This is a genomic window from Marinomonas pollencensis, assembly GCF_003387375.1.
GTDB lineage: Bacteria > Pseudomonadota > Gammaproteobacteria > Pseudomonadales > Marinomonadaceae > Marinomonas > Marinomonas pollencensis.
Genome location: NZ_QUNG01000001.1, coordinates 381,523 through 439,193 on the forward strand (window position 1 = coordinate 381,523; position 57,671 = coordinate 439,193).

Consider the following 57,671-nt stretch of genomic DNA (forward strand, 5'->3'; position numbering starts at 1 on the left):
CAACAGGGCGACTACCCAATTGGCCAACGACTGCCAACCGAAGCTATGCTCTGCAGCCAATACGAAATCAGCCGCTTTACCGCTCGAAATGCCCTGTCTTTATTAGAGGAAAAAGGCTTAATCCAGCGCACCCAAGGCCGCGGTAGTGTCGTGATCTCACTCAATACCTCAATGTTCAAAGGTGCATGGTCTTCTATCGATGAATTATTAGAACATGCTAGTACCGTTCGAACTCAGGTTAATGCCATCTCAAAGGTGACTGCTGATTTTGATTTAGCCCACAAGTTGGGCGTTGAAATAAACCAAGAGCTGATTCAAATCGAAGGCGTTCGATATAAGTACGAAGGGGGCAAAGAAAACCCTATCTGCACCTTGAGGATTTGGATACTCGCGGAGTTTTCCGGCATTCTAGAGGAACTTCCAAAGCTCAAAGGCTCCATTGCTGGCCTACTAGAAAACAAATTTGGTAAGCGTTCTGCAAGTGTCGAACAAACCGTCTCGGCTTGTATTATCAATTCACAAGAAGCACAAACCCTGAATGTAAAAGAAGGGGATGCGGCGCTCTACTTGCTGCGAAAATTCGTCGATGATAACAACGGTGTTTACGAAGTCAGTGAATCGATCCTACCAGCAAGTCGCTTTAACTATCAAATGAGGTTGATCCGAAATTAATCAAAAAAAGTGGAGGCGAAAATACCGCCTCCACTAAAAGGGATGTTATCTATCAATGCACAATCCGTTTTAACGGTAGCTTACGTACTTACTTTTTAAGTAAGCATCTAACGCCTCAATACCACCTTCAACACCATAGCCACTATCGCCCCAGCCGCCTAACGGCACTTCTGCAATGTGCGCAGGAACATCGTTAACACCAATTGTTCCCACCGTTAGTTGATCACTAAACTTAGCTTGTCGATCTGCATCTTTAGTAAAGAAATAACCCGCCAAGCCATAATCCACATCGTTCGCAATGCGTAACACTTCATCTTCATCATCAAAGGGTAAAATTGGCACAATAGGACCAAAGATTTCCGTGCTCATTAGCTCGGCATCTAGGCTCACGTTGGTCAATACCGTTGGCTCGAAGAAGAAGCCTTTATCACCAATACGCTTGCCTCCGGTTTCAATCTTAGCGCCTTTTGCAACAGCATCTTTTACCAACACTTCCATGGCTTCCAAACGTCGAATATTCGCCAATGGCCCCATCTTAGTTTTCACGCCACAGCCATCACCAACCACTAATTCTTTCGCGCTTTGAACAAACACTTTTACAAATTCATCATAAATACTTTTATGAACAAAGAAGCGCGTTGGAGAAACACATACTTGGCCTGCGTTGAAGAACTTTTTAGCCACTAAAGATTTCGCTAATGCAGCGACTTCTACGTCATCAAATACAATAACCGGTGAGTGTCCGCCCAGCTCCATGGTCACAGGCTTCATGTACTGGCCCGCTTGTGAGGCCAGTAATTTGCCCACTGGAGAGGAACCCGTAAAAGTGATTTTACGGATAGCTGGATCAGCAATCAGCTGATTAGAAATATCTGCTGGTTTACCCAACACCATGTTTAGTGCATTACCAGGAACACCGGCATCGACTAAAACCTTGATCAGCTCAACAACCGAGCCTGGCGTTTCTTCAGCAGGTTTGACCACACATGAACAGCCAGCCCCCAATAAACCAGCTAATTTTTTAGCCGTTAAAACGATAGGGAAATTCCAAGGTGCGAATGCCGCAACCACGCCCACAGGCACTTTTCTAACTTGAATGCTGCAACCAGTGTCACGGCCACTGATTAGTCGCCCTGCGACGCGACGACCTTCTTCGCCACCCCATTCAATAAAATCAGCGGCACGATCAATTTCACCAACCGATTCAGCCAGCGGTTTACCTTGCTCTAAGGTTAGGATACGAGCAATTTTTTCTTTGCGCTCACGCAGTAGATCTGCCGCGCGTTTCAAAATGTCACCACGCTCCCAAGCCGGCACAGCGCTCCAATCTTTTAGGCCTTGCTTAGCCGCCGCAACGGCTCTCTCTATATCGTCAGAAGTAGCATGACAAAAGTGACCTATAACGTCTTCTGTTGCAGGATTAATAACAGCTTCAGTAACGCCTTCTGAGCCATCTACCCATTTACCATCAATAAATAGTTGATACTTATTCATAACCACTCCTTCAATTTTAGAGGCGCATCTAATAGCATGAATCATCATTTTATTAGATCCACATAGTTCAATTATTGTTATTTAAATTTCAAATCTATCTTTTATCCAATTGAGAAAAATAGTCTCATTTTTGGACAAAACATGATCGTTAGGCTCAATAATGTAGTAATTTTCTCTACATTTGATTTCACCGTAATCGAGCTTCTCCAGTTCTCCACTGTTAATAAAATGATTTACTAGAGAGCTTATTCCTAAGGCAACATAATCACCGGATATACAGGCGTTATAAGCCAATACATTACTTTCTACGCTGAGCACACTTTGTTTTTCTTCAGCTTTAGGAAAATATTCAGAAAGCCATTCTCCCCAGCCATTTTTATTCCCCATCACAGAAACAAAAGGGTGCTGGATAACATCTTCCAATGATTGAATCTTCTCTTTAGTGCGCGGCGAACATACTGGAAAAATATAGTCATTTGAAAGTTGGTGAGAATTAGAATCAGGCCATATGCCATCGCCATATCGAATTTCAATACTGCCATCTAAATCCCCCAAATCCGTTAACCAAAACCCGGTGTAAATTTCCACACAAATATCAGGATATTTATTATGAAATTCACTTAATGCCCTGCTGATCCAAACATCCGCAAAAGAATAATTCGATTTAACAGTGACCGTTTCTTTATGGGTTGTGCCAAACAACTGATCTGTCGCCAGCGCTATTTTATCCATCGCCACTTTAACTATGTTGTAATAATGCTTCCCTTCATCAGTCAATATAATTCCCTTTTTCCCTCTGATAATAAGTCGCCTCCCCAAATAATCTTCCAGTGACTTTATCTGTTGACTTACAGCCGATTGAGACACATACAATCTCTCTGCGGCTTCTGTAATCGATCCAGACTCCACGATTACTTTAAATACAAATAGCCAGTTATTTGGAGGAGGTCTTTTCATTATTTTTCTTCTCTAATTTGGTTTACTATCTTCTTTCAGATATTTAAATGTTGTGATCATCATACAGAATAATACGCCAATTAGAGGAAGTGCGACGATTACCGACGCTGTTTGCATACTTTTCAAGCCACCGACGAACAACAGAGTCAGGGGCAAAATGGTAATAATAAAACACCAGAACAGACGGTTAGAGCGCTCCGGCTCTTCGCCTTCACCTAGCTTATAAGATGTAGCACAAGCCAACACATAAGCTGCAGAGTCAAACGTTGTCGCCAACAATACAATGCCAGATAAAGCCAATGCGATTAACAAGATAGTAGCGCCTGGCAATTGCTCAAAGATGGCAACTATGGCCGCTGCACTGCCCTTAGTATTCACCACGCTTGACACATCCAGCTTGCCTGTCATTTGCAGGTCAACACCGTATCCGCCCACAACCACATAAAACAGAGTGCAACCCGCAGTACCAAACACCAACATACCAGTGACAACTTCACGGATCGTACGACCTTGAGAAATACGAGTAACGAACATTCCCATGAAAGGAGCGTAAGCAATCCACCAAGCCCAATAAAACACTGTCCAAGCCTGAGGGAAGCCACTCTTATTAACACTGTCTGTCCAAGTGCTCATTTTGATGAAGTGCTCAGCAACGTAACCTACCGAATCAAAGCCAAGGCCGATAATGAAATTCGTTGGGCCGATCACCAAGATGTAAACCACAATCGCCAATGTCAGGACGGTTGAAAAAATACTTAAACGCTTAATCCCTTTATCCAACCCCAAACCACTACTGATGGTAAAAACAGCGGTACATACCAAAATAATACTCACGTTCATCGTGAGGCTAGATTCAATGCCTAATACATGGGAGATAGCCGTCCCTATCATCGGCGTCCCTAATCCAAGCGATGTCGCTGCAGCGCCCAAAATACCAAATAAGAACAAGTAATTAATAAATGTACCGAGAGGACCATCAACCCATTTACCCAAGGCGCCACGGCACGACTCACTGAGGTTATAAATGTGTTTTTGGCGAACATAGTAGATATAAGACATGGCGATGGTTGGCACACAGTAGATAGCCCACGCTGATGGCCCCCAGTGGAAAATGCCATAGGCCTGCGCCACTGTGTACATTTCCGGAGTCTTTGGAGTGATACCAAATGGTGTCCATGCATAGTGGTAGCCCCACTCGGTACCCGCCCACAACAATAAACCTGTTGCAATGCCTGCTAAGAACACCATCATTAACCAAGAACTCTTAGAAAACTCGGCCGTATCTTCTTGATTGGCACTTAACTTAATATCACCATATCGAGAGAAAGCCAGATACACTAGAAACAGCATCGCTGAGATCGGTACCAAAAGAAAAACAGAATCGAAAGTATGAGTCATCCATTTAAACAGTGCGTTAATGACATTTTTACCTTCGACTGGGAAGGCAACCAGCGGGATAACCACTGCTACGACAATCAAAATACTCAAGAACTGCATTTTTCTGTCGCTGTTTTTAACTGGCGTATTAGGTTCTGTAATAAAACCTTCAGCTTTAGCTTGGGGGGTATTATTCATCTTTATTGCCTTTTTATTTTTATAATATTAGTACTCAAAACACCATTTAATAGAACACAAATAGGCTCACGGTATTTCTCTATACTCATACTGAACAAGATTTCTACCGAACAAAATTCAAATTAGTAATAGATATCAGTAGATAATCTTAAGTTAAAATATTTACACCTCTATGCAGCAAAAAAGTAACGCGTTCACTCACTGTAATCATGCCCTTCCTGTTCGGCTTCACGTCTTGCCAACCTGTGGCATGCATTCACAATGCACGCCACATGAACTCAACCTCTTGCTAGGAAGCGTTAAGCACTTGATCCACAATATGTTGTGACAAACCCAGATAAGACGCCGGTGACAAGATGTCTGCCAGCTCTTTTTCGGAAATCAAGTCCATAACTTCTTGGTGCTTTTTCAAAGCATCAAACAAGGAGATTTTGGCACTTTGTGCCTCACGGCACGCCTCGTAGACAATGTCATGAGATTCTTGTCGACCAAGATGTGGGGCTAACGCCATCATTGCGGACTCTGCCACAATTAACCCATTACTGATGTTTAAGTTTTGCGCCATTTTATCTGGGAATACCTCTAGCCCCTCCAGCAAAAAGACCGCCTGAGAAACCGCACAATGACTTAATACAAACGCTTGAGGGAGAGCAATCCATTCTGCATGCCATGGTCCTGTCGCACGCTCAAAATCTGATTCTTGCGCTTCAATCAACATGCCAGCCGCTTTACTTACGCTGCTATGACAACCACGAATCACTTCACAAGAAATTGGATTGCGTTTTTGTGGCATAGTCGAAGAAGCACCACGGTCTTTAACGAATGGCTCTGCTAATTCTGAGATTTCATCCATACACATGATCATGATATCGAATGCAATTTTACTTAATGAGCCAGTCATCAAGGCGAGACATGTCGCGGCTTCGGCAATCCCATCACGGGTTGCATGCCATGGAGCAATCGGCGCATATAAGCCTAATTCTTTGGCAAATTCGGCGGTCAGCAACTCTGCTTTATCACCAATTGAAGCCAAGGTGCCTGCTGCACCCCATAACTGAGCTCGTAGCACTCTCGGCTTCATTTCAGTAATACGCTCGCGAGTACGATGAATACTGTCTAACCACACCGCGGCTTTATAGCCAAAGGTGATCGGCAGAGCATGTTGCAAATGAGTACGACCCGCCATTACCGTATTTTGATGTGTTTTTGCCAAGACTTTTAAGGCGTTTTCAACCTTGTCCAAGTCTTCGCTAATCAGCTCAAAACCATTGCGAATTTGTAGAACGGACGCCGTATCCATAATGTCTTGGGTTGTTGCGCCCCAATGAACATAGCCTGCCGCGTCGCCTTCTGTTGCGGCCACCAGTTGGCGCACTAGGCCTAAAATAGGGTAACCAACAATGCCTGTGTCTTTGGCTAACCGGTCCATATCAATGTCAACGCTGTTCGCGGCATCATTAATTTTTTTCGCGGCTTGTTGAGGAATCATGCCTAAATTCGCTTGAGCCCTCGCTAACGCGGCCTCACTGTCTAAGTAAGCCTGCACTCTGGCCTCATCATTAAACAAAGACTGCATGCGAGTTGAATGAAAAAGAGGCGCGAATATTTTTGAATCTATGATCGACGATGTCATTACGAAAACCCTCTAAGGTAACGTTAATTGTGTGCTATCAGATATTTTCGACACACGACTACAAGCAAAAAAGTATCGAGATAGTGCCGAAATTGGTGATTTTATACTCGCATCGAGACAATAATTTGTCCATACATTTTTTAATAAAAATCACAAAAAGCAACAAAACCTTTAAGATAGAAATAAATTATATTAACGAAATCAATATGTTGAGTTGTGTTGATTTATTGATTAATGCGCAAAAAAGATAAAATGTACTGACATTTGCACCTAACTTATAGATTAGAATGAATCCCCATTGCGCCACTTTCAGCAGTCAAAGCATTGCAATTGTCGAAGTTGAAAAAGTGGAATAGTAAGGCGTAACAAATAGCAATAATAGACATTAAGAGAGAAGGTTCTTCAATCTCCTCTCTGGTCAAATGAAACCTTCCTCGCGTATAGTACGCCAACCTGTTGTTGCCCCTAGCAGGCAACAACCAGCTCACTTCTAATACAAAACATTATTTTTACGCTGTTGCAGCAAACAACAAGGACGATAAGGCTGTTATGTCTCCGCTGTTTAAAAACCATAACTTTGTTCATTATTGGGTGGGGCAAATAGCGTCATCTTTTGCCTTTCAAATGCTCAGTGTCGGTGTTGGCTGGCAGATGTATGAGCTAACCAACAGCCCTCTTGCCCTGGGTTTGGTAGGCCTTGCACAATTTCTTCCACAGCTGTTACTCACCTTGGTGGTGGGTCATGTGGCAGACCGATATAACCGTCGATTAATCTGCGTTTGTACTCGGCTTTCAATGGCTCTTACGGTTGGCATCCTTGCGTTTGGCAATATTTCTGACACCATCTCGGCTCAGATGATTTACTTTTGTGCCGCTATGCTGGGTGTCGCACGCGCTTTTGAAATGCCTGCCAACCAGGCGATTTTGCCCAACTTAGTGCCCAGCGATATGCTTTCTCGTGTTATGAGTGCCATTGCCTCTGCCCGAGAAATTTGCGTCATTGCCGGACCTGCATTAGGTGGTTTAATTTATCTGCTGGGCCCTACCACACTCTATTTGGCCAGTATGAGCTGCTTTCTCATCGCTTGCGGTATTATGTTTTTCTTGCACTACAACTTCTCAGTAAAAGGCAAAACGCCGATTAATCTGGAACACTTATTGGGTGGTTTCTCCTTTATTCGTGGTAATAAAGTGATCTTAGGCTCCATTTCGCTGGACATGTTTGCCGTTTTACTAGGCGGGGCGACTGCGCTGTTACCGATTGTCGCTAAAGATATCTTGCATACTGGACCATGGGGATTGGGGTTATTACGATGCGCTCCAGCATTGGGCGCTTTGCTCATGTCTATTTACCTTGCTCGTCGACCTTTAGAGCACAGTGTGGGAAAAATCATGTTTGCAGCCGTGGCGGTATTTGGCGTTGCCACCATCTTATTTGGGTTATCAGAAAGCCTATTGTTGTCCATGTTTTCACTTGTTTTATTAGGCGCATCAGACATGATCAGTGTGGTGATACGCTCAACACTCGTACAACTAGAAACGCCAGATGAAATGCGCGGTCGTGTGAGTGCCGCCAACTCTATTTTTATTGGCAGTTCGAATCAATTAGGGGAATTTGAGTCTGGCGTGACCGCCGCATGGTTTGGTGTGGTGCCTGCTATTGTCATAGGCGGGGTGGGAACCATTGCCATTGTCGGTATTTGGATGTATTTATTCCCACACTTGGTGCAGCGCAACAAGCTAGAAGAAGCCAACGATTAACAAGTGGATAACCTAACAAGAAACGGTTATTTAAATAACCGCTTCTTCTTAATGCGCTGCCATTTCCAACTAGGAGGAGCGCCTTTTACGATATAAACAATAATCAGCAGAACCGATAAACCGGCCACCCAAGCCGCCCAGCGCATCAAGCTTAATTTTGGGTCATGTATTACACTTACTGTCGCGACACCTATAAAATATGCCCCCAACACAAACCAACCTTGCCATGTGTTCGGCTTCCCCCAACCCCAGCCATTTTTTTTAGCTGGAAACCAAGTAGACGCTTTGTCTGTCTTCATCTTGTCTCCTTCATTGGGGGCGTTATGCATCATCAGTCAAGCCAGGTTCAGTCAGTATTCAATTAGCTTGCTAAAAACTCGCCACGGGTTTTATCGCTGCGCTTAAACAAGCCACCTAAAGCGGTCGTTTGGGTGGAAGAACTGGCATCCATAACCCCACGGGCTTTCACACAATAATGGGTTGCATCAATACTGACGGCGACATTATCGGTTTCTAATAGCACCTGTAAGGTCACTAATATTTGCTGGGTTAGGCGCTCTTGTACCTGTGGTCGCTGAGCAAAAAACCTCACAATTCGATTAATCTTTGATAGTCCAATAATCTTATTTTTCGGTAAGTAAGCGACCTTGGCAAAACCGTCTATCGTGACAAAGTGATGCTCACAAGTACTGGTAAAGCTAATATTGCTGACTTTTACCATCTCATCAACTTTCATTTTATTATCAATGACGGTGATTTTTGGAAACTGACTATAATCCAAACCCGAAAAAATTTCCTTCACGTACATTTTGGCAATACGGTGTGGCGTTTCGGCTAAGCTATCATCTGTTAGGTCTAACCCTAATGTACTGACCACATCTTCAAAAGATTGTTTGATGCGCTGGTATTTTTCTTCCGTCGTTAACCCATTGTCAATCATCGGTGTTTCGAGACCGTGATTTATCAAGGCTTCACGCACTCTAATCGCCTCTTCAGAAAGCACTAGGCTACCTACATTTGTTTTTTCTGCTACGGCAATACTCATATCTATGTCCTAAGTTGCTATACCTTGTCTAACGACATAAAGGCTTCTATCTAAAAAGAAGTGATCTTTTATTTGCTTTATAACTTGGCTAAACCAAATGCCGCCCTCCATCAAGAGAGAGGGTCCGCCCTGTCATATAGCTGTTGGTTAATACATATTGTACCGCTAGTACACCTTCTTTTTCACCTGGCGCCTGATGCAGAAGCGACTTATTCAACGCTTTTTCACGATAATCTGCGTCGTCTTCGGGGTGAAACATTAACAGTGACGGTGCGATCGAATTCACCTTCACTTTTGGTGCAAATCGTTTCGCAAAAGAATAGGTTAAATTTGCCAACCCGGCTTTGCTAGAGGCATAAGCTATGTGCTTATCACTGCCTTTTTCGGCGACATAATCCGTCATATGAATAATGTCAGCTTTTCCCAGACATTCAAAGCCTGCATATAATAAAGCTTCAAACGCAAGATTCATACGATATGGCGCAAATACATGGACTTGCCACATTTTTTCCATCAACTGTCTAGGGTCTGGGCTGATCGCCTCTGAGTCCCATTCTGAGGCATTATGAATAATCCCACGCAGCGCCGAATAATCCTGTTTGATGTGCCTAATAAAAGACTCAACCCCTTCAAACGATGAAAAGTCCGCGTACATACAGCGCGCACCGAGCTCTTCTAACAAAGCAAGGCTAGGCTTAGTAGCTCGATACGTAACCAGCACATCGAAACCATCAGCCAGTAACGCTTTAGCACAAGCCAACCCTAGCCGCTGTGCTCCTCCAGTGATGATAATGGGCATTGTGCATGTCATATAGCAGCATTCCTATTCTGTTATTTTTATCAGCCATATAAAGTAAGATAATTCTGCTCAGCCACTCACTTTTATAATACTAGCGCCTCAGATTAGCCAGTGCTTGCATCAAACCACCGCCAACAAGCCTTTAAATGCAGTTAATTGGTAAAAATAACAAACTAAGGCAAATATCCATTCGCGATACTCCCTCAATTATGCCTATTATTAGCAGGGAAACATTGGCGTTTGCTTACCTTTAATAAAGCACAACAACAATGCTTTTGTTGTGTTATCACCTATTATTGAGAGGGATTAACAATGACCGTAATAACAGAACACTCGACACCAGCACTATCTGCGCAAGACATACCTCAAGAAGCGTTTGATTGGTACGACGAATACGCCCATGGTGATATCGACCGCCGCACCTTTTTATCGCGTCTTGGGTCGCTTAGCATAGCTGGCCTCACCCTGCCGGTTGTGGCTGGTGCTCTGCTGCCGAATTACGCATTAGCCGAGCAGGTTTCTTTCAACGATGCAGACATTCATGCCAGCTATTTAGAATTCGACTCTCCTAATGGGCATGGTCGCGGTCGCGGCTACTTGGTGGTGCCCAAAGGTGTCAGCGCGGAAAATAAAGCCCCCGCCGTGTTGGTAGCCCATGAAAACAGAGGCTTAAACCCTTATATTGAAGACGTTGCTCGACGCCTTGCTAAAGCTGGTTTTATTGCTTTTGCGCCAGACGCTTTGTTCCCCTTAGGAGGCTACCCTGGCAATGACGATGAAGGTCGCGCCATGCAGAAAACCCTAGACGGCAATAAGATTGAAGGCGATTTCATGGATGCGGCGCGATTGCTTAAACAGCACCCCTACAGCACAGGGAAAGTCGGTATGGTTGGTTTCTGTTTTGGTGGCTACCTAACCAACACCCTCGCGGCCACCATGCCTGAGACGATTGCCGCCGCGGCGCCTTATTATGGCACTCCGGCGAAATCGCATTTGGAGCAAATTAAGGGGCCATTACAGCTTCATTTTGCCGAATTAGATAAACGCGTCAATGCCACTTGGCCAGCTTATGAAGAAGCATTAAAAGCTCATAACGTGACTTATACTGCTTATGTATATAGCAATGCTAATCATGGATTTCATAATGACTCAACGGCTCGCTATCAAGAAAAAAATGCTGAACTTGCTTGGTCAAGAACCCTAGAGTTCTTTAATAATAACCTCGCCAGTTAATCCTGCTTAGTAAAATAAAACCTTGCCCCTCTCCTCGATGATTGGAACATCTGGGTGGAGAGGGGCACCTTAAATAGACTAAGCCGATAGCCCTGTAAACCAAGCGTTTTTCGAAGGGGAGTGAGGCGCAGTTTGTTGAGAGTTTTTAGGAAAGCTAAAGTCGATACCTGCAGTATTAGGGGTTTGTGCCCATAACTCTGCACACAAGGTCTCAATAGAAGTATTATTGCCCGCTTGCAACCATTGCACCACTGCACGGGGCACATTTGGGTAAGATACTTGCACCACTCGGCTGCTATCAAGCCATTGCTGAATAACGTGTGAGTTTAAAGACTCACTGGTCTGTGCCAAGCCTAAGGTGTCTAAAGCAATCATATTGGAAAGTTGCTCTATTTGTCCCTGCATAGGTTTAGCCAAGATACGACGCCCTAACTGCAGCGCCTCAGAATTCAGCTCAAACCCGGCATTACACAGTACCGATTCACATTCACCAAGGTTCTTTTGGAATTCACTCAAGCTAAATGGAAACACCTCGACATTTCGATACACCCCAGGGTCGATGTCCTTACAGTGCAAGCGAAATTGGTAATCTGGAATTTCCTCAAGCCATTCCATTACCTCTTCGCTGTTTTCAAACGGTAAATACACCAATACAGCCTTCTCATGAGGCGTATTTTTCATCTCATTAAGGTGCACTAACGGTGGCAAAATTGGATACCCGAAGTGGTGCCAGTGAGCTCCTAACTGGGTGGTCGATGGCGCAAAATTAGAGAGAATCCATTGTGACAAACGCTTACCTGTGTAACGTGGAATGTCATGGCTGAACGCATATTGATGGCCAAACCCTAAACATGGGGTGCCTTGACGTTTTGCCGCCCAGGCCACCACAGGCTCAAAATCAGTAATGACCAAATCATAGCCGCGAGTATCAAGTTGGCGTATGTCTTTGAATAAGGTCAGAAAACGTGCTTTCTGGCAGGTGGCCAAAAGGTCTAAGCGGCCGTTTTTCGCCACAAAACTTAGTCCCTCATAGGTTTTGTAGTCACCAAACACCCCCATATCAAAATAATCTGCAGCGGGTCGTCCTGAGAACACAAAATCCACTTCTATTCCCGCCAATGCAAACTCCGCTGCCATGGATCGTGCTCGCGTAATATGACCATTCCCTGTTCCTTGAACACCATATAGAATCTTCACATTAATACTCCAATCATTAAGGCTGCGCATCCTGAGCCAAGCAAGGCCCCCATCACAGTATCGGTAGGAAAGTGCACACCAAGAAAAATGCGCGACAAACCGACTTGCGTCGCCCAAACGTATAAATAAAGTCCAACATCAGGGAACACTTCAGTTAAACAATAAGCCACAAAGAAAGCCCCTGAAGTGTGGCCAGACGGAAAAGAAAATTGATCCGAAGGTACAATAAAGCTTTTGAAATTATCCAATGCATCTTCCGGTCGATTACGCTTAAAACCGCGCTTAAGAATAAGGTATAAGGCACGCTCAAGTAGAAACCCTAAGAGCATCACTGAGGCGAGCGCTTGATACTCGAAAATCCACAACAGGACGGCGATTACCCCGTAAAGTGGGCCATCGGCGCTAAATGAAACTGCTCGACTAATACGAGCCAGCCCAATGCGATGTTTACGAGCCATACACCAAGAAAAAGCATGAACGTCAATCGCGTGGATATTTTGGAGAATATTCATCATCTCACCTCACCTTATTGATCATTCTTTAAACATAAGATACTGAGGTGTCAGTTAGGCTGCATTTCGATGACAACTTTGTGACAGTGCGAGGCTAGCCTACTGTATAACTGGGCTAGGCGCTTATTTGACAAGAGCGAAGTGGGAGATTCCTAAGCAATATGGCTAAAACCAATTAGTTAACATAATGCCTACGCCTAATGTTTGAGAGGACTTATCATAGCCTAAAAGCGACTGCCCGTAGCCATTAAAGTATTGAATATAACCTCTCGACTTCCCCCATAAAGGAAAGGTAAAGCCAAGCTCAATAGCGCCTTTGTTCTCTGAAGAACGTAGGTTGTTACGCAGCATCATATCAATGCTGTAATCATCAATGACATGAAACACACGAAATTCACCATAGCCTAAATATTTTTCAATATTCGGGTTCTCATCTTCCTCTTCACTTTCTGGAATTCGATACCAAGGCTTGATGGAATACACTGTGTCGCCGTGCTCAAACATAATATCGACATACAAACGATTCCATGAACGTGAAAGCGTATCAGACTGCCCATTTGATTGATGATCAAAACCATAACTAATATAGCTTGGCTTAACATCAAACAAAGACACATTAGGTTGCGTGACAATAAACACTTCTGGCTCATAGTTGGTATCGCGAAACGGCGCTGAAATGGCCCCATTATATGCTTGCCAATAAGACTGCTGAGTATAAGCAAACCACAAACTGGTATTTTTACCGACTATGTTATAAGCAACGGGAAATTTAAAACTCAGCTGAAATTTAAACTCTACTTTGTCTAAATCTTCATCGTCGGCTTTATCACCTAAAAACGCCGATTCATTAGGGCGAGGGTTAAAAGTAAAAGGAAGGAAGTAGTTCGGCCGGTGTGGCGTCAACACAAACGGGTTATCTGAAGAGGTAACTTCCCGTTCAGCACGCTGCTCTAACAGGCCATTGGCATCTTTCGCACGCTGCGCAATTGTTTTAGGGACTGGTGGCTCTTCAGGTAAATAATCGTCTTCCTGCTCCTCTTTGTTGAGTTGAGCTTCGACTTCATTTAGCTGACCTTGCACACCTTGCGATGCTCTCTTTTCATTGTTCTCAGTTTGCCCATATAGTAGAACAGGAAAACATAAAATCCATAACAGCATAACTTTCATGAAATATTCCCTTACCCTAGAACAACAACGAATAGGATACTCTTGGTGATTAAGATAAAATCACTTTCCGAGCATAAGTATCACGCTCCATCTCACACACCTCAACGGTATAGCTCACATCCACCAGAGAAAATTGTGTTAAGGCCTCTAATACTTGCTGAGCAAGCGCTCTTTTCTGCTCTACAGGGCGGCCCGAAAGCATCCGAATGGTCACATGCACAAACGCATCTTCTTTGCCTGCTGTCATAAAGTTCTTATAAGGAAATCCGCGCAATTTTACATCCGATTCAGCAAAAATCCCTGACGCTAAGCAGGCTTTCTTAACGGTTTCCAACCAGTCTGCGGGAGGAACTTCTTGATCCAAATTTTGGCTGTACTCTACAATACAATGCGGCATATTTACCCTCTTCCTAGACTTATCAGATTAAAAACAATGCAATTTTTAGGGCCAATCAGAACGCTTATGTTCTTATTAATAACCTATTTCAATATCCACTGCTGGAGGTATTTCACCTTTCTCTCGGTAACCTCGTATATTAGCAGCCACTATCTGACTGGCACTTTCAGGGTGCGTGGGCGCTGATATATGAGGCAGAACACTAACCCGAGGATGCTGCCAATAGGGATGATCTTTAGGCAGTGGCTCTTGCGAAAAAACATCCAACACAGCATGAGCGACTTGTTGATCTAGAGCTGTTAACAAGCTCACATCATCGATAATTGCCCCCCGAGCAAAATTAATAATAGTCGCACGCTCGGGCAAACAAGCAAGCGTTGCTTGGTTCAAAAGCCCTGTTGTCTGCTTTGTTAACGGCAACAAGCAGACAAGAATATCACTTTGTTGTAACAATTCATAAAGCCCCTTTTCACCATCAAAACAGGAGATACCCTGCAGCTCTTTTGGGTTTCGACTCCAACCACGCACATCAAAACCATTTTCTTTGAGGCGCATTGCACTCGCCTTACCTAGCTCTCCTAAACCTAAAATACCAATTCGTCTGTCTTTTGCTCGAACCATAGGACGTGGCAGCCACTCGCTATTCGCTTGTTGCTGCTGATAAGCAAACATCTCACGGTGTAAAAATAAGCTCCATGCCAATACCGCCTCAGACATGGTTTTCGCGAGTTCAGGGTCGACCAAACGCACGATTGAAAAACTTGGCTTACCAAGTTCCATAACCATTCTTTCAACGCCTGCCCATACACTATGAACCCATTTCAATTGAGGCAGTGCCTGCAATGCAAGCGGATCAGGGTTGGCCACTATAGCCAATTCACAGGTGTTTTTTTGCGCATCACTAAGATCATCAAACGACACTATGGTTTCTTCTGGCATGGCGCAAGCCAAGGTTGACATCCAGTGTTCTTGCTCAGCTTGGGGGGCACGACTCACAAACGCGATCATTTTGCGTACACCTGAGCCATGTCTTTGAAGCCTTTTAATTCCAATGCATTACCACTTGGGTCTTTAAAAAACATCGTCCATTGCTCACCAGGCTGCCCGGCAAAACGAACACTTGGGGCAAGGTCAAACGGCACATTGGCTTCGGTTAATCGTTTGGCAACCTTTTGCCACTCATCCATAGGTAAAATCAAACCGAAATGCGGCATAGGAACAAGGTGATCGCCTACTCGCCCTGTATTCGTTGTGGTTGCAGGTGTACCTAAATGCAACGACAGTTGATGCCCGTAAAAATCAAAATCCACCCAGGTATCGGTGCTGCGCCCTTCGGTACAACCGAGCACTTGAGAGTAAAAAAGGCGTGTGCTTTCAAGGGATGTCACATGATAAGCATAGTGAAATAACGCGGTCATAGCAGCTCCTTTAAAGAAATGGCCACGTTAAAACGCAGCCACTTATAAAATCTACACTACTAGAAAATACAGCACTGAACTGAAAAGTAAATGGTGACAATAGCGGTTCTTATGCTAATGGGTTGCCTATTCTAGCTAATTCCAATATCAGTGCAGGACTCTCCCAATTACTTGGCGAATCATGGTCAATTGGGCTAGCGACAACCTATGTGAATAGCGACTATTTTTGCCTTGAGAATGAGAGAGATAAAAAGCGAGAGACTGGTTCACTTTGGATGCTCCAGTGCAATGCAGTAATGGTAACTTTACCCTTGATGGTTAAGTCAGAAAACTAACACAGAAAGAGGTCATGAATGACGTTGGTGATAGCCTTGTCTGCATGACAAAATACGCACCATCGGCCTTAAATCGACTCCGCTTAGCTCTCTTGCTATCAAAACAGCAACAGCGACTGTTTTTCCGATTTTCTTCAGCCTCAGAGACTCTCAGCACTTGGTAGATGGAGATTTTTAACCAAGATCACTAAAAAGATATTGTGGTGCTTTGTCAGAAAAGATCAAAAAATCGCTAGATAGTGGCTTTAATGCCTTTTATTTTGCTCATTGTAAGTCATTCCCTCCTTAATAAGCACTTAATTGTCTGAAAAAATACAAAACACCAAATGAGAATGATTACCAGTTTGTATTTTCTTTGTGTTTACCAATAAGGCTTACCCCTTCTAGGGTGCCCTCCGTTTAATAAGGATTGTTCTGAACATGACCAACAAGAGTAAATTTTCTCCCCTCAACACCTCTAGCCGCCTTTCAATAATGACCATGGCTTTCATTGGCATCAATACTGCCACTCTTTCAAGCGGTGTATGGGCGGATGATGGTATGCACTTAGACACTATCGAAGTCACTGGAGAGAAGGTTAGTAAAGACATTAAAGACACAACTACGGCTGTGACTGTGACCTCGGAAGATCAATACGATAGCGGCCAACAAAAAGACATAAATGACATTGTCACCACGGCGCCAAATGTCACCACTGGCGCTTTTGGTACGGTTAATATTCGAGGCGTAAACAGTGCTGGAGCGGCAGTTGGACGCAATGCTTTTATGACCGGCAATAGCCCAAGAATCTCCACAGTGGTGGATGGCGTTACTGAATCTTGGGGGGGTTATAATTTTAACCCAACAGATGTATGGGATTCTAAACAAGTGGAAGTATTACGTGGCCCTCAATCTACCTCACAAGGCAGCAATGCCATTGGTGGCGCCATTGTGCTGGAAACAAATGATCCCACAAACTACTTAGAAAGTTCAGTGCGCGCAGGGCTAGAAAGCTATGACAATGGCAACATAAAACACAATGTTGCGGCCATGGTATCTGGTCCGTTAATTGACAATGAACTGTCTGCCCGAGTAACCATTGAGCAAACCGAGGGGGACGGCTACATCGACTATGTTAAAGCCGCTGATGATGATACAGATTACAGTCAATCTGAATCGTTAAACACGCGAGCGAAGCTACTCTGGACACCTAAAAATATAACCGGCCTTACCGTGAAAGTCACCGGTGTTCACCGCGAGAATGATGGTGAATATTTAAATTGGGTAGACAATACGGGCGATGGCATTGCCAATAAAATACTGACGGTAGATGACGATGACAGCAACACTCGTCGCCAAGACTCCCAAGTAAATAGTATTAGTACCAATATTGACTACGTCATTACACCAAGCCTAGAGAACCAGCTACAAATCAGCTACAGCGACTATTTGGCCTCTTTTGAGGAATACACTGATGGCATGACACTCGCGCTAACAGAAAAGAAAACCACCCTAGAAGATAAGATTGTTTTCCATCCTACTAACGCTAAACTTACTGGCTTTTTGGGACTTTATGCTTCTCAAGCTGACACCACTCTGGATGTTGATAAAAGTACTTTCTCCAATTACATCGTATCAGATGGAACCAAAACCACTTTGGCTATGTATGGTGAAACCACTTATGCGCTTAGCGATAAGCTCGCACTCACAACCGGTGGTCGTCTACAAAATGAGAACCAGGATAGAACGCTTGTAGAAAAGACCAGCACCACACTCGATGAAGATACGACCGACACGGTATTCTTACCAAAGTTAGCGGCTACCTATGATATTTCTCAAGCAACCACCTTAGGAGCCTCTATTACTAAAGGCTATAACTCTGGCGGTGCGGGACTTAATTGGGACGACTCAAGCTATTATACATTTGACCCTGAAACCGTGATAACTTATGAACTAAGCAGTAAAACGCGCTTCAAAAACAACCTCACCATCAACGCAAGCCTCTTCTACAATGACTATTCCGACTACCAAGCCTATACCGACTATGAATTAGATAATGTGGATGCGTCGCACACTTACGGCGCAGAAATCGAGATAGTCGCGCTTGCTACAAACACCCTAGAACTCAGAGCGTCTGCCGGAACATTAAAGACAAAAGTCGACTCAACCAGTTCTGAAAATGCCAGCTGGCAAGGCAATGAGTTATCTTATTCTCCTGATCTAAATGTCGGTTTGGGGTTCACCAAATACATAGGAGAAAGCTGGTCTGTGGGTGCCGATGCCACCTATGTAAGTTCTTACTATTCAGATATGGACAACACCGAAAGTGACAAAGCGGGCAATTACATTACTAGCAACACCTTTATTAAGTACACCTATAAAGATTTAACCATCGATGGGTATATTAATAATATCACCAACGAAGATATCATTTATCAAATTAGTAGTACTGGTGCTTCGGTTGGCGCATCTCGCACTCTGGGTATTAGTGCCACTTATCGCATGTGATAAAGTATGGGAGGCAGAAACCACCTTGCCTCCCATCTTTTTATTCAGTTGCAATCAGCTGCCAATGCACGCCGTAGGCATCCATAAAAGTAACTTGCTTGTGCTGCGCTTGTTCGTTTGGCAAGCTTTCAAACACGACGCCAAACCCTGAGAAGGCATGATAATCTTCCCAGAATTGAGCGCTGTGCCATTCAATAGCAGACATTGAATGGCTGACTTTTGTCGCTTCCATGGCGGCAAGCGCATCTTCTACAAGCAGTAAAGACACGCCTTGTTTGTTGGCACCTGAAGCAGACAAGCTAAGCGATGGAGTCGGCTCACTGCTTTCGCTTCCAACCTTTGGCTGCAGCCCGAAAACAGACTGATAATAGCTAGTTGCATCCGCTAAATTTTCTACAAAAACAGTGTGTTGACTCATTTCATTCCTTTATTGCAGGCGTTCTTCGACAGCCGCTGTTTGATCTTGAAAACCGACCACATTAATAAACTCAGGTCTAATATTAGGGACCGGATTAACTTCTGAGAATAGCGCAGATCGACTCTGGTTTTCAATAATTCGAACATGCGATCGATTTAGCTCTCTGGGCTCTTTCACGCCACAAGAATGAGCAATCAAGCCAATACCATGCAATAGCCCATCTGCGTAGTTAGCCACTCGCACTGATTTCTCTTGGGCAACCAGGCCTTTTTGCAAATCTGCGTTATGGGTTGTAATGCCGGTAGGGCAAGTATTTTTGTTACATTGTAGTGCCTGAATACAGCCTAGCGAGAACAGAAAACCGCGAGCGCTCACCACAAAATCAGCACCAGCACTCAATGCCCAAGCGGCTTTACCAGGCACAATCAATTTGCCAGATGATATGATCTTAATATAACGGCGCAGGCCATAAGAGGTAATGATGTTAACCACCAGCGGCAAGCTTTCTCTTAGTTGCATGCCCACATAGTCCATCAAGGGTTGTGGCGCCGCTCCGGTGCCACCGTCAGCGCTGTCGATAGTGATAAAATCTGGACAGTAGTCGATGCCTTTTTTGTGGATCAACTCACACATTTTTTCAAAAAAGCCAAGATCCCCTACCACCATTTTGAAACCGACAGGCTTAGCCGTTACCGTTCGAACACGGTGGATCATATTCAGCAGATCATCAATCGATTTGATATCTGTATGCCCATTAGGGCTAATGGAATCTTCTCCTACTGGAATGCCCCTAGTATGGGCAATCTCTTCTGTGACTTTCGCCCCTGGCAACATACCACCCTTACCTGGTTTTGCGCCTTGGCTCATTTTAATTTCAAACATTCTAACCGTCTGATGTTCAGCAATTTTTGCCAATTTGGCATCGTCTAGCTGACCGTCTTTATCTCGCACACCGTATTTTGCTGTACCAATTTGGAAAACAAGATCACAACCGCCTTCCAAATGATAAGGTGACAAACCACCCTCCCCTGTATTCATCCAAATTCCCGCTTGGCGTGCTCCTTTAGATAAGGCTTGTACCGCTGGCTTAGACAATGCACCAAAACTCATGGCTGAAATATTAACCACAGAATTGGTACGGTATGGGATTTTTGCGGTGAACTCACCCACACACACTTCTTTCGGCTGAGCGGCATCTTCTTCCAAGGTTGGGAAGGCACAGTTTAAAAAGAAAATATCTCCTGGGGTTTCCAATGAACGGGTCGAGCCAAAGGCAATTGTGGTGTCCACTTTTTTCGCGGCACGATAAGCCCAAGAACGTTCAGCTCGATCGAATGGGCGCTCTTCTCGGTCCAGAGCAAAAAAGTATTGGCGAAAAAACTCCCCTAAGTGCTCGAAAATATAACGAAAACGTCCCACAACAGGATAATTTCGACGGATAGTATGGGAGGTTTGATGCACATCAACCCAATACATCACCACGATAGAAATAACCGCAGCCAACAATAAGAAAAGGCAAATTAGTGCGCCCCACTGGATAGTAAAGGTTGCTAATGTAGACAACAAATCCATTTCTGAGCTCCTAGGATGGATACATTATTAAATGAGAATAAAGCAATAAAATACTTTAAAAATAATGTCGCTTAGATTACGCCATCTCACCCTCTAAATCACGACCGAAGCATGGACACTTTCCGCAACAATCAGGGAAAAATAAATACCGCTATAACCCGTTAAAATAACCTCAGTGTTTATCCTATAAAAATCGAGTCTAATTAAGAATGGCAGTCTGTGACGGAACTTGCTGTGGGTTTGGTCAAACGTATTAAACTCACGCCTGCACAAGCAACCAGCAGTAAGATAATCCACGAGCCAACTACCACGCCAAACCAACCTTCTGCCCGCCAAAACGGATCAAGGTAATACCCGCCCACACTAGCGCCTAGATAGTAAAACACAAGATACAAGGAGGAAGCGCTTGCTTTTGCAAACTTAGCATGACGACTAACAAAGCTGCTCGCCGTGGAATGACATAAGAAAAAACCAAAACTGTTAATTAACAAACCTAAGATTATCGCCCAGAGTGACCCGCCTAGCGTGACTAGGGAGCCCAGCATTAAAATAACCGTCCCTAACACCATGATATTAGGTTGTGCCCAACGCTTAGCCAAACGTCCAGATATAGCCGATCCAAATGTGCCAGATAAATAGGTTAAGAATAACAAGCCGATAAATTTTGCGGTTAAGTGATAAGGCGCTTGTTCCAATACAAAAGTGACATAGCTGTATTGGTTAATAAAAATAAAAAAACTAAAGCCACCAATAAAGTAACAGCTAACCAGACGACGATTTTTTAAATGGTTGCACATATTAGAAACAATATGAGAAACACGCAGGGGCTTGGGATTAAAACATTTCGATTTAGGTAACAAGAAGATAAACGCCGTCATACAAATAAGGCTGATTGCACTCATTACCGCAAAGGTCTCGGATCGACCTAACCACTCGCCGACAAAGCCACCAATCAAACGCCCACCAATACCACCCAGTGTATTACCACTGATGTATAAACCCACCGCCACCATCAAGGCTTCTGGCGTATATTCGTCCCCCAAGTAAGCCACCGCAATGGCGGGCAGCCCCGCTAAGAAAAAACCTTGCATGCCCCTGAGCATCAATAAGGACTCGTAACTTTGTACCAGAGACAAACATAAAGTCGTGAGCGTAATACCGACCATGGTCATTACCATAATGCCTTTACGCCCAAAAGCGTCTGAAATGGGCCCATAAAAAAGCAATGAGACACCAAGCGTAAGCGTGGTTATAGTAAAACTGGCACTGGCTTGCAAAGGACTGATGCTAAATTCATTGGCAATCATCGGCAGCAATGGTTGCGTCACATACACATTGGCAAAAACCATAAAAGAGCCTAATACCAACGCCAGCGTTCCTCGCCAGAAAACCCCACTGCCTACCTCAATCACTGTTTACTCCAAATTATTCGTCACTACTAGCAAAAAGAACCGGCAAAAAACAATCGGTCGACGCTTACACTATTCACCACTATACGCCCCACCAATTTATCAATAAAATATATCTTTGTTATCTATAGGATCAAATATATTGATGGATATTAGACCCCTACGCTATTTTCTAGCGATCGCCAAAAGTGCTAGCTTCACTCGAGCAGCAGAGCAATTGCAAGTGGCTCAGCCGGCCGTCAGTATGGCGATAAAAAAGCTAGAAACAGACTTGGGGTTAACCTTGATTCATCGCTCTGACCGTAAAATCAGCTTAACCGATGAAGGTAAGCGTTTACTATTACATGCTGAAAAAATCACTCAAGCGGTTGATGATGCATTATTAGAAATGCGTGAACTAAAAGGATTAAACCAAGGCGAAGTGCGTGTTGGCATTCCTAGCATGCTGGGATCTTATTACTTCCCTCCTATATTGATGGCATTCCGTCATCGTTACCCAAGCATTAATTTAAAGGTTATTGAAGGCGGTACTTGGCAACTACAAAGGATGCTGGAACAAGGCGAATTAGATTTGAGTGTCATCGTTGCAGAAACCTTACCTGAAGGCTTAGAAACTCACCGTTTACTAAAAGAAGAAATGCGTGTGACTGTGGCCAAAGATCACCCCTTTAGCCAACAAGAAAGCATCACGCCTGAAGCCTTTTTTGATGAAGAGTTAGTGATGTTTAAAGAAGGATACTTTCATCGGCGCGTGGTTGATAATCTTGCTAAAACGACAGGAAAGCAGCCTAACATTGGTTTTGAAACCAACTTAATTCCTCTGATTAAGTCCATTACACAACAAGGTTTTGGCGTTTCTACTCTACTCAGCATGGTTGTTGAAAATGACGATAAATTAATCTCTAGGCCGTTTAACCCGCCTATTTGGCTTGACCTTAGCATCGCCTGGCGTAAAGGAGCTTATCTTTCCCAAGCGAACCAAGCCTTTTTAGACTTTGTCTGCGAACAAGGCCAGCCCAACAATGATCTTTAATGAGCCCCTTAAGCCATCACTTTTCTTTATTCCTCCAACAAAAACGCCTCATTTTAACCAATAAAATGAGGCGTTTTTACCCGCTAGCTTGGCTATTGAGCAGCAATCTATTCGCTGGCGTTATTAGTTAAAAAGGCGCGACTCTAGTAGCCGTGTGTGTGGCCATTTTTTTAGCCCTTTTACGCCTGCTAATATAGCTAGATCAAGTATCGGTTCTATCAGTACTACGCTTAAGTACGCCACCCCAAAGCTCGCTACGGCTGACACATTAGAAACACCAAAACCTTGACCGTAAAAAGCCCAGAACGCCACCCATATGACAATGCCACCTTGGTAAGTTAAGGATAATTTTAATGCCTGTGCATAACCAATATCCACATAAGCAGTACGTTCAGAAATCACCCGTCGTGATACCGCAGCCATCGCGAACAATGGCAACAATAAGGTCGTCACGTTCATGCCGTATTGAGGTAGGTCAAAAGGCGCAAAAACAACACCTTGTATTAACAGCCCCATAAACAGGCCTATCGACGCCGCCGCAGGACCAAAAATCAAAAATAAAGTGGAGCCAAGAATAAGATGGACTTCTGACACACCCACCGGCTGATGTGGCAATACCTGAAAAAAGAACAACACCAATGCACTGGTGATAGCACTTCTTCCTAACAAGGTCATTAGCCCCTTGTCGCGAATTGCATCAATAGACGATTTAGCCGATAAGCCCAACGCGGCGAATGCCGTTGCGTAACTCAAAACAATTTTAGCGCCAGTCACTACGCCTGGTTCAATATGCACTGTGTGCCTCCAATAAATGTTTCATACTCACCCGTATGATTTCAATTAAGCGATTTTTTGAAATACAAAAAATCTTAGAAAATAAAGGCCGGTCTCCGGACTCATAAGCAGCAACTTGGCCCTTCCCATTTTCACAGTGGACGCAAGCATGACTTCCTGACTTATTTACCGTTGCGGGGGCAGTACCAGGCTAGCTTCATCCTGAAGCGCACTGGTTTCCCGTTTAATCAGTTGCACTGACACCTTTATTCATACTGCTCAATTAAAGAGCAGATTCATCAAGCCTAAGAAGTTACTGTTAAATAAGCAACTCAAAAGTAAGCGTCCTAGGCGGCGAATGAAAAGACCGCGGGTTAACGCTACCTTCATTCTGTTTTATTACAAAAACGTTATGCAAATTAACGGAAAATGCGCTTCGCCCAAACCGTCAAACCGGCGGCAACGCTGCCAAAGTGGTCGCCATCAAGTACTGGAACATCGCCAATTCGCTGTTGGATTGCCGCTCTGATCACAGGGGATTTCGCAGAGCCCCCGGTCATGTAAATCACATCGGGCTGTACGCCGGCTTGCTTAATGGCGTCACTCATTAATGACAACATTTTCTCTAATGGGGGTTGGATTGACTCAGAGAACAGGTCTCGCGATATATCTCGGCTTAGCCCTTGCTCAATATAATCCAGAAAAACCTTATGATCCTGCTGATCAGACAAGGCAATCTTGGCTTCCTCTGCATTGCGCACCAAATGGTAGTTATGCTTTTCTTCGCGTAAATGTAAGAAACGTTCTAATAATTTAGGCTCGCTGGCATCCAAACGCAATTGCTCTATCTGCAGTTTCGTTTCGAGGCTATTAAAGGTCGCCAAAGCAGTGACATCATTGGTTGTAATGGCATTCCAATACAGCTGAGTTGGCATTGGCAGACCCGTCTTCAAATTAGAATCCATACCGAACAGTGGCATCAAATGTTTACCAGCAACACGGATATCTAAGTCATTACCACCAATCCGCTCACCGGTATGGCCTAAAAAGTCCGCACTTCTGTCTTCTTTAGAAGCAAAGTCAGGGCCCATTTTCACCATGGCACAATCTGTAGTCCCCCCGCCTATATCGACCACCAACACGGTTTGGTTTTGTGTCATTTTCGCTTCAAAATCCAAGCCTGCCGCAATCGGCTCGTATAAAAACTCGATCTCTTTAAAGCCCGCTCGCTTACCCGCTGTGGTCAGAATATCCAATGCTTGGCGGTTGCTGGCCTCGGCATCAATGCCTTGAAAATTCACCGGCCGTCCAATGACAGTGTGAGTCATTTCTTTGCCTAGGTTTTTCTCAGCTTGTTGCTTAATGTTTTGCATCATCGCCGTGACCACATCTTCAAAAAAATGAATGTGCTGCTCACGTAGTCCGCTGCCACCTAAAAATGATTTCGGCGATTTAACAAAGTAGCCGTCTTCAGGCCATTGATAATATTCAGAAAATGCAGCTCGACCAAAAAATAAGGTTTGTTCTCCAGCAGCAATGTCTTCTTCACGGCGGACACGTTGCGCGCGGGATAAAATCAGACGGCGCTGCTCGACAAAAACATCACGCTGTTGTTCATCCACTAGGTTTCTTGCCACTGACTCGGCAATCAAATCACGGTCTAATGCATACAAAGTGGACGGTAAAAAAGTATTTGTGCCTTCAAGAGGCACTAACCGTACTTTGCTATCTTCTTCTATACCGATTGCACAGTTCGATGTACCGTAATCAAATCCACAAATCATCTTTAATCTCTGCCTATCTTAACAATCAAAAAGGCCGCGGAAGATAACACATTCCCCGTAAATCTGTCAGCCTCTGCCGCACTGAGTCGTACTATTTATCACGCCGGTCACTTTTTATTAGTCAGCCAACTAAAAATCCCTATAATGACGTCGCTACATTTATAACGACAAAAAATACAACAAAGGATAGGCGTAGCGTCTTACCGCATTATTGATATTGGCTTAGCGTTTTATCAACAAGAAAAATGCTCATACAGGCCACCACAGAATTATAAATGGAGTTATTATGAATCTTTCGCTACAAGCCAAGATTACCTTACAGTCAGCGATCGTCGCGATCATCATCACCCTGAGCGTTGGCTTCCTTTCGTATTATGAATTCGAATCCTCCAACTCAGCCCGTATCCAAGCAGAAGCAGCATCTCAGGCCGATGCAATTTCTACTTATATAAACAGCTGGTCTGATGACCGCCGCAGCGCCTTAGTTGCGATGCGTAATAAAGTAGAAGCGCAGTTACAAACCAACCCAAATTTAAGCGAACAAGCGGTTCTAGACATTTTGCAGCAAGCCCAAACCAGCCTGCAGTTTGGCATGACATTTTTGGGGCTGGAAAACGGAAAAATGTATCGTCATGATCCCTCGCTAAACAGCGCCTCTTACGACCCAAGAGTACGCGGCTGGTATAAGGAGGCAAAATCTAAGCGCCAAGCGTATGTCACCGCACCGTATATTTCCGCATCCACCAAAAAGCTTTCTATGACGTTTGTTGAACCTATTATTATCAACGGGCAATTTAAAGGGGCATTAGGCGGATTAGTCTTCTTAGACTCTGTGATGAACCGTGTATTAGCGCTCAAGGTGCAAGGCGATGGTTACAGCACTTTATTTGACGCCAGCGGAAAAATCATTGCGACACAAAACGTCAAGCTAATCCTGAAACAAGCTAGCGAGTTAGCGCCTAATCTAAACCGCCAGTTCTTTAATCAAGTAAGTCATGCTCCGCAATTCACCGAGTTCACCTTAAAAGGTGAGAAGACCTTGATGTATACCAGCAAGATCGAGGGCAGCCCATGGATTTTAGGCATGATGATGAAGCAGTCGGTGTTAGAGGCACCGGTGCAAAACCTAGGGATAAAGACGCTTATTACCTCACTTATTATCATTCTGCTGGCGAGCTTAGTGGTCACTCAAGTCACTCGTTTGCTGTTAAAAGACTTGCGTCGTGTCTCTGATAGCATGGCACAAATTGGTAATGGCAATGGTGATTTAACACAACGCCTAACCACCAACGCCAAAGATGAAATTGCTGTGTTGGTTGCCAACTTCAATAATTTCGTAGAGTTACTCCATGGCACTGTTTCTCACCTTAAGAAAATAGGCCAACAACTTTCGCAGCAAGCTTCCTACGCTCACGACACCTCTAATGACAGCGCAGTGAAATTGGCTGAGCAGCAGCAAAACATTTCCATGGTGGCAACCGCGGTGCATCAAATGGCACTGGCCACTCAGGAAATAGCCAACAACGCCACGAATACGGCCAGTAATGCAGATGAAACTGTGGCAGCAAGTCGACTAGGCCAAGATCAAGTCGTTAAGAGCCAGCAAAGCATTTCAGCATTAGCCTCAGAAGTACAAGAAGTGGCTCATGTGATTAACAATGTCAGCAGCAACGCCAATGGCATCAGTGCCATTTTGACGACCATTTCAGGCATTGCAGAACAAACTAACCTACTAGCTCTTAATGCTGCTATTGAAGCCGCTCGTGCAGGTGAACATGGCCGTGGTTTTGCGGTGGTCGCAGACGAAGTCCGTGAACTTTCGCAGCGCACTTACAGCTCGATTGAAGAAATTCAAAAAATGATCGAAACTCTGCAAACCACGACGAAAAACGCCGTTTCTAAAATTCAAAAAAGTCATGAGCAAGCAGAAGGCAGTGTACTGGACGTCAATGAAGCGAAAGTGAGTCTAGATAATATTCAGCAATCTATCAGTTTAATTAATGACCGTGCCGCACAAATTGCCACCGCTACCGAAGAGCAAACCAGCGTTACCTCGGAAATCAACCAAAACACCAATGACATTCAGCAAGGTTCTGTCGAGCTTGTTGAGCTTTCTACGCTCAGCGCCAAGCGTGCAGAAGAGCTAAAAGCCTTAGCACAGGACTTAACTGACAACATCAACATGTTTAGAACCTAACAGCGAAGAGTACAAAACAAAAAATCCCCAAGCGGCTTAGCCGCTTGGGGATTTTTTTGGTGCTCAGGATAAATTAAAGCAAAGGAGAAACACCAATCAACATTTTGTGTAAGAAGAACACCATAGCAAACCAAGGCACAATAGATACCACGAAAGCAGCCAGATCCATATGCACGCCTATGTATTCTGGCTTAGCCACACCTGCGGCTCGATCACGGCGTCGCGCTACAGCAAAGCTAACAATTGACCATACTAAGAAACTTGCAAACAGCACGACGTCCGCTAAAGTGCCGTTACTTATTAAGTGTGCAAATGCCCATAATTTAACCGCAAGTAAAAAGGGGTGACCGACCATGGACTTCAATTTAGTGCCAGGAATTAACGCGGCTGCAGCAAAATAAAAAGACACCAAGACCAACAAGGAAGCAATTTGATGCGTCCACACTGGGGGATTCCACAACCAGATTGGCGCCTGACGAGTGTGCTCATAGCCCATGATAATAGAAGCAATGGCCAATAGCGTCAGTAAACCAAAACGCATTCGCCAACGTAGCGCACCATTTTTTGCCATACTACGAGCGCGCCACTCTGAAGCAAAAATATGCAAAGAATGCAGGCCAAAGAAAATGACCAGACCGATTACTAAATTCCACATAGAACCAAGTTCCTTAACCATCTAGGTAAACCAAAGCTGCCTTCCATCATCCTGAAAAAGACAGCCACGTTAAAATGAAGTGTTTTTACCAAGCCACTTCAATCGCGTAAACACCACTTTCTACTCGGTCGCTTCTTTCAAAGTGCTTTTAAAGCACCAAAGACGCCACCCACCCCATGACCAAAAGTGGCAAGTTATAGTGCAAAAAAGTCGGAATAACACTGTCTCGAATATGATCATGCTGGCCATCTGCATTGAGACCTGAAGTTGGCCCTAATGTCGAGTCAGAAGCAGGCGAACCCGCATCACCGAGCGCCGCTGCGGTGCCAACCAAAGCCACTACCGCAATTGGGCTAAAGCCTAACTGCATTGCCAATGGCGTGTAGATGGTAGCGATAATAGGAATAGTACTAAAGGATGATCCAATGCCCATGGTGACGATCAACCCCACCAACAACATACTCGCAGAGGCAATGGCTTGATTTGATCCTAACCAACTACCTAATAGGTTGACCAAGGAGTTCACCTCACCGGTTGCTCGAATAACGGCGGCAAAACCTGCGGCACTGATCATAATAAAACCGATCATAGCCATCAACTCAACCCCACCAGAAAGCACTGTCTGTGATTGTTTCCAGCTAATTTGCCCGGTCACAAAATACACGGCTAATCCACTTAGCGCGCCAAAAATCATTGATCCAGTGTACAGTTGTACGACCAATGCCATGACGATAGCGACCGCTGAAATCACAATCGCTTTCGGACTCGGTAACACAATAGAGTTGGCATCAAACTCATTATCCGATGCTGTGTATTCACGCGGTTTACGATAACTAACAAACACGGCGATTAACAAACCAATCACCATACCCGTTGCCGGTAACCACATGGCAGGGGCGATCGCACTAGGATCTACCTTTAATCCATTAACCGCCAAATTGCTGGCGAGTAATTGATGCAAGAATACGCCACCAAAACCGACTGGCAATACCATATAGGGTGTCACCAAGCCGAAGGTCAAAACACATGCAATGAGTCGACGATCCAACTTTAAGTAGGTCATAACATGCAACAAGGGCGGAACCAGAATAGGAATAAAGGCAATATGCACCGGGATTAGGTTTTGGCTCATTATCGCCATGATCAATAAAATACTACAAAGCAGGGTTCGCATAAGAGCGATATGCTGATGCGATGGAGAGTCGCTAATCTTAGTGATGATTTTATGGGCCATCCAATCGGTCAAACCAGAGCGAGAAATCGCCACGGCAAAGGCGCCCAACATCACATAACTTAGTGCAATAACAGCCCCCTCTCCCAGCCCCTGCTCAAATACTTGGGTGATTTTTAACAGGCTCATCCCACCCACTAACCCTGCCGTGATTGCACTAACGCATAATGAAATCACCACATTTAAACGTGCTACACTTAATATCAACATTAAGGCAACACCAACAACAACCGCATTCATCTCAACATCTTCCTAACAGCATACTGTGCTCACCGACAAATAAGCACTGGGCATGGTCCAAATGGCGACAAGCCCATAAAAAAGCCACATTAAGTGACAAGCGAAGGCGGCATTGTAGGGGAGCAAGATGATTTCTCAAGAAGAAATTGGCAGATAATGACATTTTGTCTTATTTACTCGCGTTATGTGCGCTCGCTAATAGACAGAAGTTAGGTGAATGACGCACCAATCAAGTTTTATTTTGCAAGGTTTTTTCTGCATAAATGAACGGCTAAAATAGTAAAAACGAGCTAGAAAGTGCCCCCATTTTTGCTCTAGAATACGCCTTTTTTAAGAATGAGCCCTTGCCATGATCAAGACACCGTATTATCTCATTGATAAAGCCAGTCTTCTGCACAACTTAGAGAAGATTGCTTACGTGCGCCAACAATCTGGCGCCAAATCGCTTTTGGCGCTGAAATGTTTCGCGACTTGGTCTGTATTTGATTTAATGCAAGAGTACATGGATGGAACAACCTCTTCTTCCTTGTACGAAGTTAAATTGGGCAAAGAGAAGTTCCAAGGCGAAACTCATGCCTACAGCGTCGCTTACACCGACGATGAAATTGCCGAGGTGCTCGACAATAGCGACAAGATTATCTTTAACTCGATTGGCCAATTAACACGCTTTAAAGACGCCAGTGAAAACCACACGCGTGGCCTACGCGTTAACCCTCAAGTCAGCACGTCTGATTTTATTATTGCCGACCCAGCTCGTCCTTTTAGTCGTCTAGGGGAATGGGACCCAGAAAAAATCGCCACCGTGATCGATCAAATTTCTGGCTTTATGTTCCATAATAACTGTGAAAACGACAGCTTCGAACGCTTTGACGAGATGCTGACTCACATTGAAACTCGCTTCGGTCATTTGATTAAACAAATGAAATGGGTCAGCCTAGGCGGCGGCATTCACTTTACCGGTGAAAACTACCCGCTGGATCGCTTCTGCCAACGCCTTAAGGACTTTGCCGATAGTTACCAAGTGCAAGTTTATCTTGAGCCTGGCGAAGCGGCGATCACCAACAGTACCACCTTAGAAGTGTCTGTATTGGATACCTTATTTAACGGTAAAAATTTAGCCGTGGTAGATAGCTCCATTGAAGCGCATATGCTGGACTTATTAATCTATCGTGAAAACGCTAAAATGGCCCCTTGTGACGGCGACCACGAATACATGGTGTGTGGCAAATCTTGCTTAGCGGGCGATATTTTTGGCGAGTTCAAATTTAATAAAGCATTACAGGTGGGTGACCGTTTGTCTTTTCAAGATGCGGCCGGTTACACCATGGTGAAAAAGAACTGGTTTAACGGTGTTAAGATGCCGTCTATTGCCATACGCCAATTGGATGGCAGCATCGAGGTTGTGAGGGAATTCGACTATAACGACTTTGTGCAGAATCTTTCTTGATCACAAGTTGAGACGGTTCACACTTTTTATTTTGGAGAGAGCGTTACTATGAAAAAAAATGTCCTAATTATCGGTGGTGGAGGCGTGGCCCGTGTTGTGGCTCATAAATGCGCCCAACACAATGACACACTGGGCAATATCGCAATTGCCTCCCGTAGCGTTGCAAAATGCGACGATATTGTAGCCAGTGTCCTAGAGAAGGGCAGCATGAAAGTTGAGGGTCGCATTCAGGCATACGCTCTTGATGCTCTTGATGTTCCCGCCACAGTGAAACTGATTAACGACACAGAATCTGAAATCGTTATTAACGTCGGTTCTGCTTTCATTAATATGTCTGTACTTGAAGCTTGTATCGAAACTGGTGTGGCTTACCTAGACACAGCCATTCATGAAGATCCTGCGAAAATCTGTGAAACACCACCATGGTATGCAAACTACGAATGGAAACGCCGCGAACTATGTAAAGACAAAGGCGTAACCGCTATTCTTGGCGTAGGTTTTGATCCAGGTGTGGTAAATGCTTACGCGGCATTGGCTTACAATGATTACTTTGACAGTGTTAGTGATATCGATATTATCGACATCAACGCAGGTAGCCATGGTAAATACTTTGCTACCAACTTTGACCCAGAGATCAACTTCCGTGAATTCACCGGTCGTGTTTACTCTTGGCAAGATAGTGCATGGCAAGAAAACAAAATGTTTGAAATCAGCCGCACAGATGACCTTCCAGTCGTCGGCAAGCAAACCGCTTACATGACAGGCCACGACGAAGTTCACTCGATTTCACAAAATCTAGACGTGCCAAATGTACGCTTCTGGATGGGCTTTGGCGAGCATTACATCAATGTCTTCACTGTTCTTAAAAGCCTAGGTCTATTGTCTGAGCAACCAGTGAAAACAGCCGAAGGCTTAGAAGTCGTTCCGCTTAAAGTGGTTAAAGCCGTGCTTCCTGACCCATCTTCTTTGGCACCAGAATACACAGGCAAAACCTGTATCGGCGATGTGGTAAAAGGCATCAAAGACGGTAAAGAGAAAGAAGTCTTTATCTACAATGTGGCAGACCACAAGGACGCTTACAACGAAGTAGGCAGCCAAGGTATCTCTTATACGGCGGGTGTACCACCTGTAGCGGCCGCTATCCTTGTGGCGAATGGCACCTGGGACGCAAAAGAAATGCGCAATGTGGAACAACTGGATCCAAAACCTTTCTTAGGTTTGCTAAATGAAATGGGCTTACCAACTCGCATTAAAGATGAAGATGGCGACCGCCCTTTCACTTTTAATCAATAAGCCAATACCAGAACACAGGTAACTTAATAGCCTCGCACTGCGGGGCTATTTTTTACCTATCGCGCTAAGCGGCTCTTATCATTGTTTTCTTGGGTAAAAATAAGCCTCGCCACCTATACTTGCTCGCGGCCGCTCGCTACTATTGTCTATTCCACAAAAAAGCCAGCGCTTCATTGTAAAGCCGACGAAAAGAAGCGTTCAACTGATTAATTAATAACGCGCAATAACGCTTTCTAGCATTCTGCAATTAAGGATAACTTCATGAAGTACAACGTTAAAATGCTAGCCATAACGGCCGCGATTTCCCTAGCATTAGTGGGCTGCGCCTCATCGCCGAACGGCGCCGCCGTACCAAGCAAAGCCGATACTGAAGCTCAGTCACAGTTATCCTCAGAGATAGAAGCCGTGAGCACGGCTATCAACAAAGCCTCGGTCACACTGGCTTCGGCAAAAGATGGGCAACTCGATTGGTTTGCCACCGATCACGTTGACAAAGCTCAGCAAGCGCTCGATAAAGCCAAACAATTCTATGCGGAATTTGCTAATGACCCAAGCGAAGCTAATGACAGCATAGGCTTTTTTAACTCTCAAACCAATATGGAAGCAGCACTCGAAAACCTAAGTGTCTTTAACGCAACAATCAGCCAAGCAGAAGCCATTCGAGAACAATCGCTTAGCATCTTAGAAGATGCCTTTGCTAACCGAAAACAACTGCAAGCCATTGGCTCAGATAAGCTTTACCCGACCACTTATAAGCAGCTGGACAGCGAACTAAAAAGCCTTGTAGATCAAGTTGCTGCTAGCAAAACGGATGCGGCCATCAAGGCGCAACCTTCGTTATTAGGCAAACAACGTGAACTAGAAATCAAAACCGCCATCAAGGTCTATTTGTCAGATGCCAAAGACAAGCTTAAAAGACTTGAGCTGGCGCTGGTAAAAAACTATGCACCACAGACATTAGCACAAGCTTCTGCGGCATTAAGAGAGGCGGAAGCTTTTATTGCAGCAGAACCAAGAGCAACGGCCAAAATCCAAGCAAAAGCAGCTGGAGTGATGTTTGCTATTAACCATGCAGAGCAAGTATCTATTGCGGTGAAAAAGCTGCGCGCTATGCCTCAAAGCGCCAATGAAAGTTATATTTTGAACATAGAAAAGCTGCTACTGGCGATCTCTAATGAACTCGGTGCCGTCGATTCCCGTGACCAAAGATTGAGTAAACAGGGGCAACTGATTGTCCAATTCATCAAAGACAGCATGAAAAACGAGCAAGCGGTTCAGACCGCTCAGCAAGCGCTCAAAGACACCATCGCTAAGCAAAATAACAGCCTCGACCTGCTCAATCAGCAAATTGACACGCTCAACAGCAAACTTGCGGATAAAACAGCGTATGTAAATTCTCTGCAGAATCAGGTTGCGAATTTAATGACACAACTTGAAATAGTAAAAAAGTCAGCTCAACTAAAAACTACCGCTGAGCAACCCACTGCCGCTGCCGCTGATGCCATTGAAACATCATCTGCACCAAGCGCTGACAGCAACGCGCTTGAAGAAACCACAAACGACACGAGTACAGCAACAGAGCGCAACGAGGATGCGACTAATACAGACAATGGCTGAGGTTAAATCCCCCTCCCCCATCTCCTTAAGTTAACCATCGCTAAGAAAACAGTCGGTCACTATGACAGACTGTTTTCTATCCTCCCTTAAAAAACCACCTTGGGCTCAGATCTTGCTATAATCTCCTGGCACAACTATCGTCATTTTTAACCATTATTCATTTTTCAGACGCACATTTATTACTTTCTCTCGTGTCTTTTTTACTTCTTTAGAGCCAACACTATGTCCGCCACTCACACCTTTTCAAACCTTATTCCTGATGCCATCCTCGATGCAGTCGAATCCACTGGACTATGGAGCGATTCACGTATCTACCCGCTCAATAGTTATGAGAATAGAGTCTATCAAGTAGGGATTGAAGAGAGTTCGCCGGTCATCGCTAAGTTTTACCGCCCAGGCCGCTGGAGTGAGGCTCAAATCCGTGAAGAGCATGAAACCTTGCTCACATTGCAAGAACAAGGCACCCCTGTCGTCGCTCCCTTGGCATTCGAAGGCAAGACACTGTTCCTACATAACGGCATCTACTTTGCGCTTTCGCCAAAACTGACAGGACAACATCCTGAAGCCGATAACCTCGACCAACTCTATCAACTTGGCGAGTTAATCGGACAGCTTCATCAAGCCATGTCAACGCCCTTTACCCATCGTGTTAGCGTGTCGCCTTTGCTGCAAATAGAGCAAGCCGCGGCGAGCATTTTAAACGCTGAATATTTGCCTCAACGCCTCAAGCCTGACTATCAAAAACAAATAGCCCGCCTCCATGAAATGTGTGTAGCACAACTGCACAATTACTGGCCCACACAACTTCGTCCTGTTCATGGGGACAGCCATCGCAGTAACTTAATGCTTCACAATGATCAATTTCATCTTCTCGACTTTGATGATTGCCAAAACGGCGTGGCCGTTCAAGACCTTTGGCTACACTTAACACAGACGGAAAATCCAAGGCAGCAACTCAGTGAAATAATCGAGGGCTATGAAAGCTACTTGCCTTTCGATATTCGCGAACTAGGCTTAATTGATGTGTTTAAAAGCGCGCGAATAGTCAACTACGCGGCTTGGTTACAACAACGCTGGCATGATCCTGCTTTTGTCAAAGCTTTCCCTTGGTTTGCCAGCGAGGAGTATTGGATCAATCACTTAAATGAACTTAAGAGTTGTGAACGTGAATGGGGAAACATGTCTCGATGAATCCATTAGAATCAAAACTCGACGCTCTATTTGGCTTTAATCAATTCCGCCAAGGCCAACAACAAACCATTCAGCAATTACTGGCAGGCCACTCCTCATTAGCCGTGTTCCCCACTGGTTCTGGTAAGTCATTATGCTATCAATTCACCGCCACCCAGCTGCCTAACCTCACCTTGGTGATTTCACCACTCATTGCCTTGATGCACGATCAATTAGATTTTTTACGCAGCAAGGGCATCGCCGCCGCCAGCTTAGATTCAAGCCAGAGCAAAGAAGACAGCCAAGCGGTCATGGAAGGCGTACAAAGCGGTCATATCAAAATTCTGATGATTTCCGTTGAGCGCTTTAAAAACGAACGCTTTCGCCGATTTATTAAACAAGTGCCCATCTCGATGTTAGTCGTTGATGAAGCGCACTGTATCTCTGAATGGGGGCATAATTTTCGCCCCGATTATTTGAAGTTGCCTCATTATCAGCAAGAGCTTCGCATTCCTCTAGTATTACTGCTGACGGCAACAGCAACACGGCGTGTACAAAAAGACATGGCGCAGAAATTTAACATCTACCCTGAGCACATAACCCAAACTGGGTTTTATCGCGCCAATTTAGACATCGAACTGATTCCAGCCTCCAGCGAAAGCAAGATGTTTGAGCTTAAAAAAGTACTTAACGAGGTAAAAGGCCCTAGCATTGTCTATGTCACGCAACAGAAAACAGCAGAAGAGATTGCCAATACACTGATGGCAGAGGGCTTTCCTGCACAGGCCTATCATGCAGGGTTAAAAGACGATGTCCGGCGCCAGATTCAAGCTAACTTCATGTCCGGTCAAACACCAATTATTATCGCTACTATTGCATTTGGTATGGGAATCGACAAAGCGGATATTCGCCTCGTGGTGCATTATGATTTACCTAAATCGATCGAGAACTACAGCCAAGAGATCGGCCGAGCTGGGCGTGATAATTTAGCCAGCCGTTGTGTGATGCTCGCCAGTCTAGATGGTCTCCACACATTAGAGAATTTTGTCTATGGTGACACCCCTCAACGCCATGAGATAGAAACTTTGCTGGACCAAATTAAACAGCAAACAGTCCACGATGAACAGTGGCATACAGATCAATGGGAAACCCAACTTTATGGCCTTTCCAACCAAACCAACATTCGCTCGTTACCCTTAAAAACATTGTTGGTACAGCTCGAAATGCTTGACGCAATAGAGCCAAAATACAGCTATTACGCCGATGTTCGATTAAAATGGGAAACGGATCGCTATGCCTTTAAAGCACTTGTACCAGCTGAACTGCAGCCCTCTTATGAGGCTATCTTAAACGGCATTCAGTACAAGAAAATTTGGGGAGCTCCCAATTTCGATGCCATTTATCAACAAGCAGGTTTATCTCGAGGAGAGGTATTACAAGCGTTAGAATACCTCGCAGATCAACATGCAATCACATTGGAAAGCAAAGGGCTTACTGAGGTTTATCAAGTGAATACTCAGTTTTTTCAGCAAGCAACGCTAGTTAACCAACTCAGTCAGTATGTTGACGAAAAAGAAAGTTCTGAAATAGAACGCATCGCCACCATGATTCGTTTTTTCCAACTTGACCGTTGTTTGAATCACAACTTAGCGAAGTACTTTGGTGATCAAAACGCGCCCGAGCAATGCGGCCACTGCTCAGTATGCAAAGGTAAGGTATTGGCCTTTGAGGCACTCGCTTCTGAGCAACAAAACTGGCAGCAAGACCTTAGCCATTATGCCCAAGAGTTTACCCTACATATGCAAAACAAAAGCCCAACTACGAAAGTCACTGAAGTGCTTATCACTCGTTTCTTAACTGGGCTAACGCAACCTATTTTCACTAAAGTAAAAGCCCGCCAGCTGTCGGGCTTTGCCAAATTTGAGCATCTAGCTTATCGGGATGTGCTAGATGCCGTAAAGGCACAGAGCCATAGCGATTTTTAGCGCATAAAACGCTCAAACACAGCACCAAATTGCTCGCGTAAAGCGGACTCATAAACTTCTTTTGCCGATTCTTGATTGGCTAAAGACACACGCTCTCGTAACTCTGAGTCCGTTAGCAACTTGCTCATCAAGTCTGCCAACTCTTGATTGTTCGAACCTTCATATACAAACTCAGCCGCATCATTGCGAATAATTTCACTGGCTCCAACCCATTTAGTTGTAATGACTGGTGCACCACATGCCATCGCTTCAGCAACCACACGCCCAAACTCTTCAATACGAGCTGGCAGTACAAAAATATCCAGTGCATTAAAATACTCTTCTACATTATTAATGATAGGAAGTGTGCGGATTCTATGTTTATAAGGAGAATTATCAAGAATAGCCTGGAACTCTGGCGTTAACTTGTCTTTGCCCACGAACACAAAATGCGTCTTTTCGGCGATCTCTTTTGGCAGCAAGTTTATCGCTTCAAAAAAACGGTCTACACCACGTTTTTTGAAGTTGCCAGAGGTGACTAAGCCGACTAAAAACTCATCTTCTTTTATCCCTAGTTCATGCCGGATTTTTACGCGAGTAGCTGAGGGTAAGCGTTTAAATTGATTTTCATCAATCGCGGGGTAAATGACGGAAATGTCTTCTTCAGGCACATTAAAGCGCTCTATTAACTCGTTTTTAGCTAAATATGAGTTCGCAACAATGTGTTTGAACTGATGATTCTGGAATATTGGTGTGTGTGTCAAATACATTTCATCGTCTTTAGGAAGGGGCTTACCATGTATCTTCTCACAAGCCAGATGCACACAATTATGAATAAAATGAACATCAGGATATTGCAGGTCTCCATGCCCTATCAAGACGTCTGCTTTCAATTTTTTAGCTAACTTCAACGTTTCATTGCTAAACTGAATTCTACGTTTAAACTTCTTCTGCCAAAAAAAGCGCTTTGATTTATGGGAAATCCCACCACTTTTTTCTATATCTACTACATTCGCATTTTCAGAAACAGTATGCACTTCACAGCCCATTGAACGAAAATACTTAATCTCTTCATGCACGCTGCGACAAGCACCTGAATACGTCTTCTCAAGGTTCTGTTTCGATATCAAAATGGTTTTCATAGTCTTAAAGAAAATCCTCTTAGCCTGTTAAACGGCAAAAGGGAAATAGTAGCAATAAAAGCACTGCAAGGTGTAGCGCTTAAATGGAATGCAGGGAAGCCATAACGCTTTTTCTTCGCGAATTTATCAAATCAACGCCCCTAAAAAAGCACCTATGGCGCGTCAACCTAGAAGCACAGCAGCTCAATTTAGAACAACACGCTACTTGTGGTGAAGCACCCACCCCTTCAGGTTAGCATCAAAGCTACCCCAAATCTGATAACCACTCTTTATTTGTAGTATTATATTATGGTAAGTTATGTTGAATGACTTGCTACTCATTAGAACGGGCTACCTAAGCCCCCTAAAGAGCAGTAATTCGACATAGAAATACTCAAATCGCCATGGTGTGCATGCCTGCACATTATGGGGTACTAACAATAAAAACGAGAGCAAAGACACAAAGCTCGAACGAATGAGTAGGAGTTTGACATGGCGAGAGATCATCAGCAGCTTGCTAAAGATGCGATTGAGTTGGTTAGACCAGCGATAGATAAATTGTTTGAGCAAACCAACCGAAAAGAACTGCATATTGTCATCATGGACCCCAGAGTAAAGCCTTGGGAGTCTACATTTGAAGACGCCATTCTTTATCAAGAATCTATCCAGAACTCACCGTGGAGCACCCCCTTTGATGTTCTCGCTAGAAACAAAGCCGCCCAGGCTTGGCGTGATAGAAGTGCTAATCTCATGCACCAAACTATCCATCCCTCTTCATTACGTGACGATGATGTTCCCTTCTATGGCTCTTTTGTCTATGGGGATATCGTCGTTGCTTGCAGTGGCGTTCAACAATGGTTTGACATGTTAGTAAGTGGCTGGATTGCTCTGGCCTTTGAACAGTTAGCCATGGCTGATTATCAGCAAGCTAACAACAGCTGAACAACTCAGCAGTAGAAAAACAGTTAGAAATCAAAAATAAATATAAGAAAGGACTAAGTCATGAAAAAGATAATTAGAAATACCATGGTTCTCGCTGGCATTTTAGCCTCTGCGACCGCCTTCTCTGCCGATTACCCAAGCAAAAATATCCGCTTAGTTGTGCCATTTGGCGCTGGCGGCGGTACTGATGCAGTTGGTCGCACCCTGGCTAACAGTGCAAAAGACATACTTGGCACCAACATTTCTATTATGAACCGAACCGGTGGTTCCGGTGCGGTCGGCATGAGCTATGGCGCTCAACAAAGAGGCGATGGTTACACCTTAACGGTCGTCACTCGTGAAATAGCCTCTCTGCCACAAATGGGGTTGATGCAACATACTGCCGATGATTTCAAACTAATTCGCATGGTCAACCTAGACCCTGCGGTTGTCTTAGTTAATAAAGACAGCAAATTCAATAACATCAATGATTTAATTAAAGAAGCGAAAGCCAATCCTGGAAAAGTAAAGTTCGCCTCAACCGCAGCGCCAAACTTCTACTTAATCGCCCTGCAAAAAGACCAAGGCATCCAGCTTAATGCAATCCCTTACAATGGTTCCTCAGAGGCCATTCCATCTGTCTTAGGTGGGCACACCGCAGTGACTATGGTGACTCCTGGTGAAGCTATTTCTCAGCTGAGATCAGGACAGTTAAAAGCCTTAGGGGTCATGTCAAAAGAGCGTATTTCTTATATTCCAAATGTACCTACCTTAATGGAGCAAGGGGTTAATGTGACCAGTGGTACTTGGCGCGGTATCGGTGCGCCAAAAAACACTCCAGACGACATCATTACCACTCTCGGTACCGCCTTTGATCAAGCCATGGCATCTGATGAATTTAAAGGCTTCATGGCGAAAGGGGCAATGACTATCCACAATATGGATGCCGCTGAGTTTACCCAGTTTGTTAAAGACGATACCAAGTCTTTAGGGGAATTGATTAAGTAATTATAAAAACATAAAGGGTCGACAACTAACCCACGTTGACCCTTTTGTAATTACTAGATTTTGTTTATTTCAAAGGATTTTTTCTATGTTTAATAGAAACATCGTTTTTCCTATATTAATCATCATTATCAGTGCAGTAATATTGGCGTTTATCCCTCAGTTCACTGTACCTATTTATTACCAGCAAGACGCTAGTGTTGGCGCTAAGTTTTTTCCAACCGTTTTGGTCATTGCACAAATCATTATCTGTATAGCCTTACTGATTCAACATCAGAAGAATAAACAGAAAATAAAAAAAACCAGTGCCATTTTTTCAAAAACGTCTCTTTTTGGATTATGCTTTTTAGTGCTTTATGCGGTGCTTATTGGTCTTCTTGGCTACCTGATTGCCAGCCTAATATCATTTACTTTGTATCTAGTCTATTTAAAAACTAAAACGCTTTCTTACTACCTTTTCGCCTATTCTTTTGTTGTCGCTATTTATTACCTATTTAGCCATGTATTTATCATTTCCCTTCCTGAAGGCATTATTTTTTAGAGGCTTCTATGATCGATCATTTATTAGTCGGCCTTGGCGCTGCATTTAGTTTAGCGATATTCCCTGTTCTTATCTTTGGTGTCTTAGGAGGGATTATTCTAGGTGCTCTACCAGGCCTGACCGCGACCATGGGGGTCGCCATATTATTGCCCTTTACCTTTGGAATGGAAGCTACCGCCGCCATGGTCATGCTAATCGGCGTCTATATTGGTGGTATTTTTGGCGGTTCTATTTCTGCTATTTTATTAAAAACACCAGGAACACCCGCGTCTGCAGCAACTGTGTTGGATGGTTACTCTCTTACCGAAAAAGGCGAAGCTGCTCGCGCATTGAGCATTGCTGCGGTGGCCTCTTTTGTCGGTGGCTTGATAAGCACACTGGTGTTAATCGCCATTGCTCCCATGTTAGCGGAATTTGCATTACGATTTAATGCACCAGAATACTTTGCTCTGGCACTGTTTGGCTTAACCATTATTGCTAGTGTGTCTTCGAAGAGCATTTTAAAAGGCTTATTGGCTGGCACCATTGGCTTATTGATTTCAACTGTCGGCTTAGACCCTATCAGTAGCGTCCCAAGATTTACCTTTGGCGTAATGGATCTCTACAATGGCATCAATGTTATCCCAGTTTTAATTGGTTTATTTGCCATTTCAGAAGCACTAAATCAATTAGAGAAATTACATTCGAAAGAAAAAGTAGCGGCGAAATTCAGTAATAAACTGATGAGTTTAAAAGACCTTAAAAACATTCTACCAACGTCAATAAAAAGCGCATTATTTGGCACCTCAATTGGCGCTGTGCCAGGTGCGGGTGCAGATATTTCAGCATTTGTTTGTTATAACGAAGCGAAACGAGTCTCCAAAAATCCCGATGAATTTGGCAAGGGTGATATCAAGGGACTCGCGGCGGCCGAAGCAGGTAATAATGGCGTAACAGGAGGATCACTCGTTCCTTTATTAACATTGGGGGTACCTGGCGATGCGGTAGCCGCCGTGTTACTAGGCGCATTGATTGTGCAAGGTTTAACTCCTGGCCCTCTTCTGTTTACTCAGAACCCAGAAATCGTCTACGGTATCTTTAGCTCTATGTTAGTGGCTAATATTGCCATGTTATTGATCGGCTTATTAGGTATTCGCTTTTTCTGTCAGATTTCTAAAGTCCCTAAGTCATTGATGATCCCCATCATTATTTTCTTATCCATTGTTGGGGCTTATGCAATCAACAACTCAATGTTTGATGTGGGCATCGCCATTACTTTTGGCGTACTTGGCTTTATATTGAATAAGTTGGAAGTTCCAACCTCTCCCATCTTGCTGGCCATTATTTTAGGGCCTATGGCAGAGAGCAACTTAAGAAAGTCATTGTTAATGTTTGAAGGCAGTTGGTCATTCTTATATGAAAGACCTATTGCCCTAGCATTCATATTACTGGCTGTGTTCTCACTTTGGTCAACCATCAGAAGGCACAGAAAACACCGCTAGTTCCACTTAGCAAACTAACTTCAACTCTTGCTTTAGGCTTCTCAGAATGCACATCTGATGAAGTCTAAAAGCCCTTATTTATCTTTCCCTTGTCGCAATCTCTAGCTCGAACCTCGCTAGAGCGCTTCCCTGTTCTCCAGTACTCCCAAGATAACGCTTGAAAAGTGGCCTTATGCTGGCAAACAAAAAACGCCTCTAAAAAGAGGCGCTTTGACCATAACGGCATTAGATATTAATGGCTAACAGTTACGCATTCAATTTCATGAAATAGTCGAATATTTCAGGAACATTGCCATTGCCCATATCCAAATCCACGCCTGCTTGAAGGTTCGCTGACGTTCCTTCCGCAATTTGAGAACGCGTGCCAAGATCTTCTACCATCTTCAAAAAATAGCCTAAATCTTTATTAGCGTTCGCAATAGAGAAGCCCAGATCACTATTGTTATCAATTGCGTAGTTTTTACAAAAATGCATAAAGGGTGAGTTTGAAGGGCCTGTCGACATGATGTCAAATAATTGCTGACGATCAACCCCAGCTCGGTCCGCTACGGCAAACGCTTGAGACATTGCCGTTACTGTGGTCATACCCATAAAATTGTTGATCAGTTTAGTCGTGTGTCCCGCACCTAACGCCCCTAAATGGAAAACATTTTCACCTTGCTGCTCAAGAATAGGTTTTACTTTCTCAAAAGTTTCCACATCTCCGGCCGCCATAATATTCAGCAAACCGTCTTTCGCATGAGCCGGTGTACGACCTAAAGGAGCATCAATCATGCCCGCACCTTTAGCGGCCAAATCGGCGCCAATTTTACGTGTTGAAGCTGGAATAGAAGTACCAAAATCAATCAGCACCGCCCCCTCTTTTATGCCCGCTAAGATACCGTCATCCGCATAAACCAAGGCTTCTACGACATTTGAAGTTGTTAAACACAACATCACGATATCACTCGTTGCAGCCAATTCTTTTGCAGAGACTGAGGCTGTCGCTCCGCGAGCGACACAAGCGGCAACCGCTTCTTTATTTAAATCCATGACATTAAGCTCAAACCCTCTGTTTTGCAGGTTTTCCACCATGTTGCCGCCCATTAAGCCTAGCCCGATAAAGCCAATAATAGGTTTCGCCATTTTTATTCTCCTAATGATTCAAATGCCACGATAGGTTTAGCATTATTTTATTTGTATGATTATATTATCATAATGTTTTTTAGCTAAGAAACAAAAGATAATGCTTTACGCCATATCTGTCGATAAAAAGCTGAGAGTCAAAGGAAAGTAGCGAATAACGAGGTGCAGCTAAGGGGTAAGATGATTAGGGCAGGTTTGAATAAAGCCCTGAAGGGCAGGGCCTAAAAACGGGTATTCTTTATTAAACACCTAATTAATAGGTCTACTCTATTTAGATTCGATGCTTGCCGCGGGCTGCAAGCTTTTAACCACAGCAGAGAACGAGCTGGCTCCTTAGTTAACAACTAACGAGACGTGAAATGACATAAAAAATGCTACCTTCGCTTGGTTTGAATTCAAACAGATGCCTCTTCTATTAAAGAAAACACGCTTAGCTGGCCACTGACTATTTGCAGTTTCTGGCGTTTCGTAAGTTGTTTAACCCGATACTCCAACACCAAAGCATTACTTCTACTGCCAACAGTTTGATGCCATACAAGCTCTAAGGGGCCTTTTCCGTTTAAATATCGTGCGCCCCCTTTTTTGATTCCTGAGTGCTCTTTGAAACGGCGCGCTACATCTGTCGTAACCCCAGTATAAAGGGTATCAAGGCGGGTTTTAATAATATAGAGGCTCCATTCACTCATGAGATAACTGTTACTCTGTTATAGAAAAATAAGATTATCTAACCTCCTATCATTAACAGCAAGGTCGATGCCGTTGCTAGCCCCATACCATAATTAAACGCTCGTTGACGTTTGTCATCTGTTAGCCAGCGACGAATCGCAACCCCAGCCCAGGCCCAAAGCGTAATGGCAGGAAAGCCCATGCAGGCAAATAAGACAATGATCCAAAATCCGGATTGCACATACAAATCGCCAGCCAAAGAAAACGAGCTAACACAACCCACAGACATCATCCAAGCCTTCGGATTGACGTACTGAAACAGTGCCGCTTGCCACCAGCGCATGGGCGAAGACGACTGTTTGGCGCTCGCTAGCTGGCCAACCGGTGCACTCGCGACTTTCCAAGCAAGCCATAATAAATACGCCCCACCGACCCATTTCAAAACAGAATATATCGGCGGATAAAGTACAAACAGCGCCCCCATACCCAGCAACACAGAGAGCAATAAAGACGCCATGCCTAACACAATACCAATCATATGGGGCAAGGTACGTCGAAAGCCAAACTGTGCGCCAGAAGCCAACAGCATCATATTATTTGGACCGGGCGTCACCGACATAATAAAAGCAAATAGCGCCAACGCCAAAAAGAAAGACAAGTCGGTAATCATGATGCTTCTCCCTTGCGCTTGGTGTGCGTCAGGTTACTCACAAACCCCATTATGCTGGCTTTGGATAGTTCAGCCTGACAAGCCTCATGGCTCAACCCCATATCTTGCATTTGAGCGGCACTCACAGTCGCCAGAGCTTTTCGTGTTTGATATCGCACAATGCAATATTGGACATGAGTTAATAACGAAATAATCAGCATAATCTAGCTCCCTTTGTTAGCCACGCTCTTATTGTACTGTCATTAGCTAGGTGTTTTTCTTCTTTCACCAAAAATGCCTCCAACAGAAGAGCCTCTGTGTATGAATAGCTACTATAAAGATGAGCACAAAAACAATACAGATCCAGAAAACTACTTTTTCAGCCATACAGAAATGGCTTTTATTATCTGTATGGAGACAATATGCTAAAACTGTATGGTAATTTTGTCAGCGTTATACGGCTACAATAATCCCCTCAATACACCCCCTAGCAGGAGATAACTCAATGACACTCTACCAAGATTTATCTGAACGATTAAAAGAGCACATTGAGTTGGGATTCTACAAGCCTGGGGATAAGCTGCCTTCTGTGCGCCAGTTATCTCACGAACATGGAGTGAGTATTTCTACGGTACAAGAAGCCTATCGCCAACTAGAGCAAGAAATATTAGTCGAGGCGCGCCCTAAATCAGGCTACTTCGTGATGCCAAAACAGCGCGTCGACAATCTTCCCAACGTATCACGCCCGCCACAGAGGCCGCTAGAAGTCTCCCAATGGGAGGAAGTGTTTAATTTATTGATGATTGGCGACAATAAAAAAGGCGTTCAATTACAGCACGCCATGCCAGACATGACGACTCCTACTTTAAAGCCTCTGCTGAAAACATTGGCCGACCTCAGCAAACAAAAACCAGAATTGGGCTTAGGTTATGGCGACCTTAGAGGATCTGAAGAATTACGCACCCAACTCTGCCGCTTAGGCGTTGCCTCTGGTTGCCAACTGCACCCTGATGATTTGGTAGTCACCTCAGGTTGCCAAGAAGCGCTTTCTGTTTGCCTGCGGGCGGTAACCGACCCTGGGGATATTATTGCTATTGAATCCCCCAGCTTCTATGGCTCTATGCAAGCCATTAAAGCAGCAAATTTAAAAGCCATGGAGATCCCTACCCATGCCGATACCGGCATCAGCTTAGAAGCCTTAGAGCTGGCTCTCGATCAATGGCCTATCAAAGCCATCTTAGTCACACCCACCTGTAATAACCCTCTGGGTTACACCATGTCGGATGATAAAAAAGAGCGCCTCTATCGGCTCGCCCAAAGCTACGATATTGCCATCATAGAAGACGATATCTATGGCGATATTGCTTATCAGTTTCCACGCCCAAGAAGCATTAAATCCTTTGACGAAGATGGCCGCGTCTTGCTTTGCTCGTCTTTTTCTAAAACCGTCGCGCCGGGCATCCGAGTAGGTTGGATCGCCCCCGGCCGCTATCGAGACAAGGTTACTCACATCAAGTATGTTAGTAGCTCTATGTGCCCAACATTGCCGCAATTAGCCATCGCCCAATTTATTCGCCTTGGCGGGTATGACAAGCACATCCGCACCATGCGCCAGCGCTACGAGAAGCAAAGAGATCATATGTTGTCCGCCATTAAACGCTATTTACCCAGTAATACACGGGTAAGCTTTCCAGATGGCGGTTTTATCTTATGGGTAGAACTGGATAAAGACATCGACAGCATGAAGCTCGTTGAGCAATGCCGCAAAGAAGGCGTTGGCTTTGCCCCTGGCCCATTATTCTCCGCAACAGGAAAATATCGCCACTGTTTTCGTATTAACTTTAGTGAACAAGGCATGGAGCAAAGAGAATCTGCCATAAAAATCTTAGCCAGCGTGCTGCTTCAATTTAAATCATTGAGTTAGCGTGATATTTTTCACAAATAAATCGACTTTTTTAACGTTTTTGTTGTCTATGAAAAATCAGTTCGGATTGGGTTAATTCACGGAGAGTAGCAAAATGACACGCAAGACACTTTGGCATTGGGGATGGTTATGCCTAAGTCTCTCCCTAGGCGCCTGCAGCAGTGATATGAATCGCACGGATTTTGCCGAGAAAGCCCAACAAGAAAGCAACGACTTGATTGAGAAAAAAGACGCCCAGTGGCGACAACTCAATGAGGTCGCACCACTGAGTTATCTAACCGATTTGATTCAAGACCCTCAGCTTGAGCTTTTTATCCAACAAGGTTTAGCCGCTAACCCTGACTTACAAAAAACCTTACTCACTCTAAAAGCCAGTGCTTGGCAACTAAAAAGCACCCATGGAGATCGTCTTCCTAGTATCGATGCGGGATTTTCACGCAATAAAACAGAGAGCATTGACGCCAGCTATAACGCCGATATCAGCATCAGTTGGGAAGCAGACTTCTGGGGGAAATTAGCCAATACCGAAGAAGCCGCAGCCAAGAGTCTAGCGGCCGACCAAGCACTGTTTCAGGAAAGCCAAGACGCATTAGTGGCCAACATTATAAAGTCTTGGCTGGCAATGACCTCCAAACAGCACCTTATCGACATTGAAAGCCAACGTTTAGCGGTATTAGAAACCAATGAAAATCGACTTTTGCAGCGTTTTAAAAATGGTTTAAATGACCTTGAAGAACTTGATGAAGCCCAAACAGCCAGCTCTCAATCTCGAGCAGACTTGGCTCAATTCAAAGAAGAGTTAGCCATTGAACGGCGAACTTTACAGCGTTATTTAGGTAGTGAAGAAGCTCTCACCGTTGCCGCTAACCTTGATTACCCAGCCGTTGGTTTGACACTAGAACACCTTCCGAAGCAGAGTTTACAACGCCGGCCAGATTTAAAAGCAGCGTACTTCGCCATACAAGCCGCAGACTTGTCAGTGACAGTGGCTTACAAGGATATGCTGCCCTCGATCAGTCTAAGCGCAACTTTAAGCGATACGGCTAATTCTCCTAGCAGTGCACTTTTCACTTCACCCGTATGGTCTTTATTAGCACAACTGACACAGCCGTTATATCAAGGCGGAAAGCTCAAAGCGGCGGTCGAAATCGCCAAACTTAACACCGCACAAGCCTACCAAGATTACCGTAGCACCTTATTAACCGCCGTCAATGAAGTAGAAAGCACCATCGGCCAAGAGCAAGTACTCACTCAGCAAATTAGCAATATCCAACAGGCCCTGCAAAGCTCACGTAATAACCTAAGTCGCTACGAGCAGAAATACCGCACAGGGTTAGTTGAACTGAGCGACTTGATTCGCGTTCAAGAAACCACCTTTAATTTGGCCGCTGAGCTAGACAACTTACACTACCAACATTTAATCAATCGAGTCGATTTAGGGCTCGCCCTTGGGCTAGGAGTTAAAGAGTCATGAAACGTCTTTATCAATGGATTACCTTGGCCCTTGCGTTGCTCGTTATTGCCAGTGTTTACCTCTACATTAGCAAAGCGTTAGAGGCCCAAAAAAATAAGGTTCGACAACCTAGACCAGCCGCTCCAGAGCAAGCAATGGACGTAACTGTGATCCGTGTTTTACCCGCCCAGCACGCGGCTATGATTCAAGTGTCTGGCGTTGCCGAGCCACACTATGCCCTCACACTAACCAGTCAAGTAAGTGGCAAGGTAGTAGAACTAGCAGAGACCTTTGAAAAAGGTCAGAGGGTTAACCAAGGCCAGCTTCTTGCAACCCTTCACAACACGGATTTAACCAGTACATTAGCCACAGCAAAAAACACCTTAGCCAACGCGGTGCTTAGCTTAAAAGAAGAAGAACGCCAAGAACAGCAGTCCATCGCCGAATGGAAGGCCGCAGGCTTTAGTGGGCAACCCGATTCTGACTTAGTGTTACGCAAACCGCAGTTAGCCGCCGCTAAAGCCCAGCTTGCCGCCGCCAAAGCAGCCCTAGCCGACGCTGAAGACGATGTCAGAAATACCCAAATTCGTGCGCCTTTTGATGCCCTCATCGTGACTCGCCTTATTGCCCCCGGCTCCTATTTAAGCGCTGGTAGCGAGGTAGCCACGCTCTACAGCACAGACAGAGTTGAAGTTAATTTAGATCTAGCCCACAGCGACTGGCAAAAGTTGCCCGATGCCAATGAGCTCATCAAACAGCGCTGGCCAGCGCAAATAACCTCAATGGATGGACGTCAGCAGTGGCGTGGTAGCGTACTGGCCGTCGATATGCACATCGATGATACAACCCGAATGCGTCGCCTTGTGGTGAGCCTAGAGCGCCCTTTAGAGCAATCCCCTCCCTTGCTGCCAGGCGCTTTTGTGAATATTAAGTTACAAGGCAAGCCTATCGATAATTTATGGCAACTACCCAACTCTGCACTCAGCCAAAAAAGCGAAATTTGGTACATTAGCGACGATCAGCGATTAGCAACCTTTGCCGCTACGCCAAGGTTTGTTGATGAAAAGTACGTCTATATTGATGTACCAGAACAGATGCGGGACAAAGCCTACCAAGTGTTAACCCACCCTTATAATAGCTATTTACCAGGCAGCTTGGTTAACCCTCAAGAGAATCAAAACAACGCGTCTGAGGGCACCACACCATGACCCCGTTGGAACAGCCGAAAGGCATTATTGCTTGGTTTGCTTGCAACCCAGTGGCCGCCAATTTATTGATGTTGCTAATTATTACCCTTGGCATCATGAACGTGGGAGCACTCAACAAAGAAGCCTTTCCCAGCTTACCACCAAATAGCATCGCTATTTCTGTCACCAATGAAAGTGGCTCTGCAAAAGAAAATGAAGAAGGCATTGCCATCCCCATCGAAGAAAAGCTTCAAGACGTTCTTGGCATCCAAGATATCACCACCACCTCAACGGCAAACAGCACCAGCGTTAGCATTGAGATGCTAGATGATTACAACATCGACACCCTTAAAGATGATGTCAAAGACGCGCTCGACCAAATCACCTCTTTTCCTGATGAGGCAGACCCGCCAGTGGTCACAAAAGCCACCCGTGAGGAACACGCTCTGTGGCTACAACTGCATGGTGCGACGGACCGACGCACATTACAAAAGCTGGCTGACGATCTAAAAACTGACCTGCTGGCCAAGGACAACATCAGTTCTGCGGAGATTTCTGGCTGGATCGACCCCACCATGATAGTCGAGGTAGATAAAAACACCTTACAGCACTATGGCCTCACCTTATCCGATGTGTCGACTGCTATTAACCAAGAGTCTTCTCCAGCAAAAGTCGCGACCTTACGCAACAAAGATATTTACTTGCATATCAGCGCCTCTGAGCAAGCCTACTTTAAAAACCAATTTTCTAATATTCAGATAAAAACGACGCAAAATGGCGGCAAGATTCGCCTAAAAGACATTGCCACTATTCGCGATGCTTTTGACGAAGATGACTTTGTTTTGTCACGTTTTAATCGTGAAAATAGCATTGCGATACAAGTCATCACCACCGGCCAAGATGATATTTCTAACTCTGTTACTGCCGCCAAAGATGTGATTGATGAATGGCGAACCGACGGGCGCTTACCCCCAAGTGTACATTTATCAAGCTGGTATGATCGTAGCCAATCCATCAACCAACGGCTCGATTTAATGATCGAAAATGCAATCACAGGCATCTTGTTGGTGTTTATTTTATTAGCGGTGTTTCTCAATGTTACTGTCGCTTTTTGGGTTGCCATGGGATTACCTTTTATCTTTTTCGGCACCCTATATTTTATGGGCACACCGGCCATAGGTTTGACGCTCAATATGTTCACTACCTTTGGTTTTATTATGGCTTTGGGGATAGTGGTCGACGATGCGGTTGTCGTCGGAGAAAGCATCTACACCCTCAGATCAAAAGAGGGGGACACCCTAAACAATACAATAACTGGCACTTTACAAGTTGCTGTACCCACTCTATTTGGCGTCTTTACCACGGTGGCGGCATTTTGGGCATTGGCCAATATCGATGGCCGACTTGGTCAGCTTTACTCTCAATTTGCCATTGTGGTTGCCATTTGTTTGGTGCTGTCTGTGGTCGAATCAAAAATCATTTTGCCGGCTCACCTAGCCCACATAAATACCCGTAAATCGGTCAATCGTAATCTTCTTGCGCGCTCATGGGGAATGATTCAATACGGCGCAGACACTGGTTTACAATGGTTTAGCGACAAGATCTACCGACCAACAATAGACCTTGCACTGCACCATAGATACGCCGTGCTCGTGCTGTTTATTGCGGTCTTTTTTCTGGTTATGTCGATGCCATTTACCGGGGCATTACGGATTAGCTTTTTCCCAAAAATCCCGGGGGATACCGTGCGTGGTGAGCTATCCATGTTCAATGATGTGAGTTACGGACAAACGAACAAGGTACTCGATTTCTTAGAGCAAACCGCATACCAAGCGGATACTCAGCTTCGCCGCCGTCAGACGAATAGCTCTGAATCACAAGAAGACGCAGCAGCCTTCAGTCAAGGTTCAGCCATTCAAAATATCCAAGTCACTGCCAGTGACGACCAAAGCGGTCGTTTGCGAATCGAACTTGACACAGCACGCCCCTACACAGCCGATCAATTTGTGCGCCAATGGGAAAAGCTTACTGGTACACCTGAAGGGGTAAAAAGCCTGCGCTTAAGCAGCTCTAGGGCTTTATTGGATGACTTAAAAGTCGAATTGCGCGGTAACGACAGCAGTGTCTTAGGTGCGGCTATGCAAACCATGTTAAGTCAGCTAGATACTCTGCCAGCAGTGTCCGGCATCGAGCAAAATGACGAGCCGACAGAATCTCGACTGGCTTTACAGCTCAATGAACAAGGCCGTTTACTAGGTTTAACCACCGCTGAGCTTGCCTCACAAATAAACAACAACTTTGACAGTGTCACGGTGCAAAAATACCAACGCGACAATACTGAAATCGAAGTGCATCTGGGCTATCCAAAAGACCAACAAGAGTCCCCCGCGGCGGTACTCAATACAAAAATCATCCTACCGGACGGCACCCGGGTTCCCTTATCATCCGTGGCAGCATTAATCCAACAAGACGCGCAAACACGGATCATTCGTATTAATGCTAAACGCTCCTTGTTTGTTACCGCTGAAGTCGATAAAGACACCATGTCCGCCAGTGAAGTGGTCGAGTACTTACAGCAAGCCGTTGTGCCACAGATAAAACGCAAGTACCCAGGTGTCGATGTGTACTTTTCTGGTGAAGCCGAACAGCGTGCGGAAACACAGTCTTCTATGTCGAGCATGTTTCTGGTTGCTTTACTCATTATCTACGCCTTGTTAGCCATTCCGCTAAAATCTTACTCACAGCCGCTGATTATTATGATGGCGATTCCCTTTGGTATTATTGGTGCGTTATTAGGCCATTGGTTTAATGACCTACCTTTGGGGATTTTTTCATTAAATGGTATTTTGGCGCTCAGTGGTGTTGTGGTTAACGACAGCTTGCTGCTCGTCTCGCGCTTTAATGCCCTACGCAAAGAGGAAACCAGTCATGTGCAAAAAGCCATTAACCTGGCGTGTCGCAGCCGACTGCGAGCAGTACTACTGACCTCTTTTACGACTTTTGCGGGGCTTATGCCGATCCTTGGAGAAACCTCAAGACAAGCTCAAATGCTGATTCCGGCGGCGGTTTCATTGGGTTATGGCATTATATTTGCCACTGTCATCACGCTTGTCCTTATTCCCGTTTTACTGATGATAAAAGAAGATATCCACCGTTTGTTCGCACGCCTCAAATCCACCAGCAAAAGCGCTTTAGATACCCTAGATGAAACGCCATAATTAAAGTGCTTTTTAGCCATCCGTCACCATGTAAAATTAGCCAATGCACGCCAAGCGACGCTTCGCTTGGCGTCACCTCTTTGATCTGAACCGCAAATTTGTCCGTGATTTTCAACCCTAGAAGCCCTAGAATACGCACTCTTAAAGTTAATAGTAATGATTTCTATTATCCTTATAAGATATTATCTTCTTGCTTTACTAGGACACTTGTTAATGACAGTCGCTTCGCATGGCCAACCCCCTCTACTCAGCACTCTTCATTTGGACGCTGGTCATGGTTCAAAACAAATTCTACAAGACATTCATCTAGCCATTCCCAATGGAAAAATGACGGTTTTGCTAGGACCAAATGGGTCTGGAAAATCGACCTTACTGTCCACCTTGTCACGCTTAATCTCCCCTATGAAGGGGCAGGTTTTATTGCAAGGCAACAATATTGCACAACTGCCAACTCGTGACGTTGCTAAGCAGTTAGGCTTACTACCACAACACCCTATTGTGCCGGAAGATTTAACCGTTAAAGACCTTGTTTCACGAGGGCGTTTTCCTCACCAAGGCTTTTTAAAACAATGGAGTAAGCAAGATGAGAAGGCCGTCAATCATGCTTTAGAAGTCACTGGCACAAAAGAATTAGCAGATCGTTTAGTTGACAGTCTTTCTGGCGGCCAACGTCAGCGAGTCTGGATTGCTATGGTGCTTGCCCAAGAAACTGAGCTTATTTTACTCGATGAACCAACGACGTTTTTAGACATGCGCCATCAGGTGGAGCTGTTAGAAATGCTGGTCGACCTTGTCCAACATCATGGTCGTACTATTGTCTGCGTGCTGCATGATTTAAATCTTTCTCTGCAATACGCTGACCACCTAATCTTTTTAAAAGACGGTCAAATCCGTCACACGCTAGCCCACCCATCTCATTGTCATAGCGATATGGTTGAAGAGGTATTCGAAACTCAAGTGTTAGCGGTTACTCACCCAGAAACAGGCCTGCCAATTTTTCTGCCTAAGTCACAACAAACCACAAAAGCATCGGCTGTCGCATGAGTTTGTCGGCAAACACTAAGACCACTCAGCAATGTTCCCACACAAGGCGCTTAGGGTTTATCACAGCCCTTGTGATTGGCTTAACTGCGCTTCACCTTCTGTACGGTGCTCGCTCTATTCCCATTGGTACATTAGCGCAAGCATTGTTTCACTATAATCCCCATGACTTTGATCATAGAGTATTAATATCTCTGCGCTTACCTAGAGTATTAGCCATGCTATTGGCTGGTAGCTGCTTAGCCATTGCCGGCTATTTGCTACAAATCACCCTACGTAATCGCCTCAGCGATCCCCACTTACTTGGCCTCAATGCTGGCGCCAGTCTAGCGGTGGTATTAGTTACAGCTTTTCCTATTGCTCCATTATTCTCAATGGTTCGACCGCTGGTCGCCAGCGTCGGTGCTGCACTGTTATTTAGCCTTGTTTTGGTCATTGCTTCAGCGGGTAAAAAAGGCTTACAGCCTCTTAAACTAATATTTTGTGGCATTGCGTTTTCGGCGCTTGCAGGCGCTATTACTTCAACCATTTTGATCCTAGATGAAGACACATTAGACCAGCTTCGTTTCTGGCTCATTGGCGATGGCGCAGGTGCAAACTTGCACACCGTACTCATCAGTTTGCCTTTTGCTGGCGCAGGCCTTGTGCTGAGTCTTCTTATCATGCCGCAGTTAAGCGCCATGTCATTAGGGGATGCGATGGCCAAAGGTTTAGGGGCATCAGTGCAAAAAATACGTTTTATGTCACTTCTGGCGGCGGCATTACTCACTGGCAGCGCGGTGTCTGCAGTGGGCCCTATCGGTTTTATCGGCTTAATTTCTGCTGCTTTGTGGCGTGGCATTCACTCGCGACCCAGTGCTTATTCTTTAGCTTTGGTGGCAATCACTGGCGCCGCTATTCTAATGGCAGCGGACATGGCGGCGATCAGCCTCTTTGCGCCAAAAGAATTGCCGACCGGAGCATTAACTGGACTTGTTGGAGCACCTGTATTTCTTTGGATTTTCGTCAGGAGGATGCGATGAGCAGCAGCGCGCTAGTTGCCTTAAGGTCGGGACAATATTCTATTCGCATCCACCTTACCTCGGTGCTTACTATTGGGGTCTTACTACTGTTCTTATTGGGGCTAATCTACTTCGCACTGATAACCGGTAGCGAAACTATCGCAACCTCTTCTATTCTGGCTTATTTACATATTGAACCCGCGCAACCGTCGCTGGCTTATCAGTATCACACGTTAATCCTAGACGCATTTCGTGCCCCTAGGATTACACTGGCTGTGCTGTGTGGCGCTATGTTGGCGTGCTCTGGGGCTGTGATGCAATCCTTAACCCGTAATGGCTTGGCGGACCCGTCCCTTTTAGGCGTACGTGAGGGGGCTGCACTGTGTGTCGTTGCCCTTATATTAGCCGCTCCAGGAGTTGCTTTAGCTTGGCGTCCAGTGGTTGGAATGTTAGGTGGGTTGGCCAGCGGTGTCTTTGTGCTCTTGTTGGCCCGTGGCAGCTCAAGCATTCGCTTTGTGATGATTGGCATTAGTTTATCTTGGTTTTTGTCGGCCTTGATGATGGTACTACTGGCCGCCACCGACACTAAAGACTTACAAACCGTGTTAATTTGGCTCGCAGGTAATTTACAAGGCGCCACTTGGCAAAGCGTTCAGCTCGTGGCGATTTTGTTTACTATCGCCATCATTGCACTGCTGATTAGCGCTCCTTCTGCTGATATAGAAGCCTTAGGAGACGCTCTGGCTATCAGCCTTGGAGTACGCCGAAAGTGGGTTAATATCATCCGCTTTAGTGTGGCGATTTTCCTCGTAGCAGGCAGTGTATCTGTCGCCGGTAGCATTGGTTTCGTCGGCTTGATCGCCCCTCATCTGGCACGTTTTTTACCCAACTACTCCAGCCGTTATCAATTAATCTCCACCAGCTTAATCGGCGCTATTTTAGTGTTGGGTGCCGACACACTTGGCCGCTCTGCTTTTGCGCCTGTCGAGTTGCCTACCGGAATCGTGATTGCTGTGATTGGCGCTCCGACACTGATTATTCTTCTTTGGACTCGTAGGAACCAGCTGTGAATCGATTGTTGCTCATTTTGTTAATGAATCTAATCTGCCCCCTTGCCTTAGCAAGTGGAGAAGCCCCTACAAGCGTCCCTTTTATCGATGACTTAGGGCGGCAGGTTACTATTCCTAACCATCCCCAACGGATTGTTTCTGTTTATGATATCGACATTACGATTCCGCTTATTGAGTTAGGTGTGATGCCAGTTGGCAGTCACGGACGCCTATCTAAAAAAGGCACTCCCTATATTCGCTCGAGTGCGCTGTTAACAGGAGTGGATTTTGACAACAGCCAAATCACTTTTATTGGTGCCACCAATGTGGATTTAGAAACCATAGTAAAGCTAAAACCGGATTTAATCATTACCGCAAACTCTCGCCCTACCCCAGTTGGTTTGCTCGCTAAAATCGCCCCTACGATCTCTTTGGACAGTGCTTTGGGCGCGCCTCATATTTACCAACAGCTGGCCAAAGTAACCCATACAGAACAAAAATTGGCCATTCTTGAGCGCCGCTATCAAGAGCAAATCAACAGTCTTAAAGCAGCAGTGGAGACAAAAAACATCACGGTGTCAGTAATGCAACCGTTAAGAGGCAAGATCAGTGTTTATCACAGTTATCGCTCACTTGGTCGCGTACTGAGGGATGCTGGATTTAAGTTTCCGCCTATTATCAATCAAATCCCTGCGGGCGAGCGGGTCGATTTTAGCGCTGAGCGCTTACCAGAACTTGATGCGGATATTATTTTTGATCCTTATTTTTCAAATAATAAGCCACAACTAGAAATAGCCAAGATGAACGCGATTTTACCTGGCTTTTGTCAGTTCCTAAGCGCCTGTAAAAAGGGCAACTATGTACTGGTATCAAGAGACGCTGCCATTTCGAATTCGTATGCTGGGTTGGAGGCCATGACCATGACAGTTCAAGCCCATTTAACCCCCAAACCCTATTATCCCCAGACAGATAAATAAGCGCATTTTGAGGAAAGCCTCGTCAGACTGAAAAAATGATGAGTCTTTGATCAAATCTTGCTACCATGCTTGCCATCATAGTCGGGGGGCATTTTTGCTGAGATCGTATAACACGAGACCCGTTGAACCTGATTCAGTTAACACTGGCGTAGGGAACTATTGTGATAGAGGGCCCTGCCCTGTATCCCATATAGCAATTTGGGCTTCTCGATAAAGCACTCAGAAAACCACTTCTGATCAAATTGATGTATCTAGTTCCTTGCGCCACTGCGAGGAGCATGTATGTCTAGTCAATCATTATCTGATTCTATTAGCGCTTATAAGGCTAATAGTCCTACCACACCGATCGTACTAACCATTGCTGGCTCAGACAGTGGCGGCGGCGCTGGCATCCAAGCAGACATCAAAGCCATTTCCGCTACGGGTAGTTTTGCTTGCTCGGCCATTACCGCAATTACCTCGCAAAACACCCTTGGCGTCACGGCGATTTTTCCCATTCCTCTTGATCATGTTGAAAGCCAATTGGATGCTGTGTTTAGCGACATTAAGGTCACTGCTGTTAAAATTGGCATGCTCGCAGACACAGATATTATTCAAGTTGTGGCAAAAAAGTTGCGCCAATATCAACCTAAGTTTATCGTTTTAGACCCTGTCATGATCGCCACCAGTGGTGATTTATTGCTGCAAGAAAGCGCCATCAACACCCTCAAAAGTACCCTATTTCCGTTAGTCGATATTATCACCCCTAATCTACCTGAAGCCGCCGCTTTAACCGGTTTACCTATTCCGCAAAGCGAGTCAGATATGCTGGCGATGACGTCTGCCC

General features: G+C 44.8%; 49 protein-coding genes and 2 riboswitches (2 of these 51 only partly in view). Of the genes, 24 read left to right on the forward strand and 25 right to left on the reverse strand.

The window, feature by feature from the left end; all coding sequences use genetic code 11:
• Nucleotides 1–672: the 3' portion of a GntR family transcriptional regulator gene (locus tag DFP81_RS01745; protein WP_115896031.1), read on the forward strand. Its footprint begins 57 nt before the window's first position; the window shows 672 of its 729 coding nt (coding positions 58–729); the start codon falls outside the window, past its left edge; the stop codon is at nucleotides 670–672.
• Between the two features lie 69 nt (nucleotides 673–741).
• Here the strand turns inward: DFP81_RS01745 and DFP81_RS01750 are convergent, their stop codons facing one another.
• The 4 genes from DFP81_RS01750 to DFP81_RS01765 form a co-directional block, all read right to left on the reverse strand.
• Nucleotides 742–2,166: an NAD-dependent succinate-semialdehyde dehydrogenase gene (locus DFP81_RS01750; RefSeq protein WP_115896032.1), complete on the reverse strand. Its 1,425-nt coding sequence runs from the start codon at nucleotides 2,164–2,166 to the stop codon at nucleotides 742–744.
• A gap of 81 nt (nucleotides 2,167–2,247) precedes the next feature.
• Nucleotides 2,248–3,123: a LysR family transcriptional regulator gene (locus DFP81_RS01755; protein ID WP_115896033.1), complete on the reverse strand. Its 876-nt coding sequence runs from the start codon at nucleotides 3,121–3,123 to the stop codon at nucleotides 2,248–2,250.
• A 12-nt stretch (nucleotides 3,124–3,135) separates the two neighbouring features.
• Nucleotides 3,136–4,698, reverse strand: coding sequence for a BCCT family transporter (locus tag DFP81_RS01760; protein WP_115896034.1), 1,563 nt, complete (start codon nucleotides 4,696–4,698; stop codon nucleotides 3,136–3,138).
• 289 nt (nucleotides 4,699–4,987) lie between these two features.
• Nucleotides 4,988–6,331, reverse strand: coding sequence for a class-II fumarase/aspartase family protein (locus DFP81_RS01765; protein ID WP_115896035.1), 1,344 nt, complete (start codon nucleotides 6,329–6,331; stop codon nucleotides 4,988–4,990).
• Between the two features lie 549 nt (nucleotides 6,332–6,880).
• Here DFP81_RS01765 and DFP81_RS01775 point away from each other — a divergent pair.
• Nucleotides 6,881–8,092 (forward strand): MFS transporter, encoded by a 1,212-nt coding sequence (locus DFP81_RS01775; protein WP_115896037.1) that lies wholly within the window; start codon nucleotides 6,881–6,883, stop codon nucleotides 8,090–8,092.
• 26 nt (nucleotides 8,093–8,118) lie between these two features.
• Here DFP81_RS01775 and DFP81_RS01780 read toward each other — a convergent pair whose 3' ends face one another.
• The 3 genes from DFP81_RS01780 to folM all read right to left on the reverse strand — a co-directional run bounded on the left by DFP81_RS01780 (nucleotide 8,119) and on the right by folM (nucleotide 9,948).
• Entirely contained in the window at nucleotides 8,119–8,391 is a 273-nt protein-coding gene (locus DFP81_RS01780) for a hypothetical protein (protein WP_115896038.1), read from the reverse strand.
• 62 nt (nucleotides 8,392–8,453) lie between these two features.
• Nucleotides 8,454–9,137, reverse strand: a complete 684-nt coding sequence (folE, locus tag DFP81_RS01785; protein WP_115896039.1) for a GTP cyclohydrolase I FolE — start codon at nucleotides 9,135–9,137, stop codon at nucleotides 8,454–8,456.
• Nucleotides 9,138–9,225: 88 nt separating this feature from the next.
• A complete protein-coding gene (gene folM / locus DFP81_RS01790; protein ID WP_115896040.1) occupies nucleotides 9,226–9,948 on the reverse strand; it encodes a dihydromonapterin reductase in 723 nt (240 codons plus the stop codon).
• 300 nt (nucleotides 9,949–10,248) lie between these two features.
• Between folM and DFP81_RS01795 the strand changes: the two genes are divergently transcribed.
• Nucleotides 10,249–11,169: a dienelactone hydrolase family protein gene (locus tag DFP81_RS01795; RefSeq protein WP_115896041.1), complete on the forward strand. Its 921-nt coding sequence runs from the start codon at nucleotides 10,249–10,251 to the stop codon at nucleotides 11,167–11,169.
• Between the two features lie 78 nt (nucleotides 11,170–11,247).
• Here DFP81_RS01795 and DFP81_RS01800 read toward each other — a convergent pair whose 3' ends face one another.
• From DFP81_RS01800 to DFP81_RS01825, 6 genes are all read right to left on the reverse strand, one after another.
• Nucleotides 11,248–12,366, reverse strand: coding sequence for an MJ1255/VC2487 family glycosyltransferase (locus DFP81_RS01800; protein ID WP_115896042.1), 1,119 nt, complete (start codon nucleotides 12,364–12,366; stop codon nucleotides 11,248–11,250).
• Nucleotides 12,363–12,881, reverse strand: a complete 519-nt coding sequence (locus DFP81_RS01805) for a phosphatase PAP2 family protein (protein ID WP_245959054.1) — start codon at nucleotides 12,879–12,881, stop codon at nucleotides 12,363–12,365. Before DFP81_RS01805 ends, DFP81_RS01800 begins: the two co-directional genes overlap by 4 nt.
• A gap of 162 nt (nucleotides 12,882–13,043) precedes the next feature.
• The gene (locus DFP81_RS01810) at nucleotides 13,044–14,045 is read right to left on the reverse strand and encodes a phospholipase A (protein ID WP_115896043.1); all 1,002 of its coding nucleotides are present in this window, start codon (nucleotides 14,043–14,045) and stop codon (nucleotides 13,044–13,046) included.
• A 49-nt stretch (nucleotides 14,046–14,094) separates the two neighbouring features.
• Nucleotides 14,095–14,442: a 5-carboxymethyl-2-hydroxymuconate Delta-isomerase gene (locus tag DFP81_RS01815; RefSeq protein ID WP_115896044.1), complete on the reverse strand. Its 348-nt coding sequence runs from the start codon at nucleotides 14,440–14,442 to the stop codon at nucleotides 14,095–14,097.
• Between the two features lie 75 nt (nucleotides 14,443–14,517).
• Entirely contained in the window at nucleotides 14,518–15,450 is a 933-nt protein-coding gene (locus DFP81_RS01820; RefSeq protein ID WP_115896045.1) for a 2-hydroxyacid dehydrogenase, read from the reverse strand.
• A complete protein-coding gene (locus tag DFP81_RS01825; protein WP_115896046.1) occupies nucleotides 15,447–15,860 on the reverse strand; it encodes a VOC family protein in 414 nt (137 codons plus the stop codon). Before DFP81_RS01825 ends, DFP81_RS01820 begins: the two co-directional genes overlap by 4 nt.
• Nucleotides 15,861–16,615: 755 nt before the next feature.
• On the opposite strand from DFP81_RS01825, the gene DFP81_RS01830 reads away from it, so the two are divergent.
• Nucleotides 16,616–18,682 carry a TonB-dependent receptor gene (locus tag DFP81_RS01830; RefSeq protein ID WP_115896047.1) on the forward strand — a complete coding sequence of 689 codons (2,067 nt, stop codon included), beginning with the start codon at nucleotides 16,616–16,618 and terminating at the stop codon, nucleotides 18,680–18,682.
• A gap of 40 nt (nucleotides 18,683–18,722) precedes the next feature.
• Here the strand turns inward: DFP81_RS01830 and DFP81_RS01835 are convergent, their stop codons facing one another.
• The 3 genes from DFP81_RS01835 to DFP81_RS01845 all read right to left on the reverse strand — a co-directional run bounded on the left by DFP81_RS01835 (nucleotide 18,723) and on the right by DFP81_RS01845 (nucleotide 22,084).
• Nucleotides 18,723–19,100 carry a VOC family protein gene (locus DFP81_RS01835; protein WP_115896048.1) on the reverse strand — a complete coding sequence of 126 codons (378 nt, stop codon included), beginning with the start codon at nucleotides 19,098–19,100 and terminating at the stop codon, nucleotides 18,723–18,725.
• Nucleotides 19,101–19,109: 9 nt separating this feature from the next.
• Entirely contained in the window at nucleotides 19,110–20,672 is a 1,563-nt protein-coding gene (locus DFP81_RS01840) for an FMN-binding glutamate synthase family protein (protein WP_115896049.1), read from the reverse strand.
• A 203-nt stretch (nucleotides 20,673–20,875) separates the two neighbouring features.
• Nucleotides 20,876–22,084 (reverse strand): MFS transporter, encoded by a 1,209-nt coding sequence (locus tag DFP81_RS01845; protein WP_115896050.1) that lies wholly within the window; start codon nucleotides 22,082–22,084, stop codon nucleotides 20,876–20,878.
• 142 nt (nucleotides 22,085–22,226) lie between these two features.
• Here DFP81_RS01845 and DFP81_RS01850 point away from each other — a divergent pair, with 142 nt between their 5' ends.
• The gene (locus tag DFP81_RS01850) at nucleotides 22,227–23,114 is read left to right on the forward strand and encodes a LysR family transcriptional regulator (protein WP_115896051.1); all 888 of its coding nucleotides are present in this window, start codon (nucleotides 22,227–22,229) and stop codon (nucleotides 23,112–23,114) included.
• A gap of 123 nt (nucleotides 23,115–23,237) precedes the next feature.
• On the opposite strand, the gene DFP81_RS01855 is transcribed toward DFP81_RS01850, so the two are convergent.
• Together DFP81_RS01855 and yegD are read right to left on the reverse strand one after the other, a co-directional pair.
• Nucleotides 23,238–23,909: an energy-coupling factor ABC transporter permease gene (locus DFP81_RS01855; protein WP_115896052.1), complete on the reverse strand. Its 672-nt coding sequence runs from the start codon at nucleotides 23,907–23,909 to the stop codon at nucleotides 23,238–23,240.
• A 69-nt stretch (nucleotides 23,910–23,978) separates the two neighbouring features.
• A riboswitch (cobalamin riboswitch) is annotated at nucleotides 23,979–24,171 on the reverse strand.
• 136 nt (nucleotides 24,172–24,307) lie between these two features.
• Nucleotides 24,308–25,672 (reverse strand): molecular chaperone, encoded by a 1,365-nt coding sequence (yegD, locus tag DFP81_RS01860; protein ID WP_115896053.1) that lies wholly within the window; start codon nucleotides 25,670–25,672, stop codon nucleotides 24,308–24,310.
• A gap of 286 nt (nucleotides 25,673–25,958) precedes the next feature.
• On the opposite strand from yegD, the gene DFP81_RS01865 reads away from it, so the two are divergent.
• The gene (locus DFP81_RS01865) at nucleotides 25,959–27,869 is read left to right on the forward strand and encodes a methyl-accepting chemotaxis protein (protein ID WP_115896054.1); all 1,911 of its coding nucleotides are present in this window, start codon (nucleotides 25,959–25,961) and stop codon (nucleotides 27,867–27,869) included.
• 73 nt (nucleotides 27,870–27,942) lie between these two features.
• Here the strand turns inward: DFP81_RS01865 and DFP81_RS01870 are convergent, their stop codons facing one another.
• Together DFP81_RS01870 and DFP81_RS01875 are read right to left on the reverse strand one after the other, a co-directional pair.
• Nucleotides 27,943–28,524: an NnrU family protein gene (locus tag DFP81_RS01870; protein WP_115896055.1), complete on the reverse strand. Its 582-nt coding sequence runs from the start codon at nucleotides 28,522–28,524 to the stop codon at nucleotides 27,943–27,945.
• A gap of 148 nt (nucleotides 28,525–28,672) precedes the next feature.
• Entirely contained in the window at nucleotides 28,673–29,995 is a 1,323-nt protein-coding gene (locus DFP81_RS01875) for a Na+/H+ antiporter family protein (RefSeq protein WP_115896056.1), read from the reverse strand.
• A 349-nt stretch (nucleotides 29,996–30,344) separates the two neighbouring features.
• Between DFP81_RS01875 and nspC the strand changes: the two genes are divergently transcribed.
• From nspC to DFP81_RS01900, 5 genes are all read left to right on the forward strand, one after another.
• The gene (gene nspC / locus DFP81_RS01880; RefSeq protein ID WP_115896057.1) at nucleotides 30,345–31,442 is read left to right on the forward strand and encodes a carboxynorspermidine decarboxylase; all 1,098 of its coding nucleotides are present in this window, start codon (nucleotides 30,345–30,347) and stop codon (nucleotides 31,440–31,442) included.
• 48 nt (nucleotides 31,443–31,490) lie between these two features.
• A complete protein-coding gene (locus tag DFP81_RS01885) occupies nucleotides 31,491–32,735 on the forward strand; it encodes a saccharopine dehydrogenase family protein (protein ID WP_115896058.1) in 1,245 nt (414 codons plus the stop codon).
• Nucleotides 32,736–32,996: 261 nt separating this feature from the next.
• Nucleotides 32,997–34,352 (forward strand): coiled-coil domain-containing protein, encoded by a 1,356-nt coding sequence (locus tag DFP81_RS01890; protein ID WP_115896059.1) that lies wholly within the window; start codon nucleotides 32,997–32,999, stop codon nucleotides 34,350–34,352.
• A 222-nt stretch (nucleotides 34,353–34,574) separates the two neighbouring features.
• Nucleotides 34,575–35,543 (forward strand): serine/threonine protein kinase, encoded by a 969-nt coding sequence (locus DFP81_RS01895; RefSeq protein WP_115896060.1) that lies wholly within the window; start codon nucleotides 34,575–34,577, stop codon nucleotides 35,541–35,543.
• Nucleotides 35,540–37,507, forward strand: a complete 1,968-nt coding sequence (locus DFP81_RS01900; RefSeq protein WP_115896061.1) for a RecQ family ATP-dependent DNA helicase — start codon at nucleotides 35,540–35,542, stop codon at nucleotides 37,505–37,507. The genes DFP81_RS01895 and DFP81_RS01900 overlap by 4 nt, the downstream gene beginning before the upstream one ends.
• Here DFP81_RS01900 and DFP81_RS01905 read toward each other — a convergent pair.
• Entirely contained in the window at nucleotides 37,504–38,628 is a 1,125-nt protein-coding gene (locus DFP81_RS01905) for a glycosyltransferase family 4 protein (RefSeq protein WP_115896062.1), read from the reverse strand. The two genes, DFP81_RS01900 and DFP81_RS01905, sit on opposite strands and share 4 nt — an antisense overlap.
• A gap of 471 nt (nucleotides 38,629–39,099) precedes the next feature.
• Between DFP81_RS01905 and DFP81_RS01910 the strand changes: the two genes are divergently transcribed.
• From DFP81_RS01910 to DFP81_RS01925, 4 genes are all read left to right on the forward strand, one after another.
• On the forward strand, nucleotides 39,100–39,549 hold the full coding sequence (locus DFP81_RS01910; RefSeq protein ID WP_115896063.1) for a hypothetical protein: 450 nt from the start codon (nucleotides 39,100–39,102) through the stop codon (nucleotides 39,547–39,549).
• Between the two features lie 60 nt (nucleotides 39,550–39,609).
• Nucleotides 39,610–40,536, forward strand: a complete 927-nt coding sequence (locus tag DFP81_RS01915; protein ID WP_115896064.1) for a tripartite tricarboxylate transporter substrate binding protein — start codon at nucleotides 39,610–39,612, stop codon at nucleotides 40,534–40,536.
• A gap of 85 nt (nucleotides 40,537–40,621) precedes the next feature.
• Entirely contained in the window at nucleotides 40,622–41,074 is a 453-nt protein-coding gene (locus DFP81_RS01920) for a tripartite tricarboxylate transporter TctB family protein (RefSeq protein ID WP_115896065.1), read from the forward strand.
• An 8-nt stretch (nucleotides 41,075–41,082) separates the two neighbouring features.
• Complete coding sequence (locus tag DFP81_RS01925; RefSeq protein WP_115896066.1) at nucleotides 41,083–42,555, forward strand: tripartite tricarboxylate transporter permease; 1,473 nt, start codon at nucleotides 41,083–41,085, stop codon at nucleotides 42,553–42,555.
• 246 nt (nucleotides 42,556–42,801) lie between these two features.
• On the opposite strand, the gene DFP81_RS01930 is transcribed toward DFP81_RS01925, so the two are convergent.
• The 4 genes from DFP81_RS01930 to DFP81_RS01945 all read right to left on the reverse strand — a co-directional run bounded on the left by DFP81_RS01930 (nucleotide 42,802) and on the right by DFP81_RS01945 (nucleotide 45,216).
• Nucleotides 42,802–43,680 (reverse strand): NAD(P)-dependent oxidoreductase, encoded by an 879-nt coding sequence (locus DFP81_RS01930; protein WP_115896067.1) that lies wholly within the window; start codon nucleotides 43,678–43,680, stop codon nucleotides 42,802–42,804.
• 395 nt (nucleotides 43,681–44,075) lie between these two features.
• Complete coding sequence (locus DFP81_RS01935) at nucleotides 44,076–44,366, reverse strand: GIY-YIG nuclease family protein (RefSeq protein WP_115896068.1); 291 nt, start codon at nucleotides 44,364–44,366, stop codon at nucleotides 44,076–44,078.
• A 38-nt stretch (nucleotides 44,367–44,404) separates the two neighbouring features.
• The gene (locus DFP81_RS01940; RefSeq protein WP_115896069.1) at nucleotides 44,405–45,016 is read right to left on the reverse strand and encodes a LysE family translocator; all 612 of its coding nucleotides are present in this window, start codon (nucleotides 45,014–45,016) and stop codon (nucleotides 44,405–44,407) included.
• Entirely contained in the window at nucleotides 45,013–45,216 is a 204-nt protein-coding gene (locus DFP81_RS01945; RefSeq protein WP_115896070.1) for a DUF1127 domain-containing protein, read from the reverse strand. The genes DFP81_RS01940 and DFP81_RS01945 overlap by 4 nt, the downstream gene beginning before the upstream one ends.
• Nucleotides 45,217–45,500: 284 nt before the next feature.
• Between DFP81_RS01945 and DFP81_RS01950 the strand changes: the two genes are divergently transcribed.
• The 9 genes from DFP81_RS01950 to thiD all read left to right on the forward strand — a co-directional run.
• On the forward strand, nucleotides 45,501–46,919 hold the full coding sequence (locus tag DFP81_RS01950; RefSeq protein WP_115896071.1) for an aminotransferase-like domain-containing protein: 1,419 nt from the start codon (nucleotides 45,501–45,503) through the stop codon (nucleotides 46,917–46,919).
• A gap of 94 nt (nucleotides 46,920–47,013) precedes the next feature.
• Nucleotides 47,014–48,393 (forward strand): TolC family protein, encoded by a 1,380-nt coding sequence (locus tag DFP81_RS01955; protein ID WP_115896072.1) that lies wholly within the window; start codon nucleotides 47,014–47,016, stop codon nucleotides 48,391–48,393.
• Entirely contained in the window at nucleotides 48,390–49,580 is a 1,191-nt protein-coding gene (locus tag DFP81_RS01960; RefSeq protein WP_115896073.1) for an efflux RND transporter periplasmic adaptor subunit, read from the forward strand. Before DFP81_RS01955 ends, DFP81_RS01960 begins: the two co-directional genes overlap by 4 nt.
• The gene (locus DFP81_RS01965; RefSeq protein WP_115896074.1) at nucleotides 49,577–52,777 is read left to right on the forward strand and encodes an efflux RND transporter permease subunit; all 3,201 of its coding nucleotides are present in this window, start codon (nucleotides 49,577–49,579) and stop codon (nucleotides 52,775–52,777) included. The genes DFP81_RS01960 and DFP81_RS01965 overlap by 4 nt, the downstream gene beginning before the upstream one ends.
• A 213-nt stretch (nucleotides 52,778–52,990) precedes the next feature.
• Nucleotides 52,991–53,821 (forward strand): ABC transporter ATP-binding protein, encoded by an 831-nt coding sequence (locus tag DFP81_RS01970; protein ID WP_115896075.1) that lies wholly within the window; start codon nucleotides 52,991–52,993, stop codon nucleotides 53,819–53,821.
• A complete protein-coding gene (locus DFP81_RS01975) occupies nucleotides 53,818–54,840 on the forward strand; it encodes a FecCD family ABC transporter permease (RefSeq protein WP_115896076.1) in 1,023 nt (340 codons plus the stop codon). The genes DFP81_RS01970 and DFP81_RS01975 overlap by 4 nt, the downstream gene beginning before the upstream one ends.
• Entirely contained in the window at nucleotides 54,837–55,889 is a 1,053-nt protein-coding gene (locus tag DFP81_RS01980; protein WP_115896077.1) for a FecCD family ABC transporter permease, read from the forward strand. The genes DFP81_RS01975 and DFP81_RS01980 overlap by 4 nt, the downstream gene beginning before the upstream one ends.
• The gene (locus DFP81_RS01985; RefSeq protein ID WP_220342776.1) at nucleotides 55,886–56,845 is read left to right on the forward strand and encodes an ABC transporter substrate-binding protein; all 960 of its coding nucleotides are present in this window, start codon (nucleotides 55,886–55,888) and stop codon (nucleotides 56,843–56,845) included. Before DFP81_RS01980 ends, DFP81_RS01985 begins: the two co-directional genes overlap by 4 nt.
• Before the next feature lie 72 nt (nucleotides 56,846–56,917).
• Nucleotides 56,918–57,017: riboswitch (TPP riboswitch) on the forward strand.
• Nucleotides 57,018–57,127: 110 nt separating this feature from the next.
• Nucleotides 57,128–57,671 carry the 5' portion of a bifunctional hydroxymethylpyrimidine kinase/phosphomethylpyrimidine kinase gene (gene thiD, locus DFP81_RS01990; RefSeq protein WP_115896078.1) on the forward strand. It continues 329 nt past the right edge of the window, so 544 of the gene's 873 nt are visible here — the first part of the coding sequence; its start codon is at nucleotides 57,128–57,130; its stop codon lies off the right edge, out of view.

Bases quoted from the DNA above. Each gene is read 5' to 3' on its own strand.
- DFP81_RS01750 (WP_115896032.1), bottom strand. From the start codon at position 2,166: ATGAATAAGTATCAACTATTTATTGATGGTAAATGGGTAGATGGCTCA.
- DFP81_RS01755 (WP_115896033.1), bottom strand. From the start codon at position 3,123: ATGAAAAGACCTCCTCCAAATAACTGGCTATTTGTATTTAAAGTAATC.
- DFP81_RS01760 (WP_115896034.1), bottom strand. From the start codon at position 4,698: ATGAATAATACCCCCCAAGCTAAAGCTGAAGGTTTTATTACAGAACCT.
- DFP81_RS01765 (WP_115896035.1), bottom strand. From the start codon at position 6,331: ATGACATCGTCGATCATAGATTCAAAAATATTCGCGCCTCTTTTTCAT.
- DFP81_RS01775 (WP_115896037.1), top strand. From the start codon at position 6,881: ATGTCTCCGCTGTTTAAAAACCATAACTTTGTTCATTATTGGGTGGGG.
- DFP81_RS01780 (WP_115896038.1), bottom strand. From the start codon at position 8,391: ATGAAGACAGACAAAGCGTCTACTTGGTTTCCAGCTAAAAAAAATGGC.
- folE (WP_115896039.1), bottom strand. From the start codon at position 9,137: ATGAGTATTGCCGTAGCAGAAAAAACAAATGTAGGTAGCCTAGTGCTT.
- folM (WP_115896040.1), bottom strand. From the start codon at position 9,948: ATGACATGCACAATGCCCATTATCATCACTGGAGGAGCACAGCGGCTA.
- DFP81_RS01795 (WP_115896041.1), top strand. From the start codon at position 10,249: ATGACCGTAATAACAGAACACTCGACACCAGCACTATCTGCGCAAGAC.
- DFP81_RS01805 (WP_245959054.1), bottom strand. From the start codon at position 12,881: ATGATGAATATTCTCCAAAATATCCACGCGATTGACGTTCATGCTTTT.
- DFP81_RS01810 (WP_115896043.1), bottom strand. From the start codon at position 14,045: ATGAAAGTTATGCTGTTATGGATTTTATGTTTTCCTGTTCTACTATAT.
- DFP81_RS01815 (WP_115896044.1), bottom strand. From the start codon at position 14,442: ATGCCGCATTGTATTGTAGAGTACAGCCAAAATTTGGATCAAGAAGTT.
- DFP81_RS01820 (WP_115896045.1), bottom strand. From the start codon at position 15,450: ATGATCGCGTTTGTGAGTCGTGCCCCCCAAGCTGAGCAAGAACACTGG.
- DFP81_RS01825 (WP_115896046.1), bottom strand. From the start codon at position 15,860: ATGACCGCGTTATTTCACTATGCTTATCATGTGACATCCCTTGAAAGC.
- DFP81_RS01830 (WP_115896047.1), top strand. From the start codon at position 16,616: ATGACCAACAAGAGTAAATTTTCTCCCCTCAACACCTCTAGCCGCCTT.
- DFP81_RS01835 (WP_115896048.1), bottom strand. From the start codon at position 19,100: ATGAGTCAACACACTGTTTTTGTAGAAAATTTAGCGGATGCAACTAGC.
- DFP81_RS01840 (WP_115896049.1), bottom strand. From the start codon at position 20,672: ATGGATTTGTTGTCTACATTAGCAACCTTTACTATCCAGTGGGGCGCA.
- DFP81_RS01850 (WP_115896051.1), top strand. From the start codon at position 22,227: ATGGATATTAGACCCCTACGCTATTTTCTAGCGATCGCCAAAAGTGCT.
- yegD (WP_115896053.1), bottom strand. From the start codon at position 25,672: ATGATTTGTGGATTTGATTACGGTACATCGAACTGTGCAATCGGTATA.
- DFP81_RS01865 (WP_115896054.1), top strand. From the start codon at position 25,959: ATGAATCTTTCGCTACAAGCCAAGATTACCTTACAGTCAGCGATCGTC.
- DFP81_RS01870 (WP_115896055.1), bottom strand. From the start codon at position 28,524: ATGTGGAATTTAGTAATCGGTCTGGTCATTTTCTTTGGCCTGCATTCT.
- DFP81_RS01875 (WP_115896056.1), bottom strand. From the start codon at position 29,995: ATGAATGCGGTTGTTGTTGGTGTTGCCTTAATGTTGATATTAAGTGTA.
- nspC (WP_115896057.1), top strand. From the start codon at position 30,345: ATGATCAAGACACCGTATTATCTCATTGATAAAGCCAGTCTTCTGCAC.
- DFP81_RS01885 (WP_115896058.1), top strand. From the start codon at position 31,491: ATGAAAAAAAATGTCCTAATTATCGGTGGTGGAGGCGTGGCCCGTGTT.
- DFP81_RS01890 (WP_115896059.1), top strand. From the start codon at position 32,997: ATGAAGTACAACGTTAAAATGCTAGCCATAACGGCCGCGATTTCCCTA.
- DFP81_RS01895 (WP_115896060.1), top strand. From the start codon at position 34,575: ATGTCCGCCACTCACACCTTTTCAAACCTTATTCCTGATGCCATCCTC.
- DFP81_RS01900 (WP_115896061.1), top strand. From the start codon at position 35,540: ATGAATCCATTAGAATCAAAACTCGACGCTCTATTTGGCTTTAATCAA.
- DFP81_RS01905 (WP_115896062.1), bottom strand. From the start codon at position 38,628: ATGAAAACCATTTTGATATCGAAACAGAACCTTGAGAAGACGTATTCA.
- DFP81_RS01910 (WP_115896063.1), top strand. From the start codon at position 39,100: ATGGCGAGAGATCATCAGCAGCTTGCTAAAGATGCGATTGAGTTGGTT.
- DFP81_RS01915 (WP_115896064.1), top strand. From the start codon at position 39,610: ATGAAAAAGATAATTAGAAATACCATGGTTCTCGCTGGCATTTTAGCC.
- DFP81_RS01920 (WP_115896065.1), top strand. From the start codon at position 40,622: ATGTTTAATAGAAACATCGTTTTTCCTATATTAATCATCATTATCAGT.
- DFP81_RS01925 (WP_115896066.1), top strand. From the start codon at position 41,083: ATGATCGATCATTTATTAGTCGGCCTTGGCGCTGCATTTAGTTTAGCG.
- DFP81_RS01930 (WP_115896067.1), bottom strand. From the start codon at position 43,680: ATGGCGAAACCTATTATTGGCTTTATCGGGCTAGGCTTAATGGGCGGC.
- DFP81_RS01935 (WP_115896068.1), bottom strand. From the start codon at position 44,366: ATGAGTGAATGGAGCCTCTATATTATTAAAACCCGCCTTGATACCCTT.
- DFP81_RS01940 (WP_115896069.1), bottom strand. From the start codon at position 45,016: ATGATTACCGACTTGTCTTTCTTTTTGGCGTTGGCGCTATTTGCTTTT.
- DFP81_RS01945 (WP_115896070.1), bottom strand. From the start codon at position 45,216: ATGCTGATTATTTCGTTATTAACTCATGTCCAATATTGCATTGTGCGA.
- DFP81_RS01950 (WP_115896071.1), top strand. From the start codon at position 45,501: ATGACACTCTACCAAGATTTATCTGAACGATTAAAAGAGCACATTGAG.
- DFP81_RS01955 (WP_115896072.1), top strand. From the start codon at position 47,014: ATGACACGCAAGACACTTTGGCATTGGGGATGGTTATGCCTAAGTCTC.
- DFP81_RS01960 (WP_115896073.1), top strand. From the start codon at position 48,390: ATGAAACGTCTTTATCAATGGATTACCTTGGCCCTTGCGTTGCTCGTT.
- DFP81_RS01965 (WP_115896074.1), top strand. From the start codon at position 49,577: ATGACCCCGTTGGAACAGCCGAAAGGCATTATTGCTTGGTTTGCTTGC.
- DFP81_RS01970 (WP_115896075.1), top strand. From the start codon at position 52,991: ATGACAGTCGCTTCGCATGGCCAACCCCCTCTACTCAGCACTCTTCAT.
- DFP81_RS01975 (WP_115896076.1), top strand. From the start codon at position 53,818: ATGAGTTTGTCGGCAAACACTAAGACCACTCAGCAATGTTCCCACACA.
- DFP81_RS01980 (WP_115896077.1), top strand. From the start codon at position 54,837: ATGAGCAGCAGCGCGCTAGTTGCCTTAAGGTCGGGACAATATTCTATT.